This is a genomic window from Staphylococcus sp. McC-251-APC-3A2 (assembly GCF_009695665.1).
GTDB lineage: Bacteria > Bacillota > Bacilli > Staphylococcales > Staphylococcaceae > Staphylococcus > Staphylococcus cohnii.
Window position 1 is genome coordinate 1 of record NZ_VUNO01000007.1, and the last position, 57671, is coordinate 57671.

At 31.7% G+C, this 57671-nt stretch carries 56 protein-coding genes and 1 rRNA gene; 14 read left to right on the plus strand and 43 right to left on the minus strand.

All coding sequences use genetic code 11. From position 1 onward, the window contains the following. The 4 genes from FYJ81_RS11630 to FYJ81_RS11645 form a co-directional block, all read right to left on the minus strand. Positions 1 to 84 (minus strand): 16S ribosomal RNA (locus FYJ81_RS11630); the annotation flags it as partial. Between the two features lie 625 nt (positions 85 to 709). Further along, positions 710 to 1171, minus strand: a complete 462-nt coding sequence (gene perR, locus FYJ81_RS11635) for a peroxide-responsive transcriptional repressor PerR (RefSeq protein ID WP_019469639.1) — start codon at positions 1169 to 1171, stop codon at positions 710 to 712. A 94-nt stretch (positions 1172 to 1265) separates the two neighbouring features. Continuing rightward, complete coding sequence (locus tag FYJ81_RS11640) at positions 1266 to 2216, minus strand: NAD(P)-dependent oxidoreductase (RefSeq protein WP_107386635.1); 951 nt, start codon at positions 2214 to 2216, stop codon at positions 1266 to 1268. A 6-nt stretch (positions 2217 to 2222) separates the two neighbouring features. After that, positions 2223 to 2678 (minus strand): peroxiredoxin, encoded by a 456-nt coding sequence (locus tag FYJ81_RS11645; protein WP_154409673.1) that lies wholly within the window; start codon positions 2676 to 2678, stop codon positions 2223 to 2225. Between the two features lie 81 nt (positions 2679 to 2759). On the opposite strand from FYJ81_RS11645, the gene FYJ81_RS11650 reads away from it, so the two are divergent. Both FYJ81_RS11650 and FYJ81_RS11655 read left to right on the plus strand, forming a co-directional pair. Further along, positions 2760 to 4049, plus strand: a complete 1290-nt coding sequence (locus FYJ81_RS11650) for a glutamate-1-semialdehyde 2,1-aminomutase (protein ID WP_107386634.1) — start codon at positions 2760 to 2762, stop codon at positions 4047 to 4049. A 75-nt stretch (positions 4050 to 4124) separates the two neighbouring features. Beyond that, the gene (locus FYJ81_RS11655; protein WP_064264309.1) at positions 4125 to 5219 is read left to right on the plus strand and encodes an FUSC family protein; all 1095 of its coding nucleotides are present in this window, start codon (positions 4125 to 4127) and stop codon (positions 5217 to 5219) included. 133 nt (positions 5220 to 5352) lie between these two features. On the opposite strand, the gene FYJ81_RS11660 is transcribed toward FYJ81_RS11655, so the two are convergent. The 3 genes from FYJ81_RS11660 to mutY all read right to left on the minus strand — a co-directional run bounded on the left by FYJ81_RS11660 (position 5353) and on the right by mutY (position 8941). Then, entirely contained in the window at positions 5353 to 7089 is a 1737-nt protein-coding gene (locus FYJ81_RS11660) for an ABC transporter ATP-binding protein (protein ID WP_064264307.1), read from the minus strand. Positions 7090 to 7285: 196 nt separating this feature from the next. Then, positions 7286 to 7828, minus strand: coding sequence for a nucleoside tri-diphosphate phosphatase (ntdP, locus tag FYJ81_RS11665; RefSeq protein ID WP_019469633.1), 543 nt, complete (start codon positions 7826 to 7828; stop codon positions 7286 to 7288). Between the two features lie 66 nt (positions 7829 to 7894). Further along, on the minus strand, positions 7895 to 8941 hold the full coding sequence (gene mutY / locus FYJ81_RS11670) for an A/G-specific adenine glycosylase (protein ID WP_107384526.1): 1047 nt from the start codon (positions 8939 to 8941) through the stop codon (positions 7895 to 7897). Between the two features lie 123 nt (positions 8942 to 9064). Between mutY and FYJ81_RS11675 the strand changes: the two genes are divergently transcribed. Further along, positions 9065 to 10042: a metal-dependent hydrolase gene (locus FYJ81_RS11675; RefSeq protein WP_107386313.1), complete on the plus strand. Its 978-nt coding sequence runs from the start codon at positions 9065 to 9067 to the stop codon at positions 10040 to 10042. Between the two features lie 91 nt (positions 10043 to 10133). Here FYJ81_RS11675 and FYJ81_RS11680 read toward each other — a convergent pair whose 3' ends face one another. The 7 genes from FYJ81_RS11680 to FYJ81_RS11710 form a co-directional block, all read right to left on the minus strand. Beyond that, positions 10134 to 10994: a sugar ABC transporter permease gene (locus FYJ81_RS11680; RefSeq protein ID WP_154409674.1), complete on the minus strand. Its 861-nt coding sequence runs from the start codon at positions 10992 to 10994 to the stop codon at positions 10134 to 10136. Positions 10995 to 11003: 9 nt separating this feature from the next. Further along, a complete protein-coding gene (locus FYJ81_RS11685; RefSeq protein ID WP_154409675.1) occupies positions 11004 to 12536 on the minus strand; it encodes an ATP-binding cassette domain-containing protein in 1533 nt (510 codons plus the stop codon). 15 nt (positions 12537 to 12551) lie between these two features. After that, positions 12552 to 12866: a YfhH family protein gene (locus tag FYJ81_RS11690; RefSeq protein ID WP_064264297.1), complete on the minus strand. Its 315-nt coding sequence runs from the start codon at positions 12864 to 12866 to the stop codon at positions 12552 to 12554. Next, positions 12844 to 13662 carry a recombination regulator RecX gene (recX, locus tag FYJ81_RS11695; protein ID WP_107386310.1) on the minus strand — a complete coding sequence of 273 codons (819 nt, stop codon included), beginning with the start codon at positions 13660 to 13662 and terminating at the stop codon, positions 12844 to 12846. The genes FYJ81_RS11690 and recX overlap by 23 nt, the downstream gene beginning before the upstream one ends. A gap of 357 nt (positions 13663 to 14019) precedes the next feature. After that, a complete protein-coding gene (gene sgtB, locus FYJ81_RS11700; RefSeq protein ID WP_107386309.1) occupies positions 14020 to 14832 on the minus strand; it encodes a monofunctional peptidoglycan glycosyltransferase SgtB in 813 nt (270 codons plus the stop codon). A gap of 308 nt (positions 14833 to 15140) precedes the next feature. Further along, positions 15141 to 15659, minus strand: coding sequence for a type 1 glutamine amidotransferase domain-containing protein (locus tag FYJ81_RS11705; RefSeq protein WP_019469625.1), 519 nt, complete (start codon positions 15657 to 15659; stop codon positions 15141 to 15143). An 89-nt stretch (positions 15660 to 15748) separates the two neighbouring features. Next, on the minus strand, positions 15749 to 15919 hold the full coding sequence (locus FYJ81_RS11710; protein ID WP_019469624.1) for an SE1561 family protein: 171 nt from the start codon (positions 15917 to 15919) through the stop codon (positions 15749 to 15751). A gap of 176 nt (positions 15920 to 16095) precedes the next feature. Between FYJ81_RS11710 and yfkAB the strand changes: the two genes are divergently transcribed. Further along, positions 16096 to 17256, plus strand: coding sequence for a radical SAM/CxCxxxxC motif protein YfkAB (yfkAB, locus tag FYJ81_RS11715; protein ID WP_154409676.1), 1161 nt, complete (start codon positions 16096 to 16098; stop codon positions 17254 to 17256). Positions 17257 to 17377: 121 nt separating this feature from the next. On the opposite strand, the gene FYJ81_RS11720 is transcribed toward yfkAB, so the two are convergent. The 3 genes from FYJ81_RS11720 to FYJ81_RS11730 all read right to left on the minus strand — a co-directional run bounded on the left by FYJ81_RS11720 (position 17378) and on the right by FYJ81_RS11730 (position 19513). Continuing rightward, positions 17378 to 17899 carry an acyl-CoA thioesterase gene (locus tag FYJ81_RS11720; protein WP_064264286.1) on the minus strand — a complete coding sequence of 174 codons (522 nt, stop codon included), beginning with the start codon at positions 17897 to 17899 and terminating at the stop codon, positions 17378 to 17380. A gap of 157 nt (positions 17900 to 18056) precedes the next feature. Next, positions 18057 to 19295, minus strand: a complete 1239-nt coding sequence (locus tag FYJ81_RS11725) for an aminopeptidase (protein WP_107386307.1) — start codon at positions 19293 to 19295, stop codon at positions 18057 to 18059. A 14-nt stretch (positions 19296 to 19309) separates the two neighbouring features. Continuing rightward, positions 19310 to 19513 (minus strand): DUF1128 family protein, encoded by a 204-nt coding sequence (locus tag FYJ81_RS11730; protein WP_064264282.1) that lies wholly within the window; start codon positions 19511 to 19513, stop codon positions 19310 to 19312. Between the two features lie 132 nt (positions 19514 to 19645). Between FYJ81_RS11730 and FYJ81_RS11735 the strand changes: the two genes are divergently transcribed. The 3 genes from FYJ81_RS11735 to FYJ81_RS11745 all read left to right on the plus strand — a co-directional run bounded on the left by FYJ81_RS11735 (position 19646) and on the right by FYJ81_RS11745 (position 21792). Then, positions 19646 to 20110 (plus strand): low molecular weight protein-tyrosine-phosphatase, encoded by a 465-nt coding sequence (locus FYJ81_RS11735; protein ID WP_064264281.1) that lies wholly within the window; start codon positions 19646 to 19648, stop codon positions 20108 to 20110. Between the two features lie 7 nt (positions 20111 to 20117). Next, complete coding sequence (locus FYJ81_RS11740; protein WP_019469618.1) at positions 20118 to 20402, plus strand: YtxH domain-containing protein; 285 nt, start codon at positions 20118 to 20120, stop codon at positions 20400 to 20402. A gap of 310 nt (positions 20403 to 20712) precedes the next feature. Further along, positions 20713 to 21792 (plus strand): YihY/virulence factor BrkB family protein, encoded by a 1080-nt coding sequence (locus FYJ81_RS11745; RefSeq protein WP_064264279.1) that lies wholly within the window; start codon positions 20713 to 20715, stop codon positions 21790 to 21792. 87 nt (positions 21793 to 21879) lie between these two features. Here FYJ81_RS11745 and vraR read toward each other — a convergent pair whose 3' ends face one another. The 5 genes from vraR to map all read right to left on the minus strand — a co-directional run bounded on the left by vraR (position 21880) and on the right by map (position 25500). Then, the gene (vraR, locus tag FYJ81_RS11750) at positions 21880 to 22509 is read right to left on the minus strand and encodes a response regulator transcription factor VraR (protein WP_019469616.1); all 630 of its coding nucleotides are present in this window, start codon (positions 22507 to 22509) and stop codon (positions 21880 to 21882) included. After that, complete coding sequence (gene vraS, locus FYJ81_RS11755; protein WP_019469615.1) at positions 22499 to 23542, minus strand: sensor histidine kinase VraS; 1044 nt, start codon at positions 23540 to 23542, stop codon at positions 22499 to 22501. The genes vraR and vraS overlap by 11 nt, the downstream gene beginning before the upstream one ends. Beyond that, complete coding sequence (gene vraT, locus FYJ81_RS11760) at positions 23539 to 24240, minus strand: cell wall-active antibiotics response protein VraT (protein WP_019469614.1); 702 nt, start codon at positions 24238 to 24240, stop codon at positions 23539 to 23541. The genes vraS and vraT overlap by 4 nt, the downstream gene beginning before the upstream one ends. Positions 24241 to 24256: 16 nt before the next feature. Continuing rightward, on the minus strand, positions 24257 to 24643 hold the full coding sequence (locus FYJ81_RS11765; protein WP_019469613.1) for a hypothetical protein: 387 nt from the start codon (positions 24641 to 24643) through the stop codon (positions 24257 to 24259). A 104-nt stretch (positions 24644 to 24747) separates the two neighbouring features. After that, positions 24748 to 25500 (minus strand): type I methionyl aminopeptidase, encoded by a 753-nt coding sequence (gene map, locus FYJ81_RS11770; RefSeq protein WP_064264275.1) that lies wholly within the window; start codon positions 25498 to 25500, stop codon positions 24748 to 24750. Positions 25501 to 25676: 176 nt separating this feature from the next. Between map and FYJ81_RS11775 the strand changes: the two genes are divergently transcribed. Further along, entirely contained in the window at positions 25677 to 26663 is a 987-nt protein-coding gene (locus FYJ81_RS11775; RefSeq protein ID WP_064264273.1) for an FUSC family protein, read from the plus strand. A gap of 88 nt (positions 26664 to 26751) precedes the next feature. On the opposite strand, the gene FYJ81_RS11780 is transcribed toward FYJ81_RS11775, so the two are convergent. Together FYJ81_RS11780 and FYJ81_RS11785 are read right to left on the minus strand one after the other, a co-directional pair. Continuing rightward, entirely contained in the window at positions 26752 to 27474 is a 723-nt protein-coding gene (locus tag FYJ81_RS11780) for a type 1 glutamine amidotransferase (RefSeq protein WP_107386598.1), read from the minus strand. Continuing rightward, positions 27471 to 28790: a Mur ligase family protein gene (locus tag FYJ81_RS11785; protein WP_107505222.1), complete on the minus strand. Its 1320-nt coding sequence runs from the start codon at positions 28788 to 28790 to the stop codon at positions 27471 to 27473. The genes FYJ81_RS11780 and FYJ81_RS11785 overlap by 4 nt, the downstream gene beginning before the upstream one ends. 169 nt (positions 28791 to 28959) lie before the next feature. Between FYJ81_RS11785 and FYJ81_RS11790 the strand changes: the two genes are divergently transcribed. Continuing rightward, a complete protein-coding gene (locus FYJ81_RS11790; protein ID WP_019469608.1) occupies positions 28960 to 29466 on the plus strand; it encodes a ferritin in 507 nt (168 codons plus the stop codon). Between the two features lie 203 nt (positions 29467 to 29669). Next, positions 29670 to 30224 (plus strand): 3'-5' exonuclease, encoded by a 555-nt coding sequence (locus FYJ81_RS11795; protein WP_107386600.1) that lies wholly within the window; start codon positions 29670 to 29672, stop codon positions 30222 to 30224. 38 nt (positions 30225 to 30262) lie between these two features. On the opposite strand, the gene dinB is transcribed toward FYJ81_RS11795, so the two are convergent. The 7 genes from dinB to gatC all read right to left on the minus strand — a co-directional run bounded on the left by dinB (position 30263) and on the right by gatC (position 38357). Further along, positions 30263 to 31333 (minus strand): DNA polymerase IV, encoded by a 1071-nt coding sequence (gene dinB, locus FYJ81_RS11800; protein WP_064264263.1) that lies wholly within the window; start codon positions 31331 to 31333, stop codon positions 30263 to 30265. Positions 31334 to 31531: 198 nt separating this feature from the next. Continuing rightward, positions 31532 to 32086: a DUF3267 domain-containing protein gene (locus FYJ81_RS11805; protein ID WP_064264261.1), complete on the minus strand. Its 555-nt coding sequence runs from the start codon at positions 32084 to 32086 to the stop codon at positions 31532 to 31534. Between the two features lie 205 nt (positions 32087 to 32291). Beyond that, positions 32292 to 33653, minus strand: coding sequence for a 23S rRNA (uracil(1939)-C(5))-methyltransferase RlmD (gene rlmD / locus FYJ81_RS11810; protein ID WP_107386605.1), 1362 nt, complete (start codon positions 33651 to 33653; stop codon positions 32292 to 32294). Between the two features lie 138 nt (positions 33654 to 33791). Continuing rightward, complete coding sequence (locus FYJ81_RS11815) at positions 33792 to 34709, minus strand: diacylglycerol kinase (RefSeq protein ID WP_064264257.1); 918 nt, start codon at positions 34707 to 34709, stop codon at positions 33792 to 33794. Between the two features lie 446 nt (positions 34710 to 35155). Next, the gene (gatB, locus tag FYJ81_RS11820) at positions 35156 to 36583 is read right to left on the minus strand and encodes an Asp-tRNA(Asn)/Glu-tRNA(Gln) amidotransferase subunit GatB (RefSeq protein WP_064264255.1); all 1428 of its coding nucleotides are present in this window, start codon (positions 36581 to 36583) and stop codon (positions 35156 to 35158) included. 12 nt (positions 36584 to 36595) lie between these two features. Continuing rightward, positions 36596 to 38053 (minus strand): Asp-tRNA(Asn)/Glu-tRNA(Gln) amidotransferase subunit GatA, encoded by a 1458-nt coding sequence (gatA, locus tag FYJ81_RS11825; protein WP_064264252.1) that lies wholly within the window; start codon positions 38051 to 38053, stop codon positions 36596 to 36598. Between the two features lies 1 nt (position 38054). Beyond that, on the minus strand, positions 38055 to 38357 hold the full coding sequence (gatC, locus tag FYJ81_RS11830) for an Asp-tRNA(Asn)/Glu-tRNA(Gln) amidotransferase subunit GatC (RefSeq protein ID WP_019469599.1): 303 nt from the start codon (positions 38355 to 38357) through the stop codon (positions 38055 to 38057). A 382-nt stretch (positions 38358 to 38739) separates the two neighbouring features. On the opposite strand from gatC, the gene putP reads away from it, so the two are divergent. Further along, complete coding sequence (gene putP, locus FYJ81_RS11835) at positions 38740 to 40275, plus strand: sodium/proline symporter PutP (RefSeq protein WP_064264250.1); 1536 nt, start codon at positions 38740 to 38742, stop codon at positions 40273 to 40275. Between the two features lie 99 nt (positions 40276 to 40374). On the opposite strand, the gene FYJ81_RS11840 is transcribed toward putP, so the two are convergent. From FYJ81_RS11840 to FYJ81_RS11885, 10 genes are all read right to left on the minus strand, one after another. After that, on the minus strand, positions 40375 to 41586 hold the full coding sequence (locus FYJ81_RS11840) for a CamS family sex pheromone protein (RefSeq protein ID WP_064264248.1): 1212 nt from the start codon (positions 41584 to 41586) through the stop codon (positions 40375 to 40377). Positions 41587 to 41598: 12 nt separating this feature from the next. Next, positions 41599 to 43602 (minus strand): NAD-dependent DNA ligase LigA, encoded by a 2004-nt coding sequence (gene ligA, locus FYJ81_RS11845; RefSeq protein ID WP_064264246.1) that lies wholly within the window; start codon positions 43600 to 43602, stop codon positions 41599 to 41601. A gap of 3 nt (positions 43603 to 43605) precedes the next feature. After that, positions 43606 to 45810: a DNA helicase PcrA gene (gene pcrA, locus FYJ81_RS11850; protein ID WP_107521394.1), complete on the minus strand. Its 2205-nt coding sequence runs from the start codon at positions 45808 to 45810 to the stop codon at positions 43606 to 43608. After that, entirely contained in the window at positions 45807 to 46499 is a 693-nt protein-coding gene (locus tag FYJ81_RS11855; protein ID WP_064264242.1) for a heptaprenylglyceryl phosphate synthase, read from the minus strand. The genes pcrA and FYJ81_RS11855 overlap by 4 nt, the downstream gene beginning before the upstream one ends. Before the next feature lie 286 nt (positions 46500 to 46785). After that, positions 46786 to 47088, minus strand: coding sequence for a YerC/YecD family TrpR-related protein (locus FYJ81_RS11860; RefSeq protein ID WP_019469593.1), 303 nt, complete (start codon positions 47086 to 47088; stop codon positions 46786 to 46788). Between the two features lie 85 nt (positions 47089 to 47173). Continuing rightward, positions 47174 to 48469, minus strand: a complete 1296-nt coding sequence (gene purB, locus FYJ81_RS11865) for an adenylosuccinate lyase (RefSeq protein ID WP_064264238.1) — start codon at positions 48467 to 48469, stop codon at positions 47174 to 47176. Positions 48470 to 48815: 346 nt separating this feature from the next. Then, positions 48816 to 49001: an NETI motif-containing protein gene (locus FYJ81_RS11870; protein ID WP_064264236.1), complete on the minus strand. Its 186-nt coding sequence runs from the start codon at positions 48999 to 49001 to the stop codon at positions 48816 to 48818. Next, complete coding sequence (locus FYJ81_RS11875) at positions 48998 to 49576, minus strand: DUF2179 domain-containing protein (protein WP_019469590.1); 579 nt, start codon at positions 49574 to 49576, stop codon at positions 48998 to 49000. Before FYJ81_RS11875 ends, FYJ81_RS11870 begins: the two co-directional genes overlap by 4 nt. Positions 49577 to 49645: 69 nt before the next feature. After that, positions 49646 to 50482: an ammonia-dependent NAD(+) synthetase gene (gene nadE, locus FYJ81_RS11880; RefSeq protein ID WP_064264234.1), complete on the minus strand. Its 837-nt coding sequence runs from the start codon at positions 50480 to 50482 to the stop codon at positions 49646 to 49648. Further along, positions 50475 to 51944 carry a nicotinate phosphoribosyltransferase gene (locus FYJ81_RS11885; RefSeq protein WP_107385058.1) on the minus strand — a complete coding sequence of 490 codons (1470 nt, stop codon included), beginning with the start codon at positions 51942 to 51944 and terminating at the stop codon, positions 50475 to 50477. The genes nadE and FYJ81_RS11885 overlap by 8 nt, the downstream gene beginning before the upstream one ends. A 240-nt stretch (positions 51945 to 52184) precedes the next feature. On the opposite strand from FYJ81_RS11885, the gene FYJ81_RS11890 reads away from it, so the two are divergent. Then, the gene (locus tag FYJ81_RS11890; RefSeq protein ID WP_107385059.1) at positions 52185 to 53252 is read left to right on the plus strand and encodes a nitric oxide synthase oxygenase; all 1068 of its coding nucleotides are present in this window, start codon (positions 52185 to 52187) and stop codon (positions 53250 to 53252) included. Between the two features lie 39 nt (positions 53253 to 53291). Next, positions 53292 to 54101, plus strand: coding sequence for a prephenate dehydratase (locus FYJ81_RS11895; protein ID WP_040029803.1), 810 nt, complete (start codon positions 53292 to 53294; stop codon positions 54099 to 54101). Between the two features lie 109 nt (positions 54102 to 54210). Here the strand turns inward: FYJ81_RS11895 and FYJ81_RS11900 are convergent, their stop codons facing one another. Further along, positions 54211 to 55764, minus strand: coding sequence for an SLC13 family permease (locus FYJ81_RS11900; protein WP_107386327.1), 1554 nt, complete (start codon positions 55762 to 55764; stop codon positions 54211 to 54213). A 131-nt stretch (positions 55765 to 55895) separates the two neighbouring features. Then, on the minus strand, positions 55896 to 56978 hold the full coding sequence (locus FYJ81_RS11905) for a glycosyl hydrolase family 28-related protein (RefSeq protein ID WP_107386547.1): 1083 nt from the start codon (positions 56976 to 56978) through the stop codon (positions 55896 to 55898). A 135-nt stretch (positions 56979 to 57113) separates the two neighbouring features. On the opposite strand from FYJ81_RS11905, the gene FYJ81_RS11910 reads away from it, so the two are divergent. After that, complete coding sequence (locus FYJ81_RS11910) at positions 57114 to 57665, plus strand: cysteine hydrolase family protein (RefSeq protein ID WP_064264577.1); 552 nt, start codon at positions 57114 to 57116, stop codon at positions 57663 to 57665. Positions 57666 to 57671: the final 6 nt, after the last annotated feature.

A 57671-nucleotide genomic window follows, 5' to 3' on the forward strand; every position in this document is an offset into this window, starting at 1 on the left:
AAGCTCCTTATCTGTTCGCTCGACTTGCATGTATTAGGCACGCCGCCAGCGTTCATCCTGAGCCAGGATCAAACTCTCCATAAAAATATGATGTTTGATTAGCTCATAAAATACTAATTTGTGTTATCAATAACACGTTGTTTTGATTCAACATTTAATGTTGAAATCGGAATTAACGTTGACATATTGCAATTCAGTTTTCAATGTTCATTGATGTGTTACAAGAATTAATTGTAACATTAAGTTTTTGTTAAGTCAATAATGAATTTTTATTTGTTATTATTAAGTTTGTTTCGTTTGTTAACTCAACATTTAATATTGTATAACCATTCAATAATTTTAACAAGTGTCAAATTTACACTTTGTATTATTTTTGGTTGGTTTGTTTTTTTAAGTCATCTTGTTTTGACGACTTTTATATAATATCAAGATTAATCTCACACGTCAATTCAATTCTAATAACTTTTTAGTTAAATTTTACCTTTGTAATAACTAATTATTTATTATATGTATTTATATGTTAAAACGTATAATAATATTTGTATTTTGTGTCTATTCCTTCTATACATTGCAAACAAATATCATCTTATGTGTTTTTACTTTTATTAATCTATATTTATCTCTTAGTAATACAAAGTGCCGCATTTATAAAATGATTATAAATGCGGCACTTTGAATCTTAATAACTTTTATATTTGTTCAATTGTAATTACTGCTGTAATTTTTCTTTATCTTTACATTCTTTACATAGACCATAAATTTCCATACGATGATGCGTTACATCAAAATTCGTTACGTGTTGAGCTAATTGTTCAACTTCATCTAGTTGTGGATAATGAAAATCTACAATCTTTCCACAATTTTCACATATAACATGGTAATGATTATGTGTATTAAAATCGAAGCGACTTGAAGCATCTCCATAAGGCAATTCTTTAACGATGCCAATTCCTTTAAATACACGTAAATTATTATATATCGTTGCAACACTTATATTTGGAAAATCGGGTGAAAGTGCTTGATAAATCTCATCAGCAGTGGGATGTGTTTCAGAGACAATTAAAAACTTCAATATCGCCTGTCTTTGTGGGGTTATTCTTATCCCATTATCTCTTAAAGACGCAATCGAATCTTCTAATTGATGTTCAACTGTTTCCATCTCTGCACTCATGTCCCTCACCATCTTTCTATTTAATAATTATTATTACTTAATATTAATATAACTGTTGCATCATTGAATTGTCAATAAACAAAGACCATTTCAATCAATATCCTGTTTTTGGATCAACTTCATTCTCAATTAAAGCATTCTTATTGAGAAAATGGTTGAGATTGCGTTTAAATATCTCAGTTACTTCTTGTTTATTTTCTATACCATTACCTGTGATATGTGCTGTAATTGTAATGTTATTTATATCATATAATTGATTACTTGGTTTAAGTGGCTCATTTTCAAACACATCTAAATAAGCTTGTCGTATGATGTTTTCTCTCATAACATTTGCTATTACATTTTCCTCAACTATTGTTCCTCTTCCTACATTAATAAATAAAGCAGAGTCTTTCATCTTTTCAAAATGTTCTTTTTGAAGTAAATGTATCGTTTGTTGCGTTTCAGGTAACGTATTTACAACAATATCCGCTTCTTCCAATGCTTGTGATAAATGATTAATAGTATAGGTTTTTGAGAAGCCATCTACTGGGTGACCAGTTGTATTCACACCTTGTACAATCATGTCCATCGCGTTCGCAATAGTTGCTGTTTTTTGAGCTATGCTTCCTGTTCCTAAAAATAAAAGCTTTTCACCGCTCACTCTGTTACCAGTTAACTTTGAGTCATAATTTTTATTTGTTTGATTAATAAATGAAACTTTCATTTTCTTATAGTCATCTAATATAAAAGCCATAATAAATTCAGACATTTGTTTTGCATGAACACCACGGCCATTCGTCAACAATATATTATGATTATTGATATAATCTAAAGGAAGGTTATTCACACCGGTAGCATACCAAGCCAACCATTTTAAATTTGGACATTCCTTCAAGAAGTCTTCATCTAATTTACCATCATATCCAAACAGTATATCTAAATCTTTTTTATCATGGTCATTAATTTCAGAAACACCATGTGTAAATATAAAATTGACGTTTGGAAAAGCTTCAACTAAATCATTTTCCAACTCTCCCATTTTTTTTAAACTGACTGCCTTCATCTTTACTCACCCCAGTATTGCTTTTAATTCGTCCATTTGTGATTTTACTTTCACTTTTTCTATGACATCGATTATAATGCCCTCTTCATCTATAACGAACGTAGTTCTTACGATTCCCATAGTTTCTTTTCCAAAATTTTTCTTTAATTGGTATACACCCACTTCTGTGGATAATTGATAATCTTCATCGACCAATAAGTCAAAATTTAAATTATGCTTATTGCTAAAGTTTTGATGTTTTTTCTTTGTATCTCCGCTAATTCCGTAAACTTTTGTTTTAAGTTCATTAAAATATGATAAATTGTCTCTAAAATCACAGGCTTCTGTTGTGCATGTTGGCGTTTTATCTCTTGGATAAAAATAGAGCACTGCTTTATATCCTTTTAATGTGTCATTAGAAATAATATCACCATTTTGGTTTTCAAGTTTAAATTCTGGAAATTGATCTCCTTTTTTCAACAAATAACTCACCCTATTTCTTTTTACTAATAATTATATGATACGATAATAAACGAAAATATTAAATAAAAGAGGTTGATATTAATGAAATTTACAGAAAGTGAAAGACTTCAAAATTACTCAAATGAATATATATTGGGAGGCGTTAACTCACCCTCTCGTTCGTATAAAGCTGTAGGTGGTGGCGCTCCAGTAATGATGAAATCAGGACAAGGTGCTTATTTATTTGATGTAGATGGTAATAAATATATCGATTATTTACAAGCTTATGGCCCAATAATTACTGGTCATGCTCATCCTCATATAACTAAAGCTATTCAAGAACAAGCTGCACTTGGCGTATTATATGGAACGCCAACAGAGCTTGAAATAAATTTCGCTAAGAAATTACGTAGCGCTATCCCTTCATTAGAAAAGATTCGCTTCGTTAACTCTGGAACAGAAGCCGTAATGACAACAATACGAGTGGCACGTGCGTATACTAAAAGAAATAAGATAATTAAATTTTCTGGCCAATATCACGGTCACTCAGATTTAGTATTAGTTGCAGCTGGGAGTGGTCCTTCTCAATTAGGGTCACCTGACTCAGCCGGCGTTCCTCAAAGTGTAGCTCAAGAAGTCATCACGGTACCTTACAATGATATAGAGTCTTATAAAGAAGCAATTGATTATTGGGGAGATGATATTGCAGCAGTATTAGTCGAACCTATCGTTGGTAATTTTGGTATGGTCAAACCTAAATCTGGATTTTTAGAACAAGTAAATGAAATTACCCATAATAATGGAAGTTTAGTAATTTATGATGAGGTTATTACCGCATTTCGTTTCCATTTTGGCGGTGCCCAAGATTTATATCAAGTTTATCCAGATTTAACAGCTTTCGGTAAAATAGTAGGTGGCGGGCTACCTATTGGTGGTTATGGAGGCAAACAAGACATTATGGAACAAGTTGCTCCTCTAGGCCCTGCATATCAAGCTGGAACGATGGCTGGTAATCCATTATCTATGAAAGCAGGCATCGCATTATTAGAAGTATTGGAACAAGATGGTATCTACGAACATTTAGATAGCCTAGGTCAACAATTAGAAGATGGTTTGAATAAATTAATTCAAAAACATAATATAACTGCTACAGTCAATAGAGTTTATGGTGCATTAACACTTTATTTTACAAATGAAATTGTCACACATTATGATCAAGTTGAAAATTCAGATGGTGATGCTTTTGCACAATTCTTTAAACTCATGTTACATCAAGGCATTAATCTTGCTCCTTCAAAATTTGAAGCTTGGTTTTTAACAACTGAACATACTAAAGATGATATTGATAAAACATTAGAAGCTGTAGATTACGCTTTTAGTCAAATGAAATAAACTTGAATTTTATAGGGAATCGTTGTATAACAAGTATAAACATAATTTTATTAAATATATGAAGGAGCGGTACATTTGAAATTAGGAGCACGCATTCTGAAGACAGGTATAGCTATTATACTTGCTTTGTTTATCGCTTCTCTGTTCCCTGATGAAGCAGGATTAAAGGCAATCGCTGCTGTCAGTGCGGTAATCGCGATGCAACCAAGTGTTTTTCGTTCCATTAAAACAATTTCTGAAAGAGCAATTGGTAACCTGATCGGTGCTATACTCGCAGTAGTTATGGTTACTGTTTTTGGTAATAATCCAGTGATCATGGGGGTTACTGTTATATTATTAATTGCTATTTTATTCCGTTTTAACTTGGAGCATGTAGCTACACTTGCAAGTATAACTGCATTAATTATTATGGGAACACATACTGGTAACTTTTATATTTCTGCATTTTACAGATTTGTCCTTGTTATGGTAGGTGTAATTAGTTCTTCTGCAGTTAATCTTTTATTCTTACCCCCTAAATTCGAGTCTAAAATTTATTATAATTCATTAAACATTTGTTCAGATATCTTTGTATGGTTCAAACTTGTGTTAAATGATACATCTGAATATCATCATATAAAAGAAGATAGAGGACTAATCAGCAAACGAATTACGAAATTAGAGCAAATATTTGAATACTATGAGGAAGAACGACCTTGGACGAAAAAACAAATTTATGCACAAAATAGAAAAAAAATTCTATTTAAACAAGTCGTGCGTAGTACACGGCAAGCATACGATGTTTTAAAACGAATGAATCGTTATCAAAACGATCTTCATAATTTAAATAATGAGTTGTTACTTCAAATAAAATTAGAAATAGATTTGCTCATTGCTTATCACGAACAAATTTTCATCAGTATTTCAAAAAAAGCGCGATATGATATAAGTCATTTTGATAGTCAGATTGAAAACCCACAAAAAAAGGATTTAATGGATGCTTTCCAACGAGAAATCATTAAAGATCCATACCAAACAACATATTCGTTTACAAATATAATGCAGATTATTTCAGCTATTGAAGAATATCGTTATACTATAGAACATTTGGATCGCTTAGTTATCAGTTTCTTCTCATATCACTCTAATGATAGTGAAATTGAAATTGAAGAAGAAGATTTTGATTTATAAAACCATCAATATTTGAACTAAAAAGACCAGAGACAATATAAAATGTCTCTGGTCTTTTTAGATCTTTTATTCAATTTAAAATTATTCTTACACATTAACTGCACTTAAACAATCAAAATTCAGCAAATCGCTTTTATAGATTTTGAATGCTATAAAGATGTTCATAAGCACCTTTTTTCGCTAGTAATTCTTGATGTGTCCCGCTTTCTACTACCTCACCATTTTCTATAACAACAATCTTATCTGCATGAGTAATTGTAGATAATCTATGTGCCACAATTAACGTTGTACGATCTTTACTTAAAATATTTAATGCATCCTGAATTATAGATTCACTTTCTAAATCTAATGCACTTGTTGCTTCATCTAGTATAATTATCGGTGGATTATTTAAGAAAATCCGCGCGATAGATATGCGTTGTTTCTGACCTCCAGAAAGTTTGACGCCTCTTTCACCCACTTCTGTATCATATCCATCTGTTAATTCCATAATGAAATCATGTGCGTTTGCCATTTTTGCAGCTGCAATGACTTCTTCATCTGTTGCATCGGGTCTACCTAATAAAATATTTTCTTTAATTGTATCTGAGAATAGTACGTTATCTTGTTGGACTAATCCGATTTGATGTCTGAGACTACCCGTTAAATAGGATTTTATATTGGTACCATCAATTTTGATTTCGCCATCTGTAACATCATAAAATCTTGGTATAAGATTGATAAGTGTCGATTTACCTCCACCACTCATACCGACAAATGCTACTGTTTCTCCTTGTTCAATATCCAAATTAATATGGTTTAATATCGTAGATTCATCTGCATTATATTGAAAACTCACATTATTTATTTCAATACGTCCTTCTTTAATTTCTAACGGTAAGGCACCTTTTTTATTTTTAATATCATAACCTTCATCCATTAGCTGGAACACACGGTCCATTGAAGCAAAACTTTGAGTTAACGTAGTAAATGAAGAAACCAATCTACGTAATGGACCAAATAATTGCTCAAGATAACCCACGAATGCAGCGAGTGTACCTACTGTAATGGAACCGTTGATAGCTAATACTGCACCAGAACCTATTACAATTAAAGGGCCTAAATCCGTCACTGTATTAATTGCAGAAAACGAATAAGCATTCCATCTTGTATGTGTAAATGCGCGTTGTAAGAAATTACTATTATGCTTATCAAAGTTAACCGCTTCGTTATCTTCTATCGCAAAACTTTTAATGACTGACATGCCCTGTACTCGTTCATGTAAAAAACCTTGAACTTCAGCCAAAGCTTGTGATCTTTTTCGTGTTAAATTTCTTAAACGTCCAAAGAAGAAATAGACAGTCAGAATATAAACTGGGAATACAATAATTGCAGCCAGTGTTAATTTCACATCTAATACAAACATAATTGATAAGGCTATGATGATTGTTATGCAATCAAGCCAAATATTCATAAGTCCTGTTAAAATGAAATCTTTTGTCTGTTCAACATCATTAATTACTCTTGAAATAACTTGCCCAGCTTGGTTATTAGCATAAAATCTTGCACTTAGTGCTTGTAAATGATTATATAGACGTTTACGAATATCATATAATATTTTATTACTTGTCCACTGAGCTAAATATTGTCTTAAAAATTCTATAGGTGGTCTTACGATTACAAAAATAAATAAGGCTATTCCTAACGCAATTCCCAATCTAGTAAATTTTTCTTCTACCGAAATTGCACCATTATTGATAATGTCATCAATAACGTATTTAATTAATAACGGAATGAGCATTGGAATACCAAATTTTAATATACCTACAAGAATTGTGGCAATGATCCGCCATTTATATGGTTTTACGAATTGTATATATCTGCGAATCATACAAACTATACCTCCTTGCTTATTTCAGCAAATGAAACAGCCTTCGCTGAAATTCAACGAGGCTGTTAATACAATTATCTACAATCAGATGATTTAGTTAAGCATTTGCTATGAATTTTTATTCTATACAATTAACTTGTATCATATATACCTACATAACTATATCGAATATAACTATCAAATACATTAAATATGCTTAATAATCTCTAATTTTTTTGAATCTTTCACGCCAAACTTTAATAAAGTCTGGTGCAAATGGACCTTTTTTCTGTTCAATCCATTGTTGAAGAATATCTACATTTCTTCGTAAAATCACATCAATATCAGATGAATAATTCATTTGGCGCATATGTTGCTCATATTCGTCCTCATCTAATAAATGATATTTACCATTGGGATAAACTTTAATATCTAAATCGTAATCTATATATTTTAGAGCTTCCTCATCACATACAAATGGTGAAGATAAATTACAATAATAATAAACACCATCTTCTCTAAACATACAAATAACATTAAACCAATATTCGGAATGGAAGTATACAATTGCAGGTTCTCTTGTAATCCATGTGCGATTATCACTTTCTGTTACCAATGTATGGTCATTACCACCAATGACAACATGATCCGTACCTTTTAAAATAGTTGTTTCAGACCAAACACGGTGTATATTTCCATCGTGTTTATAACTTTGAATTTTTATCGTCTGACCCTCTTTAGGTATGGACTCTTTAACCATGCTCCACACCACCTTTTCTGATTTCACATATTGAATTATAACATAATTAACGATGACAGAACGATCCTAAATATTTGTTAGCAAAAAATTATATATTTTTGACATACTTACTGGGAAGTTATATTCATCTTTATCATTAACACGCATCCACACCATGTTGTCGGTTAATGTAATATCTTGTTGTCTAACGTAACTTTGAGATAAATACACATCAATATCCCAAGTTAAATGTGTGAATTGATGTTTTAATGAATAAACAGGTTTAGTTTGAAATTGAATTTCTGTAGATAACTGTGTATTAATATTTTCATTACTTTCCGCTTCATACATAGGAAATTCCCACATATTATTCAAAAGTTTTTGAGTTCTTTTTTCAATTAATAAATCGCCATTTTCGTTACTCACGATATATACATTTTGTTTGATATGTTTTTTCTTCACTTTCGTAGTTTTTACAGGTAACTGTTCAACTGTTCCTTGTTCAAAAGCTTCACAATGTTCTTGGACAGGACAAAACATACATAACGCGTTTTTAGGTGTACAAATTAATGCACCTAGTTCCATCATAGCTTGGTTAAAAGTACCTGAATCTTCTTGTACATAAATTTCCAATTCTTTTTCAAATGCTTTTCTTGTGGTTTGTAATTTGGTATCACGATGATCATTGTTTAATCTTGACCAAACTCTAAACACGTTACCATCTACTGTTGCTAACGGAAGATTGAAAGCAATACTCATGACTGCTGCTTGCGTATATGGACCCACACCTTTAAGTTCTCCAAAGCGCTCAGGGTCATTGGGGACTTCACCATTATAATTCATTGCTACATCTTTTATCGCAGTATGAAAGTTACGTGCACGACTATAATAACCAAGCCCTTCCCAATATTTAAGCACTTCATCTTCATGTGCATTACTTAAATCCGTTATTGTTGGAAACCTATTTACAAATTTATGATAATAATCGATAACTGTCTTCACTTGGGTTTGTTGTAACATTACTTCACTCAACCAAATATAGTATGGATTTTTAGTTTCTCTCCAAGGCATTTGTCTCTGATTTTTCTCAAACCATTTTACGAGATTATTTTTAAATTGCGATTCATTATACATGTTATACATCTCTTTCTCTATGTGATTCTAAAACTTTTTTTCTTCATTTTAGTATGTTAATTTTATTATTTAGTATATTAGATTATAATAGAAATAATATTGAAATGAAATGAGAGGATACTTATGGATACAGGTACGCATATTGTCATGGGTATTGGATTAACCGCTTTGGCAACACAAGATCCTGCAATGACTGGCTCATTTGCAGCAACAGCAACTACTCTAATCATTGGTTCACTGATACCAGATGGTGATACAGTTTTAAAACTTAAAGATAATGCTACTTATATATCAAATCATAGAGGTATAACACATTCAATACCTTTTACGATTTTGTGGCCATTACTTATAACTTTATTTATTTTTACATTTTTCAAAAATATTGATGCTAGCCATATCTGGTTATGGGCTCAGCTTGCAGTTTTTCTTCATGTCTTTGTAGATATATTTAATTCTTATGGAACTCAGGCGCTCAGACCCATCACAAATAAATGGATTCAACTCAGTGTAATCAATACGTTTGATCCAATCATATTCATCCTTTGGTGTGTCGGCATTATACTTTGGGTATTGGGCTTACATCCTTACATTTCATTCTTTCCTATTTTTGCTATTCTTGTTGTTTATTATATTATTCGTTTTAGAATGCAAGCCATCATTAAACAACAAGCGCTTAAACAGATAAAGCAAGAACATAATCCTGTTAAAGTTTTTGTTGCGCCTACCATACGATTTATGGAATGGCGCGTAGCTATTCAAACAGAAAATCACGATTATGTTGGACGAAGTTATGGTAGAAACATCGTTTTCAGTGATAAATCAGAACGTCATTCTTTTCCTAGTAATGATTTAATGCAGTTTGTTGAAGATGATAAAAATATTAAAACTTTCCTTAACTTCTCATCTATTTATCGTTGGCAAGCTAGAAAATTAGATGATGATACGACAGAAATTAGATTGATTGATTTACGCTATCTCAAGAATGGACACTATTCATTTGTAGCAATCGCACATTTAGATGAGTTTATGAATATTGATCATTCTTATATTGGTTGGGTGTTTAGTGAAGATAAACTACAAAGAAAATTATTTGCTAAATGATATTTTATTGATAATAACAAAGGCTGGGACACATGATTGTGTCTCAGCCTTTAATATTATATTGAAGATACATAATTAAAATATAATATCACTATTTATGATTTGTGTTTGTATCTTGAGCAGTTACGTTTTCGTTATGATTTGTCTCGTTTTTTAATTTAGTATCAGACGTTTTTTCTACTTGGCCATTTCTAAATCTGAATTTTTGATACGCAGTCATTCGATACATAGCAAATATAACTGCACAAACTGTAGCCATTAAAAATATAAAATATAAATGGTACGGTATATTATTTAAACTTAATGCGCCTAAAACAACTGACTGTGAAATTCCCTCTATAAGATAAAACAGCGGATTTAACATTAAAATATGTGAAATTACAGTTGAATTACTGGACGGGATAAACACAATCGGTACGATAAAGAACATGATTACTGATAATATATAAAATATGATATTTACATTATTTTTGGTAATAGTCAGTAAACCAAATACCGTAGAGATAGTTACAACAAAAATAATTGACATAACGACAAAATATATTGTCGATGGGATAGAACTTTCTATGTTAACTGGTGTCATTATGATAATCATCATTAATGCAATAAACATCAATAAATTAGAAATAATAGCTATCATAATAGTTTGGAAAATGGGATTTAAATTAAAAACTTTCGCAGTAAAATACTCTTTTTTAAACAATTGATAACTTTGATAAATAGCTATCCAAATAAATGAAAAACTTATTAATGCTGCTAACCTAAAATAGCCACGTGCTTGTTTTATTTCTTCTGTACCATTCACATTAAATATAAACATTAACAAACATAATAATAGGATGCTACTAATAAATGGTATAACAAACCATTTCCATTGCCCCTTTAACCGATGATACAAATGTTTACTTAAAAATGGTGCATTCTTATAAAAATTAATTAGATTATCTATCATTTACTACACCTACAATTCAATATATATCCATTTATCATTTTTAAAATCTGCCATGAAATAACCATCACCTGATTTAGTAATCCAGAAGTTATTATCAATATTAAATTTATCTTTTAACTTCGCTTTATCTTTCATCGGAATTGTAAATCCAGAGAGTTTATTTTGATCATTAAATATCATAGCAATCGGTTGTTGAACGATAGGAACAATAAAACGATCATTTTTCCCTTCTTCTGGAACTAGCGAATCAGTCACAGTACCATGTTTTTTATGTAAGTGACTATTAAAAAATTCGTAATAATTACTGTAATTTTTACTCATAAATGGCGCGAGTGTATCACCACTATGTTCTTCAAATAAACCAGCTGGATCAAAATAACGTATATCTTTTTTACCAACTTTATAAGACTGATTATCGACACTAACGCGATAATTTTTAGTATTTTCACCTGTTATTGTAAGCAAAGCATATTTGCTTGGACTTAAATCTTTACCATTCTTAAAATTATCTAATTTAACTGAATCATCTAATACAATTCCGTATGATAGTTTATCTTCATAAGGATTTTTTGTTTGATTCTGAATAGAAGCCTGATCCTCGTTTTGTCCAATTTCAATTTTTCCAATATCATTAAACATTAGTACCGCTGTTAAAACCATCCCTAAGATACAAATAGTAATAAATGTCCAGAACCTGACTAATACAATCGGGGGTTTGACGTGATTATACCTTTCAATACGTTTGAAATTATATGTTAATTCTGGCGTACGTGCTCTGCTCTTTTTCCAATCCAAATCAAAGTTTTGTTTTTCTTCTTTACTTTCTAAAGATACTCTATCTTTCTCATGATCATTAAAGACAGGAATGACTTGGTTAATAGAACCTTCCATTCTAAGTTGGCCATGCGAAACCCATGCTATATAATTACTTGCTTTACTAACTCTTTCAATATTGTCATCTATCATAACAACAGTTAAATTATTATTTATGTATTCGTCTGATAGTTCAATTGCTTTTTCAAAATATTCCTCTGTTAAATTTTGCAGTATTTTATTAAAAATGATAATACTTGCTTTAGATGTTCTGGCAAGTGAAAAAAGTATACGTGCATATGTTTCATCTGATAATTCACATATAGGAGTATCACTTTGTTCTTCGACATGTGCATATTTTAAGATTTGTTCGACTTTATGCGTATTTACTTTGTATGGGAATAGCGTAACTGCATTTGATATGTAATCATTAACTGATATATTTTGTGAATATTTATCGTCTATATCTGCATAAAACAAATCTGTTTTACGCACAATTCTACCCTTATCAGGTTTGATTTCACCACTTAAAATCCGACCTACAAGAGATTTTGAAGACTCAGGTTCACCGATAATTCCAAGTGATTCACCTTGATAGATATGTAGGTTAATATTATTTAACTCTATGTTATCTGCACCATAACCAAAAGGTTGATACCACTTTTTTGATTTTTTATTTCTATAGTAATGTGTTACATTAAGTAACTTTAAAATAATTGAACTACCCATGCTATCTTCATCCTTCTACAGTTTTAATAATGCTAAGGGTAAACCTTCTTCTGGCTCTGAACTATTGATTCTGAATCCCCACGCAAATATTCCTTTAAGTCGCTCTACTTTAAAATAACTTCCAGTACCATCATTTAATTTATAAATTTTTCCAAGTTCTACTTCATTTCTATCTACTAAATAACTTTCCGCTATGATTGCTTTACTTGCATATACGTCATACTCATTATAAATGCCATTCATTTCTGCTTTGCGCATTTGTTCTTTATATCCTTGAATTTCATGACGTAATTCTATTTCGCTCATTTCACTCAATTTCTTCTGTTCCATCTTCAATACCACTCTCTTCTAGTTTAGCTTTTATTTTATCATATTGATAACCTTTTCTCATAAGTGTTTCAATTGTTTTATTGACCAATTTTCTACCTGTATATTTTTTTGAAGTTTTAATATACGCTTTTTCTAAATCATCTTGTAATAACATATCTAATGTTTCTTCTGATTGTGAAAAATCTAACTCTTCCATAACGATATTAATCGTTTCAAATGTGTAACCTTTTTGCATTAAAGATTGTTTCAGCTTTTCTTTACGCTTTATTTGTGGTCCCTTTTTTTGTTTCAATATTTTATTTGCTAATTTTATGACCTTATCTAAAGGTTGCTCATCATCATATAAAAGCGCATATTCGTCAATGATATTTTGTTCTATACCAGCTTCACGTAGTTTTTGTTTGAAAATTTCAGGCCCTTTATCTGTAGTTAAAATCATCGTATTTTTTAAACTATTAGCATAATCTTTATGATCTATTAAATTTTGTTTATGGCAATAATCTAATACATTTGCAATAACACTTTCTGAAATATCTTTTTTTGCCAGATGTTGTGATACTTCGTGATCAGTTCTTTTTCTGTATGATAAATATTGAATCGCTATATTAATTGCTTGTCTATATTGCTCATAATTTTGAATTTTTTCCATATCTGATGCTTCAACGATTTGTCCTTTTTTAAGGTTGAAATATACAAAAGTATCAATATCAATACCCATCTCAAATTCATCATCTAAATATAGATTAAAACGGTCTTTATTATTTTTTTGAACTTCTATTTTTGTGATTTTCGACATTATCTTCACTCCACTTATAAGAATAACTTATATTGATTATGAATGGAATTATAGTGATTTTTATTTGCAAACTACAACTTCACTATGATTATGTACAAATTATAACATGGTTTGTAGTATAATCCTTTCACGAAATAGCATACCTAATCTGCATATATCGATATATTTTATAGTGCTTTACATATTTAAAAATTCTCCTAACCTCAATTGCAGTTAACATATATTGTATCTTTTAAAATTTTTAATGATATTAAAAACTCCCTCCAAGTAATCATTTTTCACATGACTTCTTGGAAAGGAGTTTGTCATTGGCGACTCATTTTATACAACTATTAATACTTAGTGATATAACTTTAATCATACACCTAATTCTAATAATGCATTTTTGTATTGCTCATCTGTAATAAATTCTTGTTGTTTCATTTTTTCTAAATCAATTTTTACTCGATTTATAAAATTATCGGACATATCATCGATATTATAAACACTAGGTGCATTAATTTTACTTGCTAAAATCGCACTTTGCAAAACTGAAATTTGTGGTAACTCCTGATTATTTTTATCTGTCGTCACCCCGAAGTAATAATTTGCAGCTGATTCTACTGAGTAATTATCACTACCGTAATAAATGTTATTCATATAAAAACTGAGTATTTCATCTTTACTATATGATTTTTCAACACGATGAGCTACAAATAATTCCTTAACTTTACGCGTGATTGATTGTTCGTTATCATAAAAATAATTTTTCACTACCTGCTGTGTGATTGTACTTCCACCTTGTACACTTTTATCACTTAATGTTGAAAATAGTGCTCGTGATGTTCCCTTTATATCAAATCCATGATGCTTATAATAACGCTCATCTTCCATAGCTATAAATGCACCTTTAGTATAATCTGGCATGTTTGACACAGATACAAACGAATCTTTATTTTCTATTTTTTTTAATTCATCAACATCTGCACGAGTACTCAAAGCATACATTATAGCAATAAATATACCTAAAACAATTATAATTGGAATAAGTATTTTAAAGAAAAGCCCTTTTCCTTTTTTACGTTTTTGTGATTTTGTTACTGGTTGAAAATAAGTATTATATTGAGGTTCGTTTACAGTATCGGTTTGAGATTTTTTAGTTGTTTGCTTATAACGATCGCTTCTTTTCATGCGGTAGCTCCTTTATATTGCTCTCATATCATTATAAGTGAGTTTATCAATAGTTGGAATTTTTATCTATAGTAAATCATAAAAATCAGTCCAAGGGTGTATATGTATCTCCTATCAAGGCATTATAATAAGCGATTTAACCAAATCTATTTCCAAATCTCGCTTTAAATTTTAAAATTTCTATAACAAGCAAAAAGAAGTTGCCTCTATTTTATAATGAACCACTTTTGTATCATAAAAGTAAATTCATCAAATTAGAGACAACCTCTTTTTTTAAAATATCAATGATTCAATTAGCGTTTAATTCCTTAAGCGTTTAATTGATCTACAATTGCTTTATTAAAGTCATCTAAATCATCAGGTGTACGACTAGTTACAATATTATTATCAACGACTACTGATTCATCAACTACTTGTGCACCTGCATTCGCTAAATCTTTACGAACATTTAATACTGCAGTTAATGTTCTACCTGATAAGTCATCAGTATCTATTAAAATTTGTGGTCCATGGCAAATTGCAAACGTTGGAACATCATTTTTGGTAAAGTATTTAGCAAATGTACCGTATCTGCCTTCAGAATCACCACGTAGATGATCAGGTGAGAAACCACCTGGAATTAATAATCCATCATAATCTTCTGGTTTTGCATCAGCAATACTTACGTCCACAGAAACTTTTTCACCATGTTTCCCAACAACTTCACTATTGGCTTCATCACCAATAACAACAGTTTCGTGTCCAGCTTCTTCAATTGCTTCTTTAGGACTTGTTAATTCTACATCTTCAAATTCATTAGTTACAATAATTGCTACTTTTTTAGCCATGAATTATCACCTTTCCATATTTATGTTATATACTCTGTATAGACGAAACTAGCGTTTTTTAAACATAAAAACTTTTAATACCCCGAAATTTAATCTGATGATTTCGAAACTGATTTAACTTTTTCTTCTAATTGATCTAATAAACCAATCCATTCATCTATGTCTTCTACTTTAACTTCGTTAGGGTTTACATGATCGATATCATTCATAAATTTTTCTAGTCTCTTTTTTATTTGATCTATTGTTTGATTGTCATCCATTTTATTAGTAACTCCTTTTTTTCAGATATTATTATACTAACATGGATTTGACAAATTTTGCCAAAGTCTTAATAATTATAAACTGAAATAATTTAACTAAATTAGAATAATTTCTATATGTTTAACCATTTCATATATTTAAACCTAAACCAAGCTTTAATAAAAGGATGTTTAAAATGACATATCAAAAATCTTTATTGTCTAGTATTAAAAAACCTATTTCTATATTTAATGATCCATGGGAAACCTATAATGATATTCAAGAACATAATGCATTAACTTTGAGTAACATTGAATTCACCACGACAAATCTATGCAATATGCGCTGTAGTCATTGCACGGTAGGATACACTCTTCAAACTGCAGACCCTTCCCCTTTGCCAATGGACTTAATTTATCGCCGTTTGGATGAAATCCCAAATTTAAAAACGATGTCAATCACTGGTGGTGAACCTATGTTTTCAAAGAAATCCATTAAAAATGTTGTGAAACCACTATTGAAATACGCATATGATCGCGGAATTTATGTTCAAATGAATTCAAACTTAACGTTACCTATCGACAGATATTTAGATATAGCTGAATATATTGATGTAATGCATATTTCACATAATTGGGGAACAATTGATGAATTTACAGAAGTTGGATTTGGAGCAATGGAAAAACAACCACCACTGAAAGCGAAATTACGACTTTATGATCAAATGTTATCAAACGCTCGAACACTTTCTGAACAAGGTATGTTCATTTCTGCTGAAACAATGTTAAACAAAAGTACAAGGCCCTATTTGAATAAAATACATAATGAAATTGTTAATGATATGAAATGTCAAAGACATGAAATTCATCCGATGTATCCTTCTGACTTTGCTAGTCAATTAGAAGTGCTATCATTAACTGAAATAAAAGAAGCAATTCATCATTTATTAGATATTCGACACCCAGATATATGGATGCTTTTTGGAACATTGCCTATTTACCCATGTATAACCAATGAAGATGATCAAGCATTGTTACATAGATTAAGAAATTCCAAAAATATTACGATGCGAAATGACCCAGATGGTAGAAATAGGTTAAACGTGAATGTGTTTTCTGGAAACATTATAGTGACTGATTTTGGTGATGAAAATGGCGCTTTATCAAATATTAAAAATGATAAACTCACGGATGTTTTTAATGCATGGTTAAAGACACCTTTAGCACAATCACTTAACTGCCATTGTCCTAAATTTAATTGCTTAGGACCAAATGTTCTAGTAAAAAATATGTATTACCCTGATACAAATTTCAAACAAAATGAAATAGATATGCATCGCTTGTATCCTATGCATTAATCGTATCTACTGAGCTTAAAGTTTCAATTAACAAGGGAATGTCTATTTTTCGAATATGATGAATATCCATAATCAAAACCAGGATTTCAATCACCATATTCGGAATAGACATTCCCTAACTTTATTCTATATGTTGCACACTGGCTAAAAACTCAATTGTTTCTTTACTTTCTTGTCTTCTTTCTTTACGGCGTTTAACCCTCGCTAATGCTGTTTCGTGAAACCAGTTTTCAGTTTTTGTTTCTGGATACACTTGTGGCACATGTGTTGGCTTGCCATCATTATCCAGGGCAACAAATGTCAAAAAACTTAGTGCTGCTAGGTGCCTTTCATCTTTCAAAACATCCTCAATTGTAATTTGTACGCATACTTCCATTGATGATGTACCTGCATATGACACCATTGCTTCATATGACACTATATCCCCGGTTTTGATTGGCTTTAAAAAATCAACAGAATCTGTAGATGCTGTAACAACTTGTGTGTTACTATGCTTCATTGCTGTAATAGCTGCTATTTCATCAATGTTAGCCATCAACATTCCGCCGAACATCGTATGATGATGATTAGTATCTTGTGGAAATACTTGTCTTGCTTTAACACTTCTAGATTCAGACATCGATTTCATTTTTGTAGTTCCCATAATATATTCCTTCCCTTTTTTAAACTTAAACAAATATAAATTAGGAGTGGGACAGAAATCTAATTTTATTAAAAAGATTTCGACGTCCCACCCCGATAATGATGACTATAGTTGAAATAAGTATATCATGATCAAATTTTTCTACATTTTCAAATGATTAGTTAGCCCAATTACCATTTTCAAAAATCAGTTCTTGCTCACCACTTGTAGTGATACCATAAATCGTTAAATCAGAACTACCAATCATAAAATCGACATGAATCAGTGAATCATTTAATCCATGTGCTAATTTTTCTTCAGTGGTCATTGTTGTGCCACCCTCAATATTAAATCCATAAGCTGAACCTAATGCAATATGACATGAGGCATTTTCATCAAATAAAGTGTTGTAAAAAATTGTGTTACGATTTGAAATTGGTGAATCATCTGGTACTAAAGCAACCTCACCTAAATGTTTGGCACCTTCGTCTGTATTTAATAAATCACGTAGCACTTCTTCACCTTGTTCAGCTTTAAAATCTACTACCTCACCATCTTTAAACGTAAGTGTAAAACCATCAATAATATTACCGTTATGGCTTAATGGCAATTTATTGGTCACATATCCATTCACTTCCAAACGATGCGGTGCTGTGAATACTTCTTCTGTTGGGATATTAGCAACAAATGCTTGACCTTCCTCTGTATAACTTGTTGCATCTTCCCAAATATGACCTTCTGGAAGACCAATTTCCAAATCAGTTCCTTCAGAAATATAATGTAATGACTTATAGTTTTTACGTTGCAGTTTATCTGCATGCTTACTTAAATTAGCAATATGCTTTTCCCAATTTGCCACTGGATCGTTTCCGTCTACACGTACAATATCTAGCACTTCATCAATAAATTTTTCATATGCTTCTTCTACAGTTAATTCTGGATATACACGTGCTGCCCAAGCTTTAGACGGAAAGGCAGCTACACACCAAGGAAATTGATTTTTCTGACTTGCTTCCATATAACCTTTATATGCTGTAGCGTATTGTCTTTGGAAAGTGGCTAATTTATCACTTTCTATACCATTTAATAGGTCTGGATCCTGAGTAATTAGTGCGAGATTAGCTGCACCACGGTTAACATAATCCATACGTTTAGCAACTTCGTAAGCTTTAACTTCATTATTTTCAAAATGATCAACTGTTTCATTTTCAAATTTAAGTCGTGCTAAGCGATCATCACTATACTCTACTTTCACATCTGAAGCACCTCTTTTATATGCTGCTTCAACTATGTAATGCGTTAATTCTAAAGCATCTACGCTTGAACGGATAAATACTGGTTGACCTTCTTGTACGTTCATGCCAATGCCAGCTAATAATTCAGCGTACTGTTTCAATTTATGTTGTAATTGCCCCATAATTAAACTCTCCCTTATTTACGAATTTGTCCAAGTGCATCTGCAATTGCCGAAGCTTCACTTGGCGTAAATGAGGCTTTGGACGTTACATAATCATATACCTCTTTTACTTCTTGTTCATCAGCAGATTTATATTTTTCGGGATCGATTAAACTTTGATTTACTAGATTTAAACGATCACGAATTTCTTCAATCATTTCTTCGTTATTTTTAGTCACTACTCTCACCTCTTTTTACTTTATTTTATCAAATTTGCTAACCTTGTAAAACTTTTATCACAATTCCTCTTTAGAAATGATTAATAAACCATTAAAATGGGAAATAGGATTATATAATTTGGAGGTCAATATATGATTACAGTTGCTTTTGTTTGTCTTGGAAATATTTGTCGCTCACCTATGGCAGAAGCTATAATGCGACAAAGGTTAAAAGATAGAAGTATCGATGGTATAGAAGTCACTTCAAGAGGTACAGGTAAATGGAATCTTGGACAATCACCTCATGAAGGGACACAAAAAATATTATCTGAACACAATATTCCATTTAATGGTATGATTAGTGAACTATTTGAATCTAACGACGACTTTGATTATATTATTGCTATGGATCAAAGCAACGTTGATGATATTCAAAATATTAATCCAAATATTAAAGGAAAATTATTTAAATTGTTAGAATTCAGTGATATGACAGAAACTGATGTACCAGATCCTTATTACACAAATAATTTCGAAGGCGTGTATAAAATGGTACAATCATCTTGTGATAATTTAATTGATTTTATTATTAAAGATGCTAATTTAAGAGAGGGGTAACAACATCATGCAAAACAAATTAATTCCAGGTATATTATTAGGTGCTGTAATAGGAGGCGCAGCAACACTTGCTGACAAATCTACACGCCAATCATTAAAACAATCAATTAAAGATATTAAAGAAGGTAATCGTTCACAAAAACCTTCAGCAATTTCTAATATAAAAGATGAAGTCTCATATTGGAAAGATGCAATAGAAGAAATTAGACGCAATAATCCAGAGTTAGAGCGTTCCTTAAAAGATGCAAAAGACACATTTGTTGAACGTAAAAATAATCGCTTGAAAAATTAAATAAATAATATCGTGACTAATGAATATAAAAAACGTTTAGTCACTTCATAATGATAGTTTGAAGTGTAGCGTCATAGATGACTTGCGCATAATATAACTTAGTCATCCAAGCGGGGGTGGGAATTGGAAATCTACTTTATAAGTTTTGATTTCTTTCCTACCCTCCTTTATTTTTGATTTGTTATAAGATATTTTATTTTTCAAAAGTTACTTTATTTCAAAAGAATATGGCAACACATATTTACCTTTAATGCATTTTACAGTATATTAAACTGTATACGTAAAATATCAATACATAAGGAGATTTGATATGTCTAAAAATGAAAAAACATCTTCTAATTTTCTGAATGAAACTAAAGAAATGGAAGATCAAAAGAACAAAAAAGATAAGAACGAACAAATTGAACGTGATCGTATATACATAACACCAAATGAATTTAAATCGAAATCGCCAAAAAAAGACAATCAAGAATTTTTTGTATCACGTATCAATAAGCCTGCAAAATATACTAAAGATTCAAATTTTTTCTCTTATTTAGTATATAGAATAGGAAAAGACGATGCATCAGGATTATCAGCACAACTATCCTATTATTTTATGTTATCACTATTTCCTATGTTACTTTTCTTGTTATCTATTGTGCCGTACCTCGGTATTAAACAAAGTTCGATTAGAAGCATGATTAAGGAACATGTGCCACCAGATTACGCACCACAAGTATCATCTATTATCGGCGATATTATGAGCAATGCAAGTGGCGGTATTTTATCTGTAGGGTTAATCTTAGCGTTATGGTCTGCTTCTAATGGTATGACCGCCTTGATGAATTCTTTTAATGTGGCTTATGACGTAGAAGATAGCAGAAATTTTATTGTTTCTAAATTATTAAGTGTAGTGTTTACACTGGCATTAATTATTGTCTTACCACTAGCAATTGTACTGCCTACATTTGGTGAACAAATCGGGTCATTGCTATTTGGACCTTTAGGCTTAGGTGATCAAGTTAAATGGATTTTCAATTTAGTTAGATTTGCACTACCTGTTATTGTAGTACTTATAGCATTTATAGTACTTTATACGTTAGCACCAAATGTTAAAATTAAAATGCTTTCGGTTATACCCGGAGCTATTTTTGCAACTATCGTATTTTTAGGCGGCTCTTATTTATTTGGTATTTATATTTCAAACTTTGCTAATTATTCTAAAACATATGGTAGTATTGCCGGTATTATTATATTAATGTTATGGCTTTATATCACTGGTTTTATCATCATTATTGGTGCTGAAATCAATGCAATTATGCATCAAAGAAAAGTAGTTGCAGGTAAAACACCAGAAGAAATTACAATTGATCAAATTGAAGAAGAAAAAAATAACGGAGTAGATTAAGCGACAGAATCTTTCTTCGAATATAAATTTAAAAAAGCTAAAACCTAGGCACACATTATTGTATCTCTGCTTAGGTTTTAGCTTTTATTATTGTATTAAATTATGTTGAAATGCATAGATTACAGCTTGAGTTCTATCTTGTACTTCTAATTTGCTCAATACGTTACTCACATGTGTTTTAACTGTTTTGATTGTAATATGTGAAGCACTGGCAATTTCTTGGTTTGAGTACCCTTTTGCAATCAATAATAATATTTCCATTTCACGCTCAGTTAACATCTCATATAATTCAGCGCGTTGTTTCATACGATTTCTCATCTTAACCAACACTTCTGCTTCAAATACAGATTCATCACGATATGTTTTGCGTATCGCTTCAGCGATATCACTGGCACTTGTTGTTTTTAAAATATAGCTATCTACACCAGAATCTAGTGCACGGTACACCTCATTATCTTCAATATAACTAGTTAGCATAACGACTTTAATGTGTGGCAAATCTTTCTTAATTTGTTCTGTAGCTTCTACACCATCCATATCATCCATCAGTAAGTCCATTAAAATTAAATCAGGTTTTAGTTCATGTGCTTTTTCAATTGCATCTTTCCCTGATTGCCCTTCTCCGACTACTTCTATATCTGGTTGAGTAGATAAATAACTAGAAATACCAATTCTGACCATTTCATGATCATCAACAAATAATACTTTAATCGGCATATGAATCCTCCTTATTTAATGGGGCTTTGACTTCAATTCGTGTTCCTGAATCTGGCAGTGATACTATATGAAACGTTGCGCCAATTTCAAGTGCTCGTTCGCGCATATTTTTTAACCCATAGCTTTGTTCTACCTTATCATCTACGTTAAAGCCTTTACCATCATCTTGTATACGTAATAATAAATATTCTTCTCTATTAAACAATTCAATTGTAACTTTTGTCCCTTTTGAATGTCTTAATGTATTTGAAATTGCTTCTTGTGTAATTCTAAATAAATGATCTTCTATACCTTTAGGTACGTCGAATTCTTCAATATCATGTACAACTTTCATAGGCACTTTTTTCTGCAAATCAACCACTAAATCTTTGATACCTTGGCCAAGTGATTTATCTTTCAAGCCAATTGGTCTTAAATGTAATAGCAAGGCACGCATTTCTAGCTGTGAATCTTGAATCATTTTTTCCAATACTGGAATTTGTTGATCTAAAGGCGCTTTCAAATCAGTTTCTTTAATGGCAGAGAGCATCATGCTTGCTGCAAACAATTGCTGGCTTACGGAATCATGTAACTCTCGAGCCAGTCTTTGTCTTTCATCTTCAATTATTTTTTTAACTTTCACATCGTTCATATTATATGATTCATTCGTTAAATTTTGTGTTTTTAAACGCAATCTATGAACTTCTTGATTGAGCGGTACAAGCGTTTGATATAATTCAATTGTTTCATTATATAATTCTATATTTTGGTCATTGATACCTACTGTCTGCCCTTCTATAGAACGCTCAATTTGGTCTTGTAACCAATGATTTTGTTGATTGATTTTATAAGCTAATACTGAGCCAACAATGATGCAAAGTAATATAACTAATAAGTTAATAAATAGTAAAACTGGTATTCCAAAGATTTGCGTATAAATCATGCCTTGAAAATATATAATATTCACAAAAACTTTATCTATAAAAAACATAGCGAAAAATGTACTATAAACTAATATCAACATTGACCCTATTGCTCTTATGTAGTGATTCATTTATAAATCACCTCAACATCTCCTATAAATGTTGACAAGTAGACATTAACAGCATAATTATCTTCTTTTGTTTCTTCAACAACTTTAATATTATTGTTTTCAACTTTATATGATGTTTCATTAACATATGCATTACCATAAAGTGCTGAAAAATGTAATTTTATATTGTAGTTTAAAGGCACAATAATTTGCACTTTACCTAAAAAATGTCTTATCACTACAGTATTATGTTCTCTAATATTAGCAGCTTTAGACATATCTATATGAATATCACCAATACCATGCTGTATTTGTAAATCTTCCCATTTATAAACATAAATAGGTGTACGTTGTTCACCAAACCACTTTTGCTTAATAAATTCTGGAGATTCTACTGCCTCTTCTGTCGCAATAATTTTCAAAGGTTTGAACCTATAAAATATATATCTCACAATTAACACAATTAAAAATATAAATAATATGATAATTGTGTATTTATTGGATAGTAAAGTAAAAGCTATAAGTAATACCCCTATCCAAAACGCTAATAACCCTCGTATTTTATGAAAATATAAATATCCTACATAAACCAATATGCAGCCTAATAATAATACAAAAATAAAACCTATTTTTTCAAAGAAAATATAGTAGAAATTAGCTATTATCATTAATGCTGTAAACACAATCAACATTTCAGTTGATATATATTTATGAGTCATGTTTCGCCACCTTTCTTCAAGCGACTAAACTAATTTGTTCGATTAAATCACATTCTGTTTCAACATTCACTTTTTCCTTTGCCTGTTGTGATAAATCGGCTACAATACGTGCGTAGTCTGCTTCCATTTCATTCAAATCATTTTTAATTTTTTCTATATCATAGTGCTCAATCTCTTGTGCACATTCAATATCAGATTCATCTAAAATGTCGATATATTTATTTTCTAAAGATAATGTTAAATGATCTATTAATCTAGCTACATAAGTTTTTCTTTCAAATAGATAATTTATGTACATTTCTATGCTTCTTAATTTTTTATCAAGATATTGTCTATATTCAATTAAACTTGAATAAAAAGTTTGTTTAGTCATTTTTTCTAGATAAGTCGTAATATAATTCATAGAATCACCTCATGATTGATTAGATTCTATTATAAAAAATTTCCGGAACCATTAGTATAGGCTCCGGAACCATCTTATATTAGGACTTTAGACCGAAACTTATTCTAATCTATTTTAGTAGTTAAAACTGGTCCTTCTTTTGTTACTATAACCGTATGTTCAATTTGTGCAACAAAGCTTTTATCTTGAGTTTCAAATGCCCATTCATTCTTACCTTCTGTGACAAATGTAGCTTTTGAAGAAATAAATGGCTCAACAGCAATTACAGTACCTTCTTTAAGCAAAGTTTTATCTTTTGGATCATAATAATTCATCACATGGCTTGGAGATTCATGTAATGACTGACCAACACCATGACCTGTTAAATTTTTAATTACTGTCAAATCATTTTTACGTGCAGTTGCGTGAACTGCTTTACCAATTTGGCTCAGCTTTGCACCAGGTTTGATTTTTGTCATAGCTGCTTCAAATGCTTCTAAAGCAACATCACAAACTTTTTGTTTCAATGGATTATCCGCTTCACCAACTACAAATGAAATGCCAGTGTCAGCATAATACCCATTTTTCAATGCAGAAACATCAATATTTACTAAGTCACCTTCACGAATTTTTCGTTTTCCAGGAATACCATGTGCCACTTCTTCGTTAACGCTGATACAAGTTTGACCTGGAAAGTTTTCATCATGAATTGGTGCTGAGATAGCACCGTGTTCTTCAAATAAATCTTTTGCGATATCATCAAGTTCTTTAGTAGTGATGCCAGGTGTAGTAGCTTCTTGCATTTTGTCTCTAACTAGTGCGCAGATATATCCAATATCTTTTAGTGCTGTTAATTCTTCTTCTGTTTTTACAATCATTTTATCCCGTTCCTTTTTGTAAATTATATTCTTTCTTATTATAGCAGACTTTTTTTGATATAATAAATTAGAAAATTTTTATCATATATAGTTTAACATTTTAACCAAATAATGACATAACCACTTTTACAATTCTGGTTAAATCATTAAACGTTTATTTTTATAGGAGTTTTAATATGAATGATTCTTGGTATAAAAATATTGTTGGTGCACGAACTCTGAAAACAGGTTTAGCTACCTTTTTAACTGCTCTTTTTTGTTTAGCCTTAAACTTAAATCCAATTTTTGCTATATTAACAGCTATTGTCACAATTGAACCAACCGCTAAGGCATCGTTAATAAAAGGTTATAGAAGACTTCCTGCAACAATTATTGGTGCGTTATTTGCCGTTATATTTACTTTTATTTTCGGCGATCAATCTGCTTTTGCCTACGCATTTAGTGCAACATTCACCATTATTCTTTGTACAAAATTAAATTTACAAGTAGGTACAACTGTAGCAACTTTAACTGCAATGGCTATGATTCCTGGCATACATGATGCTTATTACTTTAATTTCTTCTCCAGATTATTAACGGCTATCATTGGATTAGTTACAGCGGGATTAGTAAACTTTATTGTCTTACCTCCCAAATATTATGATCAATTGGATGATGCTATTAATCAAACTGAAGCAAAAATGTACGCATTATTTCATAAGCGTATGCGTCAACTGGTTATTGGTAAATTTTATAATGGAACGACCAATCAACAATTAACCACATTATTAAATTTAAACCAAAAAGTCGAGACGTTACTTTCTTATCAAAAAGATGAGCTCAGTTATCACAAACACCACAATTCAGAATGGATTCGTTTAAAGTCTTTAACTACGCGTACACATACAAATCGCTTATTTATAACTCACTTATCTAACTTAGTTTTTTTACCAAAAGACACACAAGTTACTTTTACTAAAGATGAGCAACTTGCCATCCTAAATATTGCTGAGAGTATAAATAACATACATAGAACTGGACATTTTGAGCGTCATCCAAAATCAGCGTCGTTACTTAAATCCACCGTCAAAGGTTTAGATGAGTTTGATAAAAATCAATTAAAAAGTCATATTGTCTATGAAATACTATTAATTTATAGAATTTTAAATAATCGGTTTGCTTAAATTGATCTATTAACTATTGTTACATCAACAAAACAGCCTAGGACAAAATGTCCTAGGCTGTGATTTATTCATACTAGTTAAATCTTTACTATTTTTGTTGAGCAACGCGCTCAACAATTACTTTCTTAGCTGCTTCTTCCTCTGAATTGTCTAATTCTTTCGGTTCAAATACAAGGCCTTTACGTTCGCATGCTTTTTCTAATAGATAATCTGTAATTTCATGATTTTTAGGTAGTATCGGTCCGTGTAAATAAGTACCTAGTAGATTCTTGTAATGAATGCCTTCTTTAGCATCGTCATCATTATTACCAAATCCATGAGTAACTTCACCTAAAGTACCGTAATTATGATAAGTACGGCCCCCATGGTTTTCAAATCCTACAATTGTACCAAAAGTATTACTTTCAATAACAATATCTCCTGTTAAACGATTTTTTTTAGATTCTGTATAAAAATCTAAAATATTTAAACCTTCTAGTTCTGTGCCATCTGGTGTAATGTATTTACGTCCTAAAAACTGGTAACCACCACATACAGTTAGACCAGGCAAACCATCTTCAATAGCAGCTTTTAACTTACTTTTTATTTTACTCAATTCTAATGTTGCTAATGCTTGTTCTCTGTCACTACCCCCACCAATAAAGAAGATATCACATTCATCAAAAGTAACATTTTCCGTCTGATTAATATCTACAACTTTTAAAGTGATATTACGGCGTTTTGCACGTTGTTTAAGTGCAATGATATTACCTATATCACTGTACAAATTTAATTTATCAGGCATAAAGTGATAGACCGTTAACTCATTCATTTTACGTTATCCTCCTCAAAAGAGTGATTCAATTGTTTTAACATAGGGGCAAGTGAAGTATAGTTAGGTATTGCTACAGTAAAACTATTAGTATATTCCATTGTTTTCGCAGTAGCTTTATAGATATCATTTTCTAAAATAACTGGTACATTTATCTCTGCGAGCTTTAATCTCAATTGTAGCTCTTCTGCTCGTGTACCTGTAACTATTATGGCTTCTATCTGTTGATTCGCTAATTTTTCAAAGTCAGCATCATAAATCCAGGATGTATCACGTCCATCTGCAGCATGATCATTTAAACTGATGACGTAAACTTTGTTCCCCTCTATCCGATCACCAACTGAGAGACTTGCATTCATACCTGCAGGGTTCTTAGCTAGATTGATCATTGCTTCTTTCGTACCCTTTTTAAAATACTGCATTCTGCCATTATCAGAAGTATAAGTTTCAAACCCTTTTCGAATTGACGCATCATTTAATCCAAGTTCTCTAAGCACGGTATAAGCAGCAATTGCATTATATGCATTAAAATCGCCTGCAATTTTCATATTAAATGTTGTAGTACCAACATTTAAATTTATAAAAGGTGTTAAATCAAATTGAGCTACTTCATATTTTGTATTTTCTCGTTTAAAGCCACATTCACAATAATAATGGCCTAATTGATTATAATGAATATAATCATAATGTAATAAGCGACCACAATTAGGACAATATCTACTTTCATTCATAGAACTTTGTTCAAAATCATGCGCGTGCTTTTTCATTCCATAATAATTAACAGTGTCACTCGCTATCTTTAATCTACTGACAAATGGATCATCAGCATTTAACAATAATTTTATCCCTTTATTATCAATTGCTTTTGCAATATTATTTACCATAATATCGATTTCCCCAAATCGATCCATTTGATCACGGAAGAAATTAGTAACCACCATCATCGTAGGCGTAACTTCATTAAGTACTCTTGGTATTGAACCTTCATCAATTTCAATAACTGCGATTTTAGTGTTTTTTTTAATTTGCAAAATAAAGGCTGATGTAATACCAGCAGCCATATTGGCACCTTCATTATTATGTATGATTTCTATTTGATTCTCTTTCAAAGTATGACCTATTAAATTTGATGTAGTCGTCTTCCCATTTGTACCACTTATAAATACAATCTCATCTACATGAGATGCTAATTCTCTTAAAATATTTTTATCCACTTTTCTAGCGACTTGACCTGGTAAGTCTGTTCCCTTTTTCCCAACAGTACGACTTACTTGTCTTGCCAGTCTCGCTAGACGTGTTGCAGTCCATTGTCTCATCTACTTCCTCCTCTACTATTCACTCAAATATTATAACACGATTAAGTTGTATTCCAAACAATTCTCAATGCAAATATCTTTCACATTCTTTAGATTAGAATAATTATTATTTACGAATGAGAATAAGTTTGCTATACTAATGAAAAATGATACATGGAGGCTATTACTTATGTTGAATAAAGAATTATTAGATGCATTAAATGAACAAATGAACCACGAGTATTTTGCTGCACATGCTTATATGGCAATGGCTGCGTATTGTGATAGTAAGTCCTACGAAGGCTTTGCTAATTTCTATATCCAGCAGGCAAAAGAAGAAAGATTTCATGGTAAGAAAATTTATGATTATATCAATGATCGTGGTGAACAAGCAATATTTAATTCAATACCAGCACCTAAATCTGAATTCACAAGTATCTTAGAAACATTTGAAGATGGCTTAGCCCAAGAACAAGATGTAACACGCAGATTTTACAATTTATCTGACCTAGCTAATAAAGATAAAGATTATGCCACAATTTCATTTTTAAATTGGTTCCTAGATGAACAAGTCGAAGAAGAATCAATGTTTGATACACATATTGATTATTTAAACCGTATCGGTGACGACAGTAACACTTTATATTTATATGAGAAAGAATTAGCTGCACGTTCATTTAATGAAGATGAAGCATAGCGTTAATACGCTAACAAATTTTTAAAATTAATGATGAATATACAGAAGCATGCCAACATGATTGGCATGCTTTTTAAGTATTTTGCTAGTAGGAAAGGACTGTTGATCATCTATTATGCTTAATTGAGTTTTACTCGCTTGACTTCGATAAGAGAATTATATAAAGTCATAACATATTCTATAAGAGAAAGGGTTCTTGCTTGATGACAGCTAATGCTTATATTGCTTTAGATTTTGAAACTGCAAACGGAAAAAGAACGAGTATATGTTCAGTGGGAATGGTCAAAGTTATCAATCATCAAATTACAGAATCTTTTTATACACTGGTTAATCCAAATGACTATTTTTCAAAACAAAACATTGCCGTACATGGTATTAATCCAAATGATGTAAAAGATGCGCCGACATTTGAATCAGTATATCCATATATGATGCAATTCATTGATGGATTACCAGTAGTTGCTCATAATGCTGCATTTGATATGAATGTTTTGTATGACAGCATTAAGCAAATTGGTCAAGACACACCAACAATCACTTATTTTTGTTCACTACAACTATCAAGAAAGACAATAAATAATCATCGTTATGGGTTGAATCATATGATGCATTATTACAATCTAGATTTTCACGGTCATCACGATGCTTTAAATGATGCTAAAGCATGTGCAATGATTACATTTCGATTATTAAAACACTATGATGATTTGAATAGTATATTAACAATATTTGGTAAGCAGTTAAAAGATAAAGATTAATTTATTCAAAATCAGTAATTATTTCCATGATATTTCGTTTATATATAATCATAAATTGTCATGTTTTCATATGTCGCTTTTTCTAAGTTACCTACTGTAACGCCCACCAATCTAATTGGTGTTTCTGAATCTTTTAGTTCAGTATATAAACTATAAGCAATGTTATAAATATCCGTCTCATTTCTAATCGGATCTCTCAAACTTCTTTGTTTTGACAAAGTTTCAAATTTAAAAGTTTTAATTTTAACAGTGACAGTTTTGCCAGATTTTTGAATTCTGGCTAAGCGTTCAGCTGTTTTATGACTTAACTCCCAAATTTTTTGAAGAATTTGATCATCATCATTAACATCTGTTGCAAAGGTGCGTTCTGTGCCAACTGACTTTCTAATTCTTGTGGCTTTTACTTCATTATTATCTATACCTCTCGCCTTATTGTACAATCCATAACCGCGTTTTCCAAAAAGACGAATTAATTCACGCTCACTTTGGTTATATAAATCTTGGCCATTATAAATTTTATGCTCATGCATTTTTTCTTTAGAAGCTTTACCTACTCCTGGAAAATCACCAATATCTAAGCCCATTAATATTTCATGTACATTTTTATAATCAATAATAGTTAGACCGTTAGGCTTATTCATACCGCTCGCTAATTTTGCTAAAAATTTATTATAAGAGACACCTGCAGAGGACGTTAATTGGGTAGCTTCGTAAATATCTCTACGAATATATTGCGCAATCATAGACGCTGGTAAATCAGGACGGACTAAATGCGTAATGTCTAAATATGCTTCATCCAATGACAATGGTTCAACGATTTCAGTGTAACTTTTAAAAATATTCATAATTGTGTTTGAGGCTTCCTTATAAGCTTCAAATCTAGGAGATACATAAAAACCATTCGGACATAATTTATGTGCTTGTGCGGTGGGCATTGCAGAATGAACACCATATTTTCTTGCTTCATAAGAAGCTGTTGACACCACGCCTCTACCACTCGCTTTTCCACCGACGATAACTGGTTTCCCTTTTAAACTTGGATTATCCCTTATTTCTACTTGAGCAAAGAAATAATCCATATCTATATGAATGATTCTTCTTTCTGTCAATGCACACACCTCCCTTTTTAAACTTATATAATTATATTATTGATATTTATCTTACAATCTAAATGGTTTTGTTACATAATATATGCTCATGATAGTAAAACAAACAAAAAAGAGTTAGCTATCCGCTTCTTAAATACGATATCATCTATAATGATAATTATGTATTTAGCAGTATTACTAACTCAGATTAATTAATTCTTATGATTTTGGTTCAGTTTGCAATTCAATTGAAGGGTTTTTTGTATAATATTTAATACCATCCTCAGTATCTTCTATGACTTCCACTTTCTCATTTAACACACCTGAAAGTAAATACAAATCCACAACACAATATCCAATATGAAAACTTGTAATAAATATGATAGATGAGTAAGGCGTAATAAAAAATATGATAAATAAAATGGGTGATATAATAATTAAAGGGGCTAACATAATTAAGCTATATTGCCATTTTTTGAAATAAACTTGCGGCATATGTGACTTTATCAAACCATATTTAACTCTATAAATAGGTTTTCGACCTTTTGATAAGATGCGAAACATTAAGTTATGAATCAATTCATGTAAGAAATAAACAATAGTAAAACCTAAAATACCATACAATAAATTAAATAAGATATTTTGCTCTATAACCGAAGCAAATAAATAAGCAAATTTATATGATAACAATATACTGATCATTACTATTGTTAATTGGAATAGTAAGAATCCTTCTAATAACTTTTTATTAGAAAACAACTCAATTTTAAACATTAGCAACCCTCCAAATGCTTTGTTATTACCTAGAGTATACAATGATTTTAATCACTTAGAAAGAGCTATTGAACAAAGTTAATGACTTGTAATTGAATTTTAACAAATCTTCTTACATTGAAATAAACTGCAACACTGAGCAAACAATAAGTTAATTAACTTTACACAATGTTTATTAAATCATGCTTATCTATTAACCTACGTTTTATATACGATTAAATTGAGCAACCGCTTCAACATGTGTTGTATGAGGAAACATATCTACTGGTGTAATCTTCGTTAGTTTGTAATGTTGTGCTAAATATTGCGCATCACGTTGTTGTGTTGAAGGATTACATGAAATATAGACAATTTTTCTTGGGTTTAATTCTAATAATGTTTTTAAAAATGTTTCGTCACAGCCTTTTCTAGGCGGATCAACCATCACTACATCTGGTTTAATTCCTTGTGATTTCCATTTTAATATAACCTCTTCTGCCTTACCACAGACAAAAGTAGTATTTTCAAATTGGTTTATAGTCGCATTTTGTTTAGCATCTTCAATGGCTTCTGACACAACTTCTACGCCATAAACATGTTTCGCTTTTGGTGCCATATATAAACCTATCGTTCCGATACCACAGTAAGTATCCAAGACAACATCATCCTGCTTTAAGTTTGCGTATTCAATCGCAAGTTGATACAATTTTTCAGTTTGTATCGAATTAATTTGATAAAAAGATTGATCACTTATTTTGAAGGTAACGTCTGATAATTTATCATTGATTGTTGTCTTACCATATAAAGTATTAGATTCCGCTCCTAATATTACATTTGAATGTGTATTATTGACATTATGCTTTATACTTGTAATTTCAGGAAATGCTTTAACTAATTTTTGCACAAGTAAATCACTCTGTTTAAATTTCTTGCCATTGGTCACAAATATCACCATTAACTCTCTTGTATGGTGTCCAGTACGAATGACAACGTGCCTCATAAGCCCTTGTTTTTTATGTTCATTATAAACGCTAATATTCAATTCGTTAAACCAAACTTTAAGTTGATTCATAACTTCTTGATGCAATTGGTCTTGAATTAAACAACTTTCCATATCTATAATATCGTGACTTCTTTGTCTATAAAAACCTGAGATAATCTCTTCGTCTTTATTCTTTCCAACAGGTATTTGTGATTTATTTCGATAATACCAAGGATTTTCCATACCAACTGTGTCATTAATAATCGTATCTTTAAAATCTGCTTTTCGATGAAACAAATTAATTACTTGTTCTTTTTTCATATTCAATTGAGCTTGGTATGTCATATGTTGTAATTGACAGCCTCCGCATTTGTAATAATATACACATGGTGGCTCAACACGTTCTTTACTTTGTTCTTTAATTTCTATTAATTTACCTATTGCAAAATTCTTTTTTACTTTAATCACTTTAAATTTAATCGTTTCATCTATTAAAGTATTAGGAATAAACACAGGATACCGATCTAACTTTACAACGCCGTGTCCTTCATGTGTTAAATCAATTACGTGTCCTTCTAAGATTTCATTTTTTTGTAATATGCTCATATTATCACCCCATATAAAAGAGGTTAGGCTATTTGTATCTTTACCTAACCTCGTTGTCTATTAACGTTTTTGAAGATTCATTTTAACTCATTTATTTAAACTAGTTCACGATTACGATTTATTTTAATATTATATTTGTTATTGCTCAACTAGTTCCTCATTTTTAATGTCACTTGGTGTATAAACTTCAATATGCTGTTTTAAATTCAAGAAATTTCCGGGCAATTTACCACCATATTCACCGTCCACATTTAATTGCATATCTATAAATGAAGAGATATTGATTGATTTTGCTTTTTTATAATGCACTTTAGGATGTTTAATATGCTCACCTCTTGAAGCAAGGGTCATAATATGCCCTAACTCTGCTAAATTCGCTTTTTCCACTATAATCAAGGTGAAATAACCATCATCTAATTTGGCATCAGGCACTAATTTTTCAAATCCTGCCATAGAGTTGGTCAAACCTAATAAAAACAAGAGCGCCTCTCCCTGAAAAACCTCATCATCATATTCGATACGTATGTCAACAGCTTTCATCTGAGGTAACATTTCAAATCCTTTAATATAATATGCAAAAGGACCAACAATTGATTTCAATCTACTTGGTGTTTCATAAGATACCTGTGTTAATTGTCCCCCTGCAGCTAAATTAATAAAATATCTACTATTCATTTTTCCAATATCAACGCGCGTTGAATGGCCTTCTATAATCACATCAATCGCACTCATAATATCATTGGGTAAATGCAATGCACGCCCAAAATCATTTACAGTTCCCATTGGGATGATTCCAATTTTAGGTCTATTTGGATGTTCTGCTATACCATTGATGACTTCATTGAGCGTCCCATCGCCCCCTGCAGCTATTAAAACATCATAGTCTTGAGTTAAACAACGTTTAGCTTCAGTTGTTGCATCACCAATTTTTTCAGTTGCATAGGCACTCGTTTCAAAACCGGCCTTTTCTAATTTTATTAACACATCTGGCAATGTTCGTTTAAACAATTCTTTACCAGATGTTGGGTTATAAATGATTCTAGCTCGTTTTCTCATATTTTATCCCTCAACTTTTTATACTCAGTATATATATTAAATGATTTAGTTAAATGATAAAAGCATTTAGGCTATTTTCAAAAAGAAAATATAATATACTACTTAATATTAAAGAAATTGAAACTTCCATTCCTATTATCAAAACATGGCACTATCCATAATTTAAATTAGCGCTCTTATATTTTAAATTTAAGATTTTGACTGTGAATAATGCTTGCCTGATATATCGTTCGTTCTTATAATATTTCACACATATTATTTCATTGAATTCAGCAATTTATAAAATTACATTAAAAAGTAGTAGTTCAATGTGCGCTTAAAGTTTTATAAAAAAACGTCAATTCCTATTTTGTTATAGAAATTGACGTTTAATACTTTATCCAAGCTGTTTATTTCTCGGTTACTCATTAATTAGATTATAACTGTTCAAAATGCAAATGATTTTGTTATCTTTTATCTAATTCTTGTTTTAATAGTTGATTCACTAATTGTGGGTTAGCTTGACCTTTTGAAGCTTTCATAATTTGACCAACTAAGAAGCCCATTGCTTTACCCTTACCATTTTGATAGTCTTCAACTGATTGTGGATTATTGTCTAATGCTTCATTTACAAATTTAAGAAGTGTCGCTTCGTCAGAGATTTGAACTAAACCTTTATCTTCCATAATTTGTTTTGCATCTCCACCATTTTCAGCTAGTTCTGGGAAAACTTTTTTAGCGATTTTACTGCTCATTGTGCCATCTTCAATTAATTTAATCATACCAGCAAGATTTTGTGGTGTGAGTTTTGTATCTAATAATTCTATTTGATGTTTATTCAAGTACTCGTTAACGCCACCCATTAACCAGTTGGAAGTTAATTTTACATCAGCACCTTCTGCTACGGCACCTTCAAAGAAATCAGACATTTCTTTTGTTAATGTAATCACGTGTGCATCATATGCTGGTAAACCAAATTGATTCACGTATTTTTCTTTTCTTTCATCTGGTAATTCAGGAATTGTTTGACGTACGCGTTCTTTCCATTCATCGTCAACATATAAAGGTACGATATCTGGTTCTGGGAAGTAACGGTAATCGTCTGATCCTTCTTTCACACGCATAAGAATTGTTTTACCCGTAGATTCATCAAATCGTCTTGTTTCTTGTAAGATTTCTCCACCATTCAACAATTCTTCTTCTTGACGTTTTTCTTCATATTCTAACCCTTTACGTACATAAGTAAATGAGTTTAGATTTTTCAGTTCTGCTTTTGTTCCGAACTCTGCTTGACCATATGGACGTAATGAAATATTGGCATCACAACGCAGTGAACCTTCTTCCATTTTACAATCTGAAACACCAGTATATTGAATAATTGAACGTAATTTTTCTAAGTATGCATATGCTTCTTGTGGTGAACGAATATCTGGCTCAGACACAATTTCAATCAATGGTGTACCTTGTCTATTTAAGTCAACTAATGAATAACCATCTTTATGTGTTGATTTACCAGCATCTTCTTCCATGTGTAAGCGTGTGATACCTATGCGTTTTGTTTCACCATCTACTTCAATATCAATATAACCATTTTCACCTATTGGCTGATCAAATTGTGAAATTTGATATGCTTTAGGATTATCTGGATAGAAATAGTTTTTTCGATCAAATTTTGATTCTGTTGCAATATCCATATTTAATGCCATTGACGCTCTCATCGCCCAATCAACGGCACGTCTGTTGACAACTGGTAGTACTCCAGGGTAAGCCAAATCAATTACGTTTGTGTTTGAGTTAGGTTTCGCTCCAAAATGTGCTGGCGATGGAGAAAACATTTTAGATTCTGTTTTTAACTCAACATGGACCTCTAGTCCAATAACTGTTTCAAAATGCATGATTTCCACTCCTTATAAATTTTCGTATTCATTATGCAAATTAAATTTTGATTCATATTGGAAAGCGACACGATATAATGTTTTCTCATCAAAAGGTTTACCAATAAATTGCAAACCAATTGGACGTCCATTCGCTTTACCACAAGGAATAGATATACCTGGCAAGCCAGCTAAGTTAACTGGTGTTGTTAGTAAGTCATTCGCATACATTGTAAGTGGATCATCGATTTCTTCACCTATATTAAATGCAGTTGTTGGTGTTGTTGGCCCAACTACAACATCATAGTTATCAAAAATACGATCAAAATCGTTTTTTATTAATGTTCTAACTTTTTGTGATTTCTTATAGAACGCATCATAGTATCCTGAACTTAGTGCAAATGTGCCAAGGAAAATACGACGCTTAACCTCTTCACCAAATCCTTCACTTCTTGACATTTTATATAATTCTTCTAGTGAATTTGCTTCTGGAGAATGATAACCGTATCTGATACCATCAAAACGTGATAAGTTTGAGGATGCTTCAGATGATGCGATTACATAATAAGAAGGAATGCCATATTTCGTATTCGGTAATGAAACTTCTTCTACTGTAGCACCTAGTTCTTTCAATGTTTCAACAGCTTTTTTTACAGATGCTTTCACTTCATCAGATATACCTTCACCGAGATATTCTTTTGGTAATGCCACTTTAAGGCCTTGAATATCTTTACCAATATCAGATGTAAAATCTGCATCTTCTACAGGTGCACTCGTACTGTCATTTTCATCTAAACCAGTAATTGCTTCTAATACTAAAGCATTGTCCTTAACATTGCGCGTTAGCGGCCCAATTTGGTCTAATGAAGACGCAAATGCTACTAAACCAAAACGTGATACACGACCATAAGTTGGTTTTAAACCTACAATACCGCAATAAGCTGCAGGTTGACGAATTGAGCCACCAGTATCTGAACCTAAACTAAAAGGTACTAATCCCGCTGCAACAGCTGCTGCTGAACCACCAGATGAACCACCAGGAACAGCCGTGTGATCAAATGGATTTAACGTTTTCTTGAAATAAGAAGTTTCTGTAGAACCTCCCATTGCAAATTCATCCATGTTTAGTTTTCCAATTAAAATAGCTTGTTCATTGCGTAATTTATTCATTACTGTAGATTCATAAATAGGTACAAATCCTTCTAGCATTTTACTAGCGCAAGTTGTTTCTACACCTTCAGTAATAATATTGTCTTTAATTCCCATTGGAATACCAAATAGTTTGCCTTCCATTTGGTCTTTGGCTTGTAACTCATCTAATTCTTGTGCTTTTTTAATAGCATTGTCTTTATCTAATGCAAGAAATGAATTAATTGTTGGATCAGTTTCTTCAATTGCATCATAGATATCGTTCACTATTTGTGAAGGTTTAATTTCTTTATTTTTTATTAATGTAATTAAATTTTCCACAGATTCATAACGGATGGTCATCTTAAGCGTCCTCCTCATTCATGATAGATGGTACCTTGAACTGTCCATCTTCCGTCTCTTTAGCATTTTTTAATGCAAGCTCTTGAGGAATGCCCTCGATTGCTTTATCTTCTCTTAACACGTTTTGTAAATCTAATACGTGATAAGTTGGCTCAATTGAGCTAGTGTCTGCTGTATCTATATGATTAGCAAAATTTAAAATACTTTCTAATGTATCTTGCATTTCAATTGTTTCTTCTTCAGATATTTGAAGTCTAGCTAAATTAGCAATATGCTCTACCTCTTCACGTGTAACTTTAGCCATTAAATAAAAGCCTCCTTTTTACTCATTCATTATAAAATTGTATCAAAATTTCAAACAAAAATCTAAACTTTTCAACAATAACAATAAATAACCATATTTTAATTAAGTTCCGTTTGGTAAAACATTTGTAATTATGTAACTTAAATATGTTTCAAAAACAATATATACACTTTTCATAGTATTAATAACAATTATTGCATAATAAATCATAAATTTTATAAAGTGCGTAATATCATTCTATGTTTTGTAAGCACTTTCATTTTTGTCATTGAGCTAAATATTTCAAAAAAATAAAAATAAATCTACTCTATTTATAAATTACATTGTATAATAATTCATGTAACACAATTTAATATTCTGGGGATAAGGGAATTGAAGTATTATGTTTATTCTAGGTACATCTTTAGCTAATCAAGTTCACGTTACTTGGCAAACGTATATTATGATTATCATTTATTTTATCATTTTATTAGTTATTGGCTATTATGGTTACAAACAATCAACAGGTAATTTAAGTGAATTTATGCTGGGAGGTAGAAGTATTGGCCCTTACGTAACTGCCTTATCAGCAGGTGCATCCGATATGAGTGGATGGATGATTATGGGTCTCCCTGGATCTGTGTATAGCACTGGTTTATCAGCAATGTGGATTACAATCGGTTTATCACTCGGCGCTTATATTAACTATTTTGTAGTTGCACCTCGACTCCGCATTTATACTGAAATTGCAGGAGACGCTATCACCCTGCCAGACTTTTTTAAAAATCGACTCAATGACCGTAAAAATTACATAAAAATAATTTCAGGTCTAATTATTGTTGTGTTTTTCACTTTATATACACATTCTGGGTTTGTATCTGGTGGAAAATTATTTGAAAGTGCTTTTGGTTTAAACTATCATTGGGGACTTATCATAGTTGCAGCAATAGTAATTTTTTATACGTTCTTTGGTGGGTATTTAGCTGTATCCATTACGGATTTCTTCCAAGGTGTAATTATGTTAATCGCAATGGTAATGGTTCCTATTGTAGCACTTATAAAACTCAACGGTTTGGATACTTTTAGCGAAGTAGCAGCTATGAAACCTACCAATATGGATTTGTTTAAAGGGACAACGTTTTTAGGTATTATTTCATTATTTGCCTGGGGATTGGGGTATTTTGGTCAACCACATATTATTGTTCGGTTTATGTCCATTAAAACACATAAACTTTTACCAAAAGCAAGACGTTTAGGTATTAGCTGGATGGTTATTGGTCTCTTAGGCGCAGTTGCTGTAGGCCTAACAGGTATCGCATTTATACCTCAATACCACATTAAAATGGAAGATCCAGAGACACTCTTTATCATTATGAGCCAAATTTTATTCCACCCTCTTGTAGGCGGTTTCTTGTTGGCAGCTATCTTGGCAGCTATTATGAGCACAATTTCATCTCAGTTATTAGTGACTTCTAGTTCATTAACTGAAGATTTTTATAAACTTATTCGTGGTGAAGCGAAAGCAAAAACTCACGAAAAAGAGTTTGTAATGATTGGACGACTATCTGTTTTACTAGTTGCAATTATTGCAATTTGGATTGCATGGTCACCAAATGATACAATTTTAAACCTTGTCGGTAATGCTTGGGCAGGATTTGGCGCAGCGTTCAGCCCGTTAGTGATTTTCTCACTATACTGGAAAGGGTTGTCTCACGCTGGCGCGCTGAGTGGTATGATTACAGGAGCTTTAGTCGTTATTGTGTGGATTGCTTGGGTTAAACCGCTAGCATCAGTAAATGAAATATTTGGTATGTATGAAATAATACCTGGTTTTCTAGCAAGTGTGATAGTTACTTATCTAGTAAGTAAAATTACTAAAAAACCTGGTGAATTTGTAGAGCACGATTTAAATAAAGTTAAAGAAATGGTTAAAGAATAATCGAATCGCAACGCTCTCACTATAAATTGATACTAAAAAGCCACTCTTGTAACACATAACGTGATTACATAGAGTGGCTTTTATCGAGAAAACGTAATACTAATTATTGTTTTTATAAATATGAACTTGTGGATCTTTGTCATCTTCAGTTTTACTGATTAAAGCTTTTGCTTTGTTACCATCTTTTATGCGAATTTCATATTCGTCAATATCATCAAAGTATTTCTCTGCTTGTTCAGTGATGTATTGTGTGATACCAATTGTTTCTGCTTCACCATAATAATCAATCGGTACATCAACTGTTAATTGTTTTGCTTTTTTATTATCGAATTTAACTGTACCCACTGCTTGAGTAAAGTTGTTAAAATACGTCTGTAAATTATCATTAAATTGCTTAAAATTATTATTTAAATTTTCATCAATTTCCCCTGCTTCATCAGAAGGTAACAATGCTGTAGTTTGATTTATATCTTTCCATTCATTAATACGCGTCTTGCCGTCTTCAACTGTCGTACCAGCAATAAATTCACCTGGAACAATTGAATTTTCACCAGTTTGTTTATAAATTGCAAAGTGTATTGGTATGTCTTTCAAATCTTTATTTTCTCTGACTCTCGACAAAATTTCTCCTGCCATTTGCTTACCTTGTTTTTTAATTTCTTTGTCATCTAATTTTTTACTATAGGTTTCGCCATCTTTTTCTTTTTGATAGTAATATGTACTATTCATAGCTAGTCCGATAGTCATACCTTTAATTTCCTTACCTTTAGTATCACCACTAGCATAAAAATCTTGTTCTAAAATATTTGAAAGATACGCAGGTGATTCTTCAGCAATTTTTTCTGGATCTGTTTCTCCATTATGAGATGGATTTAGACCTAAATTCTCATTCGCTTTCTTTTCTTTTCGTTCATCTTCATCCATCTCATCTACTTCAGATTTAGTATATTTTGGATCTAAATAAGCATTAATCGTATCTTTATCTAAGTACTGACCATCTTGATATAAATAATCGTCAGTTGGAAAAACTTGTTTACTCAATTCTAAGAGGCCGTTTTCGAAATCTTCCCCATTATAACTATTTGCCATGTTATCTTGTAATAAACCACGTGCTTGGCTTTCTTTAAATGGTAAAATCGTTCTATAATTATTACCTTGAACATGTTTATCAGTAGCGATTTCTTTTACTGAACCGGATTTTTCTTGCTGTTTATTGTCATCAGGTTGTTCTTTACTTTTTTCATTATCATCATTTCCACATGCTGATAATAGAAAAATTGCTGAGATGAATAGTATAATCGTTCTTTTCATGCATTATCTCCTCTATCCCTCTATTTCTTTTTGTTTCTGGACAAAGTCATCCTCCGTCCAAACTTCTGTGCCAAATTTTTCGGCTTTTGTAAGTTTTGAACCAGCGTCTTCTCCAGCAATTACTAGATCTGTCTTTTTAGTAACACTATTTGTAACTTTAGCACCTTGCAATTCTAACCATTTTGAAGCTTCATTTCTTGTCATTTGATATAACTTACCAGTTAATACAATGGTCTTATTAATAAATTCTGGATGACCTTCTAACTCAGTTGTTTTGACACCTTTGTAAGTCATATTAACATGTTTTTCCTTTAATTTATTAATAAGTGCACGGATATCTTCATTTTCTAAATAAGTGACTAATGATTGTGCTAATTTTTGACCAACATCATAAATTTCAATTAATGATTCTTCAGTAACATCAAATAAATGATCCATCGTTCCATATTTTTCAGCAATGACTTGGCTCGCTTTGACCCCTAGGTGTCTGATTCCTAAACCAAATAGTAAATGTTCCAATGAGTTTGTTTTAGAATGTTCAATCGCATTTAATAGATTGTTGACTTTCTTCTCACCCATTCTCTCTAATGGTAGCAAATCGTCTTTAGTTAAGTAAAATATATCAGCAACATCTTTTATTTTTTCATTTTCATAAAGTTGTTGAATAATTTTAGTACCTAAACCATCTATATTCATTGCTTGTCGTGATACAAAATGAATCATACCTTCAACGAGTTGTGCTTGGCATTTTGGATTGATGCATCTTAATGCTACTTCCCCTTCTATTCTAACTAGTTCATGATCACAACTAGGACAATGTGTTGGCATGTGATAAACTTCAGCATTTTCCGGTCGACGATCTAAAACGCTTTTTATAACTTCTGGTATGATATCGCCAGCCTTTTTAATTACTACACTATCGCCAATTCGGATATCCTTTTCATGAATTAAATCTTCATTATGTAAAGAAGCTCTAGAAACTGTCGTTCCCGCTACTTTTACTGGCTCAAGTATGGCCGTAGGTGTAACGACGCCTGTTCTACCAATACTAAGTTCAATATCTAATAAATCTGTCATGACTTCTTCAGCAGGGAACTTATATGCAATTGCCCAACGCGGAGATTTTTGTGTATAGCCAAGCTCATCTTGTTGATCTAAATCATTCACTTTAATAACAATGCCATCAATATCATATGGCAACTGTTCCCGCGCTTCCGTCCATTTTTCAATATAGTCGAATACTTCTTCTATAGTTTGAGCACGTTCTCGTTCTTTATTTGTTTTAAAACCTAATTTATCTAATTCATCTAAAGCTTCACTTTGTGTATGAGCATTAAATTGTGTAAAGTCATTCACACTATATAGGAAAACACTTAGTTTTCTCTTTGCTGCAAGTTTGGAATCTAATTGGCGCAGTGAACCAGCAGCTGCATTTCTTGGATTAGCAAATGGTTGTTCGTCATTTTGTGCTTTGGCTTCGTTTAAATCAAAGAATGATTTTCTAGGCATATATGCTTCACCGCGAACTTCAAATGTTCTGGCTTCATTAATCTTTAATGGTATCGCATGTATCGTTCTTAAGTTTTCGGTAATATCTTCGCCTGTAGTACCATCACCACGTGTCAAACCTTGTACGAACCTACCATTTTCGTACTTGAGAGACACAGCCAAACCATCTATTTTCAACTCGCACATATATTCAACTTGATCAATTTGCTCACGTATACGTTGATCAAATTTTCTTAAATCTTCTTCATTAAAAGCATTTCCTAAACTCAGCATCGGTGTATCATGATTTACCTTTTCAAACGTTGATTGAGCTGAGCCACCTACCCTTACTGTAGGTGAATCAACTGTTTGATACTCTGGATAGTTTGCCTCAATATCTATCAATTCGTGCAAAAGTTTATCATATTCACTATCTGGTACTGAAGGATTATCTTGTACATAATATTCATAGCTATATTGATTTAGCAATTGATGTAATGCATCGACACGCGATTGTAAGTCAGCCACGCTTTATTCCCCTTTCTTTTCAATAGGTGCAAATTGAGCAAGCAAACGTTTAGGTCCTTCAGATTTAAAGATAATATCTAGTTCAACTGAACCATTTTTTTCATTAACATTGCTCACCATGCCTTCACCCCATGATTTATGAATAACTTTGTCACCAACATGCCAATCCGTTGATTGTTGTGCTTTTTTAGAAGAAGTAACACGTTTACTATAACCTCTTTTTTCAGGTTGTTTGGTTGCAGATTTAAATCGATTTCCTTGTGCCGTAGCTCGTGCTTTATTTTCGTTTTCTAATAAATCTTCAGGTATTTCTTTCAAGAACCTTGAAGCCATATTGGACTGTGGTCTTCCAAAAAGCATTCTTGAAGTTGCATGCGTTAAATATAACGTTTCTTCAGCACGTGTAATCGCAACATAACAAATTCTTCTTTCTTCTTGCATTTCATGATCATCATCACTTTTTATTGCTCTTATATGTGGGAATAATGATTCTTCCATCCCCATTATAAATACAATAGGAAACTCTAGTCCTTTTGCTGAGTGCATTGTCATCAACGTTATACCATCATCTATTTGCGCTTCATCTATATCTGCAACTAAAGATAAGTCTGTTAAAAAGTTGATTAATGACTGTTCTTCTAATGGGGTATTCTCTTCGTAATCTTTAGGCACTGACATAAATTCATCTATATTTTCTAATCTACTTCTTGATTCTAATGTTTGTTCTCGTTCCAACATCTCACGATAACCTGATTTAACTAATACCTCTTCAACAATTTCAGTAATCTCTAAAAATTCCTGTTGTTTAATTAAGTTCTGTATCATGTCATAAAAAGTAATACATGCTTGCGTAACTTTTTTAGATAAGCCTATAAAATCCACTTCTGCTAGCGCGTCAAACATACTTATATCGTTTTGAGCAGCATAGGCCTGAATTTTATCTACTGTCGAAGGTCCAACACCGCGTTTTGGCACATTTATTACACGGCGTAAACTTATATCATCATTACTATTGGCTATTATTCTCAAATAACTAAGTAGGTCTTTAATTTCTTTTCGGTCATAGAATTTTTGACCACCGACCATTGTGTAAGGCATATTAGATTTCATAAATGTCTCTTCTAACACACGAGATTGTGCATTAGTACGATACAAGATAGCCATATCTTTGAATTTTTTTCCGTTGCGTTGTTGTTTCATAATTTCTTTGACTACATATTCAGCTTCATCTCGCTCGGTAGTAGCTTCGTAGTAGTGAATTTTATCTCCGGATGTATTACCTGTCCATAATCCTTTAGGTTTACGCTCTGAATTATTTTTGATTACTTCATTAGCTGCATTTAATATATTTTTAGTTGAACGATAATTTTGTTCTAAAAATATCGTTTTAGCTTCAGGATAATCTTCTTCAAAGGAAAGTATGTTCTGAATATCAGCGCCACGCCAACCATAAATAGATTGATCAGAATCTCCAACTACGCATAAGTTTTTAAATTTAGACGCTAAAAGATTAACTAATGTATATTGTGCTTTGTTTGTGTCTTGGTACTCGTCGACGTGTATGTATTGGAATTTATTTTGATAAAATTCTAAAACATCTGGCACACGTTCAAATAATCGAATTGTAACCATGATTAAATCATCAAAATCCAATGCTTCGTTTCTTGATAACTGTCTTTGATATCCTTTATATACTGTAGCAATCATTTGCTCATGATAAGTATCAGCTTCTTTTTGAGCATCTTCTGGCGTTTTCAATTCGTTTTTTAAATTACTAATAGCACCTATAAACATTCTCGGTTCGAACTTTTTACTATCTATATTTTCATTCTTCAATACATCTTTGATAACTGATTTTTGATCGGTTGGGTCAATAATAGTAAAATTACGTTCAATGCCAATTCTATCTGCATCTCTTCTCAGTATTCTTACACACATTGAGTGGAACGTTGACATCCATATAACTTGAGCTGGTTCACCGACTAAAGCTTCCACACGTGCTTTCATTTCTTTTGCTGCCTTGTTTGTAAAAGTAATCGCTAGAATGTTGTATGGAGATACGTCTTTTTCATCAAGCAAGTAAGCTATACGATGAGTTAAAACACGTGTTTTGCCTGAACCTGCACCCGCCATAATAAGTAATGGCCCTTCTGTAGTGCGTACTGCTAAGCTTTGTTCATCATTCATCTTATTTACTAATGCATTCATTTATGTGACTCCTTTATCTTAACTGTTTTTAATGCGCTTTTAATATCTTTATAAACGATATCACCAACGATAATCGTATCAGCAATCGAAGCCATTTCTTCAGCTTCTTCTTGATTACTAATGCCACCACCATAAAATAGTTGTGTATCACTTAACATATTTGCAGCTGTCTTAACCTTTTCAACATCTCCATATGTACCACTATATTCAAGGTACATGACTGGTAATTTATACATTTCATTAACCATTTGAGCATATGCTTCAATATCTTCATCTGTTAAATTTGTTTCAGCTTGTGTAACTTGTGCTACTTTGCTTTCAGGATTCATGACAACATATCCTTCAAAAACAACCTCTTCAAAATCAATGACGTGTCCAAAAGATTTCAATGCTTCTAAAAGTATGCCGTTATGATATTTTACATTTGTACTATTCAATACAGTCGGTACGAAATAAAAGTCAAATCCAGGCATAACACTTTCTATATTGGAAATTTCAAAAACTAGAGGTAAAGGATATCTCCTCACCCTACTCATCAATTGAATAACATTATCTTCAGTAACATCATCTGTTCCACCGATCATAATTGCATCGGTTTGAGACATACATATTGCATCTAAATCTTCATCAGAAATAGACTTGGCAGGATCTAATTTGAAAATATGTTTCCACTTTTTAATGTCATACATGATATGTTACTCCTTTTTTTAGCATACTTTTGATTATATCATTTTTAACCACTGAGTTCTAAAACGATATAGGATTTTATAATGTATTTTAACATGACAAATAAATCATAAGTTAATCATGTTTCTCGCTAAATATATTCAAAAAAATTTAAAGCCTTATTTCTATTTTATCAATACACTTTAAATTAACAACAAAAAAACTGTCAGCAAAGAAGGTTTCTTTGCTAACAGCTTTTCAAATGAAATCATTAAAATTACACTTCGCTATAGTATATAGAATTGTTAATTAATCGGTCGTTTCAATATTCATGCGGTCTAGAATCATTGTGTAAGCATCATTTCCCCATTGTAAAGATCTTTTAACACGAGAAATTGTTGCAGTTGAAGCACCGGACTCTTGTTCAATCGTCGCATAAGTATAACCTTGCTTAATCATTTTTGCGACTTGCAATCGTTGAGATAACGATTGGATTTCATTAACTGTACATAAATCGTCAAAGAATTGGTAACATTCTTCTCTGTTTTCTAATGTAAGAATTGCATCAAATAATTCATCTAATGCTTTTCCTCTTAATTTTTCTATTTGCATTAAAAACAACCCCTGTACTTTCATTTTAATCTTAATTCAACGTGCTAATACATTAAAGTGTAACGATTTCATCAGTAAATTTCAATTATTCTAATCCTGCACGGCTAAAAATCGTATCAACTTGGTTTAAATGATGTTTTGGATTAAAGCATTCGTCTAATTCTTCAGTGCTTAATAAATCTGTAATAGTTGTATCTTGTTCAATTAACGTTCTAAACGGTGTTTTTGTTTCCCAAGATGTCATCGCTTTTGGCTGTACTTTATCGTATGCCGCTTCGCGTGCTAAACCTTTATTTATCAACGCTAGTAATACGCGTTGTGAATAAATAAGACCAAATGTTTTATCGATATTTGCTAACATATTATCTTCAAATACAGTAAGTCTTTCTACAATATTTGTAAATCTGTTTAATCCGTAATCTAAAGCTATCGTTACATCTGGTAGCATGATTCTTTCTGCAGATGAATGCGAAATATCTCTCTCATGCCATAAAGCTACATTTTCATATGCTGTCGTAATATATCCTCTGATAACACGCGCAATACCAGTGATATTTTCTGAACCAATTGGATTACGTTTATGTGGCATTGCTGACGAACCTTTTTGACCTTTAGCAAAAGCTTCTTCTACTTCTCTTGTTTCAGTTTTTTGTAAATTACGTATTTCCACTGCAAATTTTTCCATAGAAGTGCTAATCAACGCTAAGGTAGCTATATAATATGCATGACGATCACGTTGTAATGTCTGAGTAGAAACAGCTGCTGCATCCAAACCTAAATTTTCACAAACATGCGCTTCAATTTCGGGTGGGATGTTCGCAAAGGTACCTACTGCACCACTCATTTTACCGACTTCTATTTCTTTTCTCACACGTTTAAAACGCTCTAAATTACGTTTCATTTCTGTATACCATAATGCCATCTTAACACCAAATGTTGTAGGTTCCGCATGTACACCGTGTGTGCGCCCCATCATTAAAGTATACTTATAATTTTTAGCTTTTTGGGCTAAAACATCAATAAATCTTTCTAAATCTTTTTCAATAATATCGTTTGCTTGTTTAATAACATAACTTAATGCAGTGTCAACTACATCAGTTGATGTTAAGCCGTAGTGAACCCATTTACGCTCTTCACCTAATGTCTCTGATACTTGTCTTGTAAATGCAACGACATCGTGTCGTGTTTCTTCTTCAATTTCTTTTGCTCGGTTAACATCAACCTTTGCATTCTGGCGAATTTTCAATACATCTTCAGCAGGTATATCACCTAATTTACTCCAAGCTTCACATGCTAGTATTTCTACTTCTAACCAAGCTTCATAGCGATTTTGATCCGTCCAAATATTAGACATTTCTTCTCTAGAATAACGTTCTATCATTGAAATAAGCTCCTATCTTGCGTAAGTTTTAGTCCACAAACTCCAAAAACATGTACATTCATTCAAAAAATACGGTTAAAGTTCGTGTTTAATCTTGTCATTTTTATTTTAACAGAATTGACCATAAATGTATAAGTCTTTTCTATCTTCTTACAGAAATTTTAACACGTTTTATCAAAAGGCGTGCAGAAAAACCTTATTCTACTCAAAAAATTTATCAATCTATATCAAAATGGAACAACATGATTAAAAAAATCGTTGACCTGAGATTTTTTATCTCTGTCAACGATTACACTTATATATCTAGCACTAATTCATATCTGATTTCTTAGCTATTTTGGAACAATTATTCTATTAATTTACCAACAAATTGAATTTCTTGTCTATATACTTCGTATTCACCATCTTTATTTTCTTTATAAATCGGCTTTTCAAAGCGTTTAATAGGCATATATCCAGCATCTCGCATACGTTGCAAACAATCTTGTACCGTTTCGTTTTCTTCTACTTTAAACTTTTGCTGCTTTTTCATATACTTTCCACTTTATCTGGATCATATTGTTTAAGTTTCTTACTGCGCACACCTTTAACCCAAAAACCACCGTGAATTGTTCTTGGTTCGTATGCAATGATAAACGCTTTTTCATCAATTTGCTTAATTGTTTCTATTAATTTTAATTCAAAGCGTCTTGGTGTTAATATTTGTAAAATTAACCTCGTACCATCTCTACCATAAGCAGTATTATGCGTAACGCCATAACCTAAATCTCTTAATTGCTTTGGTAAATCTAATTCATATTCAGATGAAGTAACATTCACAACTGTATAGCCAAGTGCTAATTTCTCTTCAATTTTCATGCCTACAATAATACCGATTGAAAATCCAAAAGCATATGCAAAGACATTTTGAATTTGGTCTAAACTAGACATCACCATTCCCAAACCAATTACATATACTAAAACCTCTAAAAAACTTACAACTGCTGCAACATAACGATAACCCTTGAGTGTTAATATCGTTCTCATTGTCAAACAAGTTACGTAAGCAACATTAATAATAAAAATAGCTAAAACCATTAACCATGGATTAGATGTGATTACTGACATGTTCATTTTCCTTTCTTTCTCATTAAATCCAAATTATTTTATCAGTAACTTATTATTTTGTCACTAAAATCATTCGAAATCTGTTTGATTCTTTGGCCATGTATATCTTGTGTAAGCTAATTCTCTTTTATGTGCATTTTTAATATAATGATTTTCTATGATAGCTTTTGCTTCTTTTGGCACTTGTTTACCTTCTAAATAATCATCTATTTGAGCATAACTAACACCAAGTGCTTCTTCGTCTGGTAGCTGTGGTTTATCTTCTTCTAAGTCAGCCGTTGGTATTTTTTCATATAAATGTGCTGGTGCATCTAAATACGCTAAGATTTGTCGTCCTTGACGTTTATCCAGACCAAATAACGGGGCAATATCCGCTGCACCATCACCATATTTTGTAAAAAATCCTGTTAAGTTTTCCGCTGAGTGATCGGTTCCCACTACGATACCTTGCTTATTTGATGCAATCGAAAATTGTACTTTCATACGCTCACGTGCTTTTTCATTCCCTTTTTGGAAATCAGTCAGCGTAATTCCAGCTTCTTTTAACGATTGTACACTTTGATCTACAGCAGGTTTAATGTTAACCGTAATTGTTCGATCTGGTTGTATAAACTTCAAAGCATCTTCAACTTCATCTGCATCTTTTTGTTCGCCATATGGTAGTTTAACCGCAATAAATTGACAATCAATATCCTTTTCCTTTAATTCATTTACTGCAATTTGACACAGCTTACCAGCTAAAGTCGAATCTTGTCCTCCTGAAATGCCTAAAACCAAGGATTTGATAAATGAATGAGATTGGATGTAATTTTTTATAAATTGAACAATATTACGTGTTTCTAATTTGCTATCAATGTTGGGTTTGACTTTCATTTCTCTAACGATAATATCTTGAATTTCATTCATTTTCTTCTTCCATCTCCTTCACATGTTCTGCCACTTCAAATATACGTTTGTGTTTATTTTCCCAACATTCTGTACTTAAATCAACCGGATACTCTTGTGGATTAAGGTGACGTTTGTTTTCATCCCATAAATATGAAAGACTTTCCGTCAAATAGTTTTGCGCTTCCTTTTCGCTCGGTAAATCATAAACGAGTTCACCAGCTTTAAAAATATCATGATGTAATGGTTTAGCTATAAAAGACTTTATAAATTTCATCTTATACGTATGAACAGGATGGAATAATTTAAGTGGCGACTCATCATAAGGATCTTCATGCGCTAACGTTATGTAGTCACCCTCAGCTTTGTTGGTTTTCTTATTAATAATGCGATACACATTTTTCTTACCTGGTGTTGTTACTTTTTCTGCATTGTTAGATAACTTTATTCGGTCTACATAATTCCCCGAAGCATCTTCAACTGCCACAAGTTTATATACAGCACCTAAGGCTGGCTGGTCGTAACCAGTAATTAATTTAGTACCAACTCCCCATGAATCGACCTTTGCTCCTTGCGATTTCAAACTTGTAATTGTTTGCTCATCTAAGTCATTTGATGCAATAATTTTAGTCTTAGTGAACCCAGCCTCATCTAACATGCGACGTGCTTCTTTTGATAAATAAGCAATATCACCAGAATCTAAACGTATACCAATAAAGTTAATTTCATCACCAAGTTCTTTAGCCACTTTAATCGCTGTTGGCACACCAGATTTCAAGGTATGAAAAGTATCAACTAAGAACACGCAATCTTTATGACGTTCTGCATATTTTTTAAATGCAATATATTCATCACCATATGTTTGAACCATTGCATGCGCATGTGTCCCTGATACTGGTATACCAAAAAGTTTTCCTGCACGCACATTACTAGTTGAATCAAATCCACCAATATATGCTGCTCTTGCACCCCACAAAGCAGCATCCGCTTCTTGTGCACGTCTTGTTCCAAATTCCATTAATGTGTCATTGGGCGCTACTTGTTTTATTCTACTTGCTTTCGTAGTAATTAACGTGTGAAAATTCACGATATTTAACAACATCGTTTCAATTAATTGCGCTTGGATGAGTGGTGCTTCAACTCTTAATAAAGGTTCATTACCAAAGCATAATTCTCCTTCTTGCATAGAACGAATATTACCAGTAAATTTCATATCTTTTAAATATTCCAAAAAGTCTTCTTGATAACCAATAGATTTTAAATATTTAATATCCGATTCTGAAAAATGAAAGTTATTAATATAAGCTATAACTCTTTTTAATCCATTAAACACTGCATAACCACTGTTGAAGGGCATATTTCTAAAATATAAATCAAATACAGCGTATCTCTCATGAATACCATCATTCCAATAACTCTCCGCCATATTTATTTGATATAAATCATTATGTAATACTAAAGTATCATCCTCAAATTGGTACACCGCTATCTCTCCTATCGGCTTTTTCATTAGTTTAACACAAAAAATTAAACGTTTATATCTGAAACAAATTTATCTATATTACTTCAATTATAACTCAGCACATTATTAAATATAATTTTGTTATTTATTAATTATTTAGTTAGTAGTAAATTCAAAATAGTAGCGACAAAATCATGACAATTACACAGTTAAGCATTAAAAATAGAAAAAATACCGTATAATATGTTCGAGGTGTTTTATATGTTAAATGAAGCTAAATCATTTATTCAAACAATGTATAAAGAATTAAATTATAATGAAAATATTATATTAAAACGACTAAATCAGATAGAAACACAAATCAACTTAACAGGTACGTATGAACATACTAATGAAGAACTTGTATATGGTGCTAAGATGGCATGGAGAAATTCAAATCGTTGTATAGGTCGTGCATTCTGGGATGCTTTAACTGTCAAAGATGCAAGACATATTCAGTCAGAACACGAATTTATAGACGCAATAGAAAATCATATTCAATTTGCAACAAATGATGGAAAAATCAAACCATGTATCACTATTTTTGCCGCTCAAAACCCACCAAAAATATTTAATAATCAACTCATCAGATATGCTGGATATGAAGATGTTGGCGACCCTGCTGAAATAAAAATCACTCAATTAGCAGAACATTTAGGGTGGACAAGCAATCATACTGATTTTGATATTTTACCTTTAATTTATAAAATTCCTGGGGAAACATTAAAATTTCATAATTATCAACCTGAATTAATTAAGGAAGTACCCATTACACATGACCGTTTTCCAAAATTAGCAAAGCTTGGATTAAAATGGTATGCCGTACCAATTATATCTAGCATGGACTTGAAAATTGGTGGAATCACATATCCAACCGCACCATTCAATGGTTGGTATATGGTAAATGAAATTGCTGTGCGTAATTTTACGGATTCATATCGCTATAATTTACTAGAAACCGTTGCAGAAGCTTTTGAATTTGATACACTAAAGAATAATTCTTTTAATAAAGATAGAACATTAGTTGAATTGAATTATGCAGTATATCATTCATTTAAAAATGAGGGCGTGTCAATGGTTGATCATTTAACCGCGTCAAAACAATTTGAAAGATTTGAAAAAAATGAACGCAAGAATGGAAGAGATGTAACTGGTAAATGGTCTTGGTTAGCACCCTCTTTATCTCCAACGCTAGTATCTAATTACCATCATGGATATAAAAACGAGATGAGAGAACCAAATTTCTATTATAAAAAGCAATCATCTGCTTCTGGGTGTCCTTTCCATTAATTTTTAAAATTAACACATATATTTAAGGGGTAACGTCAAATGAAATTATATTATTTAGGTCCAAAAGGAACATTTTCATATTTAGCGGCAAAACAATATCAATCAGAGTCTGAGTTTGACTATATATCTAAATCTAATTTGTATGAAGTAGTTACTGCTGTCTCAGAAGATGATCAAAGCATTGCTGTTGTGCCTATCGAAAATTCAATAGAAGGTACAATCAATATTGTTGCCGATGCCTTAACTCAACAGAACATTTATGCTCAGGGAGAAATTCATTTAGATATACAATTTGCTTTATATGGCCCTGAAAATGCTACAGTAAATGATATATCAAAAGTTTATTCAATAAGCCCAGCAATTAGTCAAACGAGTAAATATATACAACAGCATAACTTCACATATGATTATGTAGATAGCACAATACAAAGTTTAGAAAAAATAACTAACCAAGTTGGCGCAATCGCACCTTTAGGTAGCGGGGAAACTTATGGTTTCCAACCTATAGAACAAAACATTCAAGATTTCCCTCACAATGTTACTCGTTTTTTAGTCGTAAGTAACCAGCCGCAACATTTGGACAATGCAAGCGATACAATGTTACTCATCACACCGCAATTTGATAAACCAGGTTTACTAGCAAGTATTCTAAATACCTTTGTACTTTTTAACATCAACTTATCTTGGATTGAGTCTAGACCTTTAAAAACACAATTAGGTATGTATCACTTTTTCGTCCAAGCAGACACTGGATTAACGGAAGAATTATCTAAAGTCATTAAAATCTTGAACACTTTAGATTTTCAAGTTACAGTCATTGGATCTTTCAATAAGTTAAATCACGATTAACTAATAAAGTAAAACTTACTGAAATTCCAACTCGAAAACTTATCATCTTATATATTTCAATAATAGAGCCTGAGACATTTATATGCCTCAGGCTCTATGACGCTTTTAGTTATTTTAATGGTAATGGTTTGGTAACATCTATACCTAATACTGGTGGTACTAAGAAATAAACCACTAATACAATGACAATAATACTCAACATATTGACCCAAAATCCAACTGATGCCATTTTTTTAATACTAATTTTTCCAGTACCAAATACAATAGCATTTGGCGGTGTACCAACCGGCAACATATAAGCACAATTGGCAGCCATAGCAGCCGGCACCATAAGTAGTAGTGGATGTACATTAACTGCAACAGAAAGTGTAGCAAGAATAGGTAAAATCATAGTCGCAGTAGCTGTATTCGAAGTTATTTCTGTTAAGAATAACACAAATATTGTAATGACAAGGACGATAATTAATGGACTGACACCTTCGATTAACTTTAATTGTTCCCCTAGCCATGTGGCTAAACCGCTCTCTGAAATACCTTTAGCAAGTGCTAAACCTCCACCAAACAAAATGAGCACGCCCCATGGCAAGTCCTTAGCAACATTCCAATCAATAATACGTGTATGTTGCGCTTTATTTTTAGCTGGAATTAAGAATAATAATACAGCTATAAACATTGCAATCGTACCGTCGGCAACTTCTGAGGTGAACGACCAATTTTTCAATAAGAATTCTCTACTAATCCATAATAAACTTGCCAATATAAAAATTACTTGTACTACTTTTTCTTCATATTTCATCTTGCCTAATTCATCTAATTTTTTTCTAATTAAATTTTGACCGCCTGGCAGTTCCTTCATATCATGTTTAAATGCAACATAACGCAAATATAACCATACTAAAATCAATAGCACAATGACCGTTGGCACGCCAACAACCATCCATTTGGCAAAGCTGATTTCTTCACCAAATGCTGATTGATATTGCCCTTTTAGAATAATAAGTGGTGGCGTTCCAATCAAAGTTCCTAATCCACCAATTGTTCCTGCATATCCGATAGCTAATACTAATGATTGTTCAAATTTATTGATGCTTGTAGCATTCATTTCTTCCCCTTTTAAATCATTTGCTTCTTTAATAATTGCTAAACCTATCGGTATCATAATCATCACAGCTGCAGTGTTCGAAACAAACATAGATAAAAACCCTGTCGCAATCATAAAACCTAATAAAATTTTTCCAGTACTTGTACCTAAAATACTGATAATTGTTAATGCTACACGTGTATGTAAATTCCATCTTTCCATAGCTATAGCTAGTATGAATCCACCTAAAAATAGGAAGATAATATCATTACCATACTGAGCAGATACTTCTTCCGGGCTAAGTACATGACCAATAGGCAATAAAATTAATGGTAATAAACTAGTTGCTGCAATTGGTATTGCTTCAGTAATCCACCAAATAGCTATCCAAATTGTAATTGCTAACACAAAAACACCTTTATAAGATAAATTTTCAGGTTGAAAAGTTAACAATGTCAAAATAAATAATAGTGGCCCTAAAATCAATCCTGTCAGCTGTCCTGCATTATAAGATTTATTTTTTTCAGAAAAAAATGTTAAATAATGTGAACGTCTAAATTCCCCTTTGTTCATGTTATTCATAATGTTCCCCCCGATTTTAGTTGTTTTCTGAATTTTCTTACATTATTACTCTTTAAGATAATATAATTTCAATTAAATTACAATATGTTTTATATTGTGTTTTAATTCAGAACTACTAAAATAAAGAATCATTATTTTATGTTTATTTTTTTAATGTTTATATTTTTTTCATCTGATAGATACAAATTTTCTATATCTTTTAAATAAAGTCTTTGATGTTTATTATCAAAATAATTCTGTGCAATAAATATATTCTTGTGTTTTACGTTATGGTAACTTTGCACTCGAATTGCATCTTTAGACATATGACCAATAAAATGATTCTGGTAAATATATAAATTACTTCCAGATTGAGTTGTTCTTACCTTACCGGTAAGGTCTTGCGCATTTTTACCATCTTTCACTGCTAAAAACCGAATACCGCCCCCACAATTTTTGAATATATTATCGTGAATAAAAGTATCTTTTGATTTTAAAGGTGTCAGTGCATATTGATTTATTCCTTCAAACGTATTAAAACGAATATGTATGTTTTCATAAAATTGATTAAATCTACTCGCGTGAGATCCTATCGCTCTATTCCACGCGCCCATTGTAGGTGTTTTCGAATTTCCAAAATAACAATTTTCAATCACTACATTTTTAGTTATCGTACCATCCGTTGCACCGAATTTTGGAAATGCGCCTTTTACTTGTATATCAATTTGTACCGCTTCTGAAAACAATCTTTCCCCTTTGTCATCTTTAAATCCTAAAAATTGGCAGCCATTGATATATAATCCATTGATGCCACATGCATCTATGGCATGACCTCCAACAACATCTTTAAATGTTACGTCTAAAATTTGAATATTTTGAGCATGACCCATGCACATTGCTGTATTGTTATACGGATAATCATAACCATTCATATCCAGTGTGCCACCAGCAATACAGATTGCACCATTACCTTCGTATCCATAATAAGATTTCAACCATCTACCGTTTTTTAATAAAGTATCTTTACCTACTCTTTTTAATACTGTTTCATCATCCAATATCAGAGTAGTTGAGTCATATATTACCAACGGTCTACGAATATGATACTCTCCTTTAGGAATATAAATTGTTGTGTTTTTGTGGTTTCTAGCATATTTCAATGCTTTTTGAATCGCACGTGTATCTGCCCATTTATGCTTACCTTTTAATCCAAAGTGCATTGCGTTAATGATCATTATCAACTCTTCCTCCTTACTTAATACTTTATAATAAACTAATATTTAGTTTTTAAACGCTTTAAATGCACCTTTAATGATTTATGTACTTAGTATATAATAACTATAATCTTAATTTTGGGAGTGTTACATTAGATGAAAAATAGTGCGCTTATTATTGTTGACTATTCAAATGATTTTGTTGCTGATAATGGCAAATTAACTTGTGGCCTTCCTGGGCAACAAATTGAAAATTATATTGTTGAAAGAATTGAAGTATATAATAAAAAACAGGCCAATATCTTTTTTCTTATGGATTTACATTATGAAGAAAATAGCTATCATCCAGAAAACAAACTTTTCCCACCTCATAATATAATAGACACCACTGGAAGAGAACTCTACGGTAAAGTAAATGATATTTATCAAAATATCTTATTTAATGATCATGTTCATTATTTAGATAAAACACGTTATGATTCATTTTGTGGTACGCCTTTAGACATTATGTTACGCGAACGCAACATTACGCATTTAGAAATTGTCGGGGTATGTACAGACATTTGCGTGCTTCACACTGCTATCACTGCCTACAATTTGGGATATGCTATTTCAATTTCCCATAAGGGTGTTGCTTCATTTAATCCAACAGGACATCAATGGGCATTAGATCATTTTAAAAATTCATTAGGTGCTGAAGTAGAATAACAATAG

Coding starts and splice junctions, on each gene's coding strand:
- mutY (WP_107384526.1), bottom strand. CDS start 8,941: ATGTATAATGAATCGCAATTTAAAAATAATCTCGTAAAATGGTTTGAG.
- FYJ81_RS11815 (WP_064264257.1), bottom strand. CDS start 34,709: ATGAGAAAACGAGCTAGAATCATTTATAACCCAACATCTGGTAAAGAA.
- rlmD (WP_107386605.1), bottom strand. CDS start 33,653: ATGAGCATATTACAAAAAAATGAAATCTTAGAAGGACACGTAATTGAT.
- vraR (WP_019469616.1), bottom strand. CDS start 22,509: ATGCCGATTAAAGTATTATTTGTTGATGATCATGAAATGGTCAGAATT.
- FYJ81_RS11745 (WP_064264279.1), top strand. CDS start 20,713: ATGTCTAAAAATGAAAAAACATCTTCTAATTTTCTGAATGAAACTAAA.
- FYJ81_RS11785 (WP_107505222.1), bottom strand. CDS start 28,790: ATGAGACAATGGACTGCAACACGTCTAGCGAGACTGGCAAGACAAGTA.
- yfkAB (WP_154409676.1), top strand. CDS start 16,096: ATGACATATCAAAAATCTTTATTGTCTAGTATTAAAAAACCTATTTCT.
- FYJ81_RS11765 (WP_019469613.1), bottom strand. CDS start 24,643: ATGAATTATATTACGACTTATCTAGAAAAAATGACTAAACAAACTTTT.
- pcrA (WP_107521394.1), bottom strand. CDS start 45,810: ATGAATGCATTAGTAAATAAGATGAATGATGAACAAAGCTTAGCAGTA.
- purB (WP_064264238.1), bottom strand. CDS start 48,469: ATGATAGAACGTTATTCTAGAGAAGAAATGTCTAATATTTGGACGGAT.
- FYJ81_RS11900 (WP_107386327.1), bottom strand. CDS start 55,764: ATGAATAACATGAACAAAGGGGAATTTAGACGTTCACATTATTTAACA.
- putP (WP_064264250.1), top strand. CDS start 38,740: ATGTTTATTCTAGGTACATCTTTAGCTAATCAAGTTCACGTTACTTGG.
- FYJ81_RS11875 (WP_019469590.1), bottom strand. CDS start 49,576: ATGTCAGTAATCACATCTAATCCATGGTTAATGGTTTTAGCTATTTTT.
- FYJ81_RS11720 (WP_064264286.1), bottom strand. CDS start 17,899: ATGGGAACTACAAAAATGAAATCGATGTCTGAATCTAGAAGTGTTAAA.
- FYJ81_RS11870 (WP_064264236.1), bottom strand. CDS start 49,001: ATGAAAAAGCAGCAAAAGTTTAAAGTAGAAGAAAACGAAACGGTACAA.
- map (WP_064264275.1), bottom strand. CDS start 25,500: ATGATTGTAAAAACAGAAGAAGAATTAACAGCACTAAAAGATATTGGA.
- nadE (WP_064264234.1), bottom strand. CDS start 50,482: ATGAATGAAATTCAAGATATTATCGTTAGAGAAATGAAAGTCAAACCC.
- sgtB (WP_107386309.1), bottom strand. CDS start 14,832: ATGAAAAGAAGCGATCGTTATAAGCAAACAACTAAAAAATCTCAAACC.
- FYJ81_RS11675 (WP_107386313.1), top strand. CDS start 9,065: ATGGATACAGGTACGCATATTGTCATGGGTATTGGATTAACCGCTTTG.
- gatB (WP_064264255.1), bottom strand. CDS start 36,583: ATGCATTTTGAAACAGTTATTGGACTAGAGGTCCATGTTGAGTTAAAA.
- FYJ81_RS11740 (WP_019469618.1), top strand. CDS start 20,118: ATGCAAAACAAATTAATTCCAGGTATATTATTAGGTGCTGTAATAGGA.
- FYJ81_RS11910 (WP_064264577.1), top strand. CDS start 57,114: ATGAAAAATAGTGCGCTTATTATTGTTGACTATTCAAATGATTTTGTT.
- recX (WP_107386310.1), bottom strand. CDS start 13,662: ATGTCGAAAATCACAAAAATAGAAGTTCAAAAAAATAATAAAGACCGT.
- FYJ81_RS11905 (WP_107386547.1), bottom strand. CDS start 56,978: ATGATCATTAACGCAATGCACTTTGGATTAAAAGGTAAGCATAAATGG.
- FYJ81_RS11855 (WP_064264242.1), bottom strand. CDS start 46,499: ATGTATGACATTAAAAAGTGGAAACATATTTTCAAATTAGATCCTGCC.
- ntdP (WP_019469633.1), bottom strand. CDS start 7,828: ATGGTTAAAGAGTCCATACCTAAAGAGGGTCAGACGATAAAAATTCAA.
- FYJ81_RS11685 (WP_154409675.1), bottom strand. CDS start 12,536: ATGGGTAGTTCAATTATTTTAAAGTTACTTAATGTAACACATTACTAT.
- vraT (WP_019469614.1), bottom strand. CDS start 24,240: ATGACTCATAAATATATATCAACTGAAATGTTGATTGTGTTTACAGCA.
- FYJ81_RS11840 (WP_064264248.1), bottom strand. CDS start 41,586: ATGAAAAGAACGATTATACTATTCATCTCAGCAATTTTTCTATTATCA.
- FYJ81_RS11775 (WP_064264273.1), top strand. CDS start 25,677: ATGAATGATTCTTGGTATAAAAATATTGTTGGTGCACGAACTCTGAAA.
- FYJ81_RS11780 (WP_107386598.1), bottom strand. CDS start 27,474: ATGAATGAGTTAACGGTCTATCACTTTATGCCTGATAAATTAAATTTG.
- perR (WP_019469639.1), bottom strand. CDS start 1,171: ATGAGTGCAGAGATGGAAACAGTTGAACATCAATTAGAAGATTCGATT.
- FYJ81_RS11725 (WP_107386307.1), bottom strand. CDS start 19,295: ATGGGGCAATTACAACATAAATTGAAACAGTACGCTGAATTATTAGCT.
- gatA (WP_064264252.1), bottom strand. CDS start 38,053: ATGACCATCCGTTATGAATCTGTGGAAAATTTAATTACATTAATAAAA.
- FYJ81_RS11705 (WP_019469625.1), bottom strand. CDS start 15,659: ATGGCTAAAAAAGTAGCAATTATTGTAACTAATGAATTTGAAGATGTA.
- FYJ81_RS11895 (WP_040029803.1), top strand. CDS start 53,292: ATGAAATTATATTATTTAGGTCCAAAAGGAACATTTTCATATTTAGCG.
- FYJ81_RS11710 (WP_019469624.1), bottom strand. CDS start 15,919: ATGGATGACAATCAAACAATAGATCAAATAAAAAAGAGACTAGAAAAA.
- FYJ81_RS11690 (WP_064264297.1), bottom strand. CDS start 12,866: ATGGAACAGAAGAAATTGAGTGAAATGAGCGAAATAGAATTACGTCAT.
- FYJ81_RS11790 (WP_019469608.1), top strand. CDS start 28,960: ATGTTGAATAAAGAATTATTAGATGCATTAAATGAACAAATGAACCAC.
- FYJ81_RS11660 (WP_064264307.1), bottom strand. CDS start 7,089: ATGATTCGCAGATATATACAATTCGTAAAACCATATAAATGGCGGATC.
- vraS (WP_019469615.1), bottom strand. CDS start 23,542: ATGAATCACTACATAAGAGCAATAGGGTCAATGTTGATATTAGTTTAT.
- FYJ81_RS11640 (WP_107386635.1), bottom strand. CDS start 2,216: ATGAAGGCAGTCAGTTTAAAAAAAATGGGAGAGTTGGAAAATGATTTA.
- FYJ81_RS11650 (WP_107386634.1), top strand. CDS start 2,760: ATGAAATTTACAGAAAGTGAAAGACTTCAAAATTACTCAAATGAATAT.
- FYJ81_RS11795 (WP_107386600.1), top strand. CDS start 29,670: ATGACAGCTAATGCTTATATTGCTTTAGATTTTGAAACTGCAAACGGA.
- gatC (WP_019469599.1), bottom strand. CDS start 38,357: ATGGCTAAAGTTACACGTGAAGAGGTAGAGCATATTGCTAATTTAGCT.
- FYJ81_RS11680 (WP_154409674.1), bottom strand. CDS start 10,994: ATGATAGATAATCTAATTAATTTTTATAAGAATGCACCATTTTTAAGT.
- FYJ81_RS11890 (WP_107385059.1), top strand. CDS start 52,185: ATGTTAAATGAAGCTAAATCATTTATTCAAACAATGTATAAAGAATTA.
- FYJ81_RS11860 (WP_019469593.1), bottom strand. CDS start 47,088: ATGCAAATAGAAAAATTAAGAGGAAAAGCATTAGATGAATTATTTGAT.
- FYJ81_RS11735 (WP_064264281.1), top strand. CDS start 19,646: ATGATTACAGTTGCTTTTGTTTGTCTTGGAAATATTTGTCGCTCACCT.
- FYJ81_RS11805 (WP_064264261.1), bottom strand. CDS start 32,086: ATGTTTAAAATTGAGTTGTTTTCTAATAAAAAGTTATTAGAAGGATTC.